The following is a 57,671-nucleotide window of genomic DNA, read 5'->3' as shown; positions in this document are numbered from 1 at the left end:
GTGATCTTTGCCGATGGGGCCGGTGTGATCGTGCTCAAGCGGCTGCGCCAGGCACAGCGGGACGGCGACCGGGTACTGGCCGTCATCAAGGCGTTCGGCTCGTCTTCGGACGGTAAGGGCAAGGCGATCTACGCCCCCAACTCGGACGGCCAGGACCTCGCCGTGCAGCGAGCCCTGGACGCTGGTGTCTCGGGTCGTGACGTGGACTGGATCATCGCGCATGCCACTGGTACCCCCGCCGGCGATCTCGCGGAATTCACCACCCTGCGCAAGCACTTCGGCACCCAGCGGACCAGCTATGTGACGTCCAACAAATCCCTGATCGGCCACACTGGATGGGCGGCCGGCGTCGTCTCGGTCATCGAGGCGATCCTGGGCATGGAGCATGAGACGATTCCCCACCAGTACCGGTTCAACGCTCCGAACCCCGACTTCCAGCTGGAGAAGTCGGAATTGGAGATTCCGAAGAAGGCGGTTCCCTGGCCGGCTGAACCGGGACGGATACGCAGTGCGGCCGTATCCGGATTCGGCTTCGGCGGTACCAACGCACATCTGATTGTGCAGGAGTATCAGAAGGCCACGGAGCAGGATTCCGACCGGGAGCCGGTGCAGCTCGTCGCGCCCTCTGCAGCAGAACGGGTGGCCATCGTGGCCTGGTCCGCCCATGTCCCCGGAGTGGATTCGCGCGAAGAGGTGCGCAGCTGGCTCTCCCGTGGTGGGGCGCGACCGCAGAGCAGCTTCGGTGAATTCTATCCCGCGCCGTCGTTCAAAAAGGTCCGGCTCCCTCCCAAGACGGTGCGCGCCATCGACCGCTGCCAGCTGATGATCCTGGAGTGCGCTCACGACCTGCGCGATCAGTTCACCGAGTTCTGGGAGGAACACAGCCGTACGACGGGCGTCTTCGTCGGGAACATGGGGCCGACCCGAGCCGCCATGCTGTACGCCAATCGCTGCTACCTCGACGACATCGCCGAGGCACTGCGGCAGAAGACGAAGGGCGTCGCGCCGGGCTTGCTGGACGACGTGATCAGCCGACTCCGGGAGCAGGTACGCGACCAGATACCGCCCTCCAATGAGGACTCGTTCCCGGGCATGATGCCGAATGTCATCTCGGCCCGAGTGGCCAACTATTTCGACCTCCGGGGCCCCAACATCACACTGGACTCGGGCTTTTCCTCCGCGCTCACCGCGGTGGAGACAGCCTGCCGGTATCTGCAGAGCGGCGAACTGGACTTCGCGCTCGCGGGTGGCATCAACGGCAACAGCCTGCCGGAGTACCGCACCGTGCTGTCCGACCTGTTCGGCCCGTCCTTCGAGGACACCAGGGAACTCGCGGAGGGCGCCTTCCTGTTCGGCCTTGCGACCGAGACGACCGCACGCAAGGCCGGGCTGCCGATCCTCGGCTTCGTGGACGGCCTGACCGCGGACGGCGCAGTGGCCTCTGGTACCAGCGTCATCGAATGCGGCGCGGGCACCTACGAACGTGCCCGTTACCTGGGCGCTGCGGGCGGGCTCGCCCTGCTCGACGCGCTGCATCGGCCCGCCGGCCAGGTGACCGTCATCAGCGACGGCGGCCACGGCACCACCACCACGGAGTTGCACCTCACGGTGACGGGTGCGTACGCGGCCGAGCCGCCTTCCAGGGAAGCAGAGACGGAGACCACGCACCGGCCCGGCGCCCCCGAAGGGTCCTTGGTCCCAGAGAAATTCGCCGACAACGAGGAATTCGCTCCCGGCCGGCCTCTCCAGGTACGCCGCCGGGTACCGGTCCTCGACGAACTTCCGTCGATCGAGACGCGCGACCGCGTCGCGTTCCTGCCGCCGGGCGTGGTCGTCCTCACCGACCTGCCGGATCTCGGAGCCAGCCTGCGGCATCTGCCCGATGACGCCCTGGTGCTCTCCACCGCCAAGGTGGACGTGACCCGACCCGGTTGGCTGCATCTCCCCGAGGTGTCACCGGAAACGGTGCGTGCGGCTCTGGACACTCACGGCCACCCCGTACGGCACGTCCGTGTCGTCACGGACCTGACCCGCTCCGCTCCACTGCCGCGGTCCCTCGCCACCGGCAGCGACACCCTGACGGCTCTGCACGACGCGACGTTCCTGACCCTCCAGGCATGCTTCGACGATCTCGACACCGAGGACTCGTCGTTCATCGCCCTGATGCTGGGTGCCTTGCAGGGCGACGTGCCGCATGCCTTCACCGGCATGTTCTCCGGTCTGGTGAAGTGCGCTTTCCTGGAACTGCCGAAATGCCTGACCTTTGGGCTGTTCACCTCGGCGCAAAGGGCGCGTAAGGGGGCGCTGCTCGCCGAGCAGGAAAGCAGAATGGCCCGTACGTTCCCGATCGTGTTCGAGGACGAGGGCACCAGGAAGGGCTACCGCCTGGTTGACGAGGCAGTCGACCTCTCAGGAGACCACGCAGCACAGCTGAACCGCGATTCCGTGGTGCTGGCCTTCGGCGGAGCCCGCGGTATCACCGCCGAAGTGGTCAAGAGCGTGGCGGAGTGCTTTGCACCGCGGATCTATCTGGTGGGGAGCAACCCGCTGGACAGCTATCCAGCCGAGGTGTTCTCCGGCGACGACGACACCTTCGCGGCCACGCGGCCGACCCATATCCGCAGGAGTGTTGCGGCTGGCCGGACCGTGGCCCAGGCCAACCGCGAGTTCGACCGCATGGTGGACGCGCGCGCGGCGCGCCGCAACATCGCGGAGATGGAAGCACAGTGCGGCGCCGGCAGGGTCACCTACTTCGCCTGCGACGTGCAAGATCAGGCAGCGGTCAAGGATGTCGTGACCAAGGTCCTTGCCCAGGAGAAGAGCGTGGACCTACTCATCAACGCGGCAGGGCGCAACCGGTCCGCGTCGATCAGGGACAAGGACTTCGCCGAGTTCACCGCGATCCGGGACCTCAAGCTGCGCAGCTACCACAACCTGAAGCGGGCGTTCGGCGGGACCAGGCCCCGCATCTGGTGCAACTTCGGGTCTCTGCTGGGATATTTCGGTCAGGTGGGGGAGCCCGATTACGCCACGGGCAACGACTTCCTCGCCTCCGCGGCCACCTTCTGCGCAAAGGCGGCGCAGGAGGCGGAGTTCACCATCGGATGGACCCTGTGGGACGGCACCGGAATGGGCGCCAACGAGCTGACCAAGGCGTATTTCCAGCGCGCCGGTTCCTACAGCCACATGGCCGTGGCCGAGGGCACGCACCACTTCATACGGGAACTGCACGCGCCGAACCGGCAACCCTCCGTGGTGCACATCGGATCGGCCGAGGAAGCCACCGTCGAACGCTTCTACCCCGGGTACGGAACCGGTGGCGACGCCTCGGTGGCCGGCAGCGGCACGCACCGACCCCAGGGCTTCTACCTACGGCGCATGATCTCCCACGACGATGACGAAGCCACGTTCGAGTGCACCTTCGACCTGGAGACCGACGCGTACCTGCACCACCATCTGGTCCGGGACGCGCCCACGTTGCCGGGCACCTTCGTCACCGAGATCGCGGGCGAGGCAGCGCGGTTCCTGGAGCCGGACAAGCAGGTGGTCGCATACGAGGACCTGGAGTTCCAGCACTTTCTGCGCGCCCACGGCGCAGGCAGGAACACACCGAAGCGGATCACTGCGCGCGTGCTCGACCGTAGGCAGGACTTGACCACGGTCGAGGTGCGGATCACCACCGACGTCGTATCACCCAGCGGGGTGCTGCTGGTCAAGGACAGGACGCATTTCGTCGCCAAGGTGCTGCTGCGCGAGGACTTCCCGGCCCCACCGCGGTGGGAGCACTGGGACGACTCGGACGCGCAGCCGGTCCCTGACCCGTACCACGCCGAGGCATCCCCGGTGCGGCTGACCGGACCGTTCGTATCCACCACGGACACTCGTCTCACCGCCCAGGGCAAACGAGCCACCTACCGATTGGATCTCCCCGCCGACGATCCGGTGTGGTCCCGGTTCATCACACCTTCGATCCTTCTCGACGGGCTCGCCAGGACGGGTGTGCTGAACCTCGTCGACGGACACTTGGTACCGATCGCCGCGCCGCTGTCCATTCGCCGGATCGATCTCTACGAGCGAGGCAATGACAAGGAGCTCGTGGAGCGGTATGGCTCGTTGGAGCTGTTCTGCACGCCGGTGGAGTTCAACATGCCGGGAGACACCCCGGACAACCGCTTCGTGGCAGCCACTTCCGACGGACGTGTCATTGCGCAGATGAAGGACCTACGAGGGACGGTCATCGGCTACGTCGACCACCGGACCGGCCGTTTCTCCTTACCGAACGAAGAACGCCTCGACGATGATGCCGGCGGTTCCCCGACCTCTCGACCGAACGCGGCCGAGCTTGTGACGGCGGTGCGCTGATGGCAGCCAAGGAGAATTCCGTGCCCGAAGCCGGCCCGACCCGCAGCGCACCGGGACCCGATGGGGGAGTGCTGTTCGGCGCCCTGAGCAGTTTCAAGAAGGACACCCTGAAGCTGCTGATGGAGATGCAGAACCGGTACGGCGGGATCGTCCGGATGAAGATGGGGCCCTACCTCGTCCACCAGATCACGCGCCCTGAACACGTCAAGCACGTCCTGCAGGACAACTCGGCGAACTATGAGCGCGGAAAGTTCTACAGAGGGTTCAACCTGTTCTTCGGCCGCGGCATGCTCACCACCGACGGTGCGGAGTGGAAGACGCGCAGAGCGGTGAGCCAGCCGTTCTTCCATCGGGCCAAGTTGCGCGCCAACTCTCCGGTGATCACCACCACCGTCGACGAGTTGCTGGACAAGTGGGAGGACGTCGCCAAGTCGGGCAGGGAAACCGACGTCACGGACGACATGATGTGGCTGGCGATGGGGGTACTCGGCCGCCTGCTCTACGGCGTCGATCTCCGCGACTACGCAGAGCGCCTGATGCCCGCGGTCCGTTTCTCGCTCAAGGCGATGATCCTGACCGGCGAAGTCAAACAGATGATGCCGAAGTGGGTACCCACCAAGTATCAGCGTGACCTCAAGCGTCACCAGGGCGTGCTGAACGACGTCATGGACGAGATCATCGATCTGCACCGCCAGGGGCGGGGTAGCGCGGACAGCGTCGTCACGGCCCTGCTCAACGCCACGCATCAGGTCACGGGCAAGCCCTTCACCCAGCGGCAGATCAGGGCCGAGCTGAAAACCCTGTTCCTGGCCGGGCACGAGACGACGGGGTGCGCGCTGACCTGGACGCTCTACGCGATCGCCAAGTACCCGGACGTGCGCCGCAAGCTGGCAGCCGAACTGGAGTCGGTGCTCGGCGGCCGTGTGCCCAGCGCCGAGGACCTGCCCCAGCTGCCCTATCTGCGTCAGGTCGTGGACGAGTCGCTGCGGATGTACCCGCCGATCTGGGTCTTCCCCAGGGACGCGATCGCCGAGGACAACATCAACGGGTACCACATCCCGGCAGGCAGCACGATTCTGGTGCCCACGTACGCGGCCCACCACAACAAGGACAGCTGGGAGGACCCGGAGGCCTTCGACCCGGAGCGGTTCTGCCCGGTGAGTGGCAAGAGCGGCCGGGACCGGTACGACTACTTCCCCTTCGGTGGCGGGGCGCGCAAGTGCATCGGCATGGACCTGGCACTCCTGGAGATCCAGCTCGCGGTAGCGATGATCACCCAGCGCTTCCGCCTCAGCCTGGTTGCCGGCCACCCGGTGACGCCCGGGGCGCTGGTCTCGCTGCGCCCGCTCCCGCGCGTCCTGATGACGGTCAAGCCCAACGACCAGCAGGTGACCTCGGTATGACGGCCATGGCCGTGCCCCTGGCGCCGGCACTGCGGGAGACCGCGACGGCGGCGGGGAGTTCCCCGCCGCCCGTGGCCCCGGTGCGTCGGATGGTCTGGCAGCTCGTGCCCCAGCCCGGCCTGCCCGTAATGCCGTCCCCGCGGCTGCGCGGCGCCCGGATCGTGGTCCTGGGGGGCAGGCCGGTGCTTGCGGCGCGGGTCGCCGCCGAGCTGCGTTCCGCCGGGGCGCTCGTCGTTGTGGCCTCGGGTACTTCGGGACCGTGGACGGTCCAGGGCCAGGTACCTGACGGACTGGTGGATCTGACCCTGGGCGAGCCCTTCGTTCCCACGGAGCACCATGGCTACCGCGACCGCCTGCTGAGCTCGGTCGCCGCGATACGGGCCTGCTACCGCCAGTGGGCCGAGCAGGAAGCGACCGACCGGATCTTTTACGTCGCGGTGACCTACCTCAACGGCCGCATGGGATACGGCGACGAACCGTCGTCCCAGCCGCTCGGCGGCATCTGGGCCGGGCTGGCCAAGACCCTCCACAGGGAGATCCCCAACTGCAACACCCGGGTCCTGGATGTGGCCCCTGACGACGTCGACGAACTCCCGTCGGTGATCACCCGTGAGCTGTACCGGTGGGGCCTGTTCGAGATCGGCTATCGGGCGGGCCGGCGGTACAGCCTGCGGGCCCGGAGTGAGGCGCCGGCCCCCGCGGCCGTTCGTCTCGGAGCGGACGACGTGGTGCTCGTCTCGGGCGGCGGACGCGGCATCGGTTTCAGGCTCGCCACGTCCCTCGCCGAGGAGTTCGGGTGCCGCGTGGTGGTGACGGGCCGGCAGCGCCTGCCGAGCGGCACGGAGCCGTGGATGGGGCTGTCCGATACGGAATTCAAGGCGTACGAGCGCGACATGTGGGTCCGGCGTCCGGGTGGTGCCGGTCTGGCCGACGTGCGGACCGAACTCCACCGAATCCGGCAGCTCCGGGATCTCGCACGCAACATGGAGGAGGCGCGGGCCGCCGGTCTCCAGCTGTCCTACGAACGCTGTGACTTCACCGACGCGGAGCAGGTCGAAGACCTGGTAGCCCGGCTCGGCCGGCCGCTCAGCGGGGTGATCCACAACGCGGGCGTCGACAAGCCGGTCCGGCTTCCGAAGAAGACCGACGAGGACTTCCTCCATACCGTCGCGACCAAGGTCGACTCCTTTGTGACCTTGTTCGAGCAGGTGCGCCACCTGTCACTGAAGTTCTTCTGCAATGTCGGCTCGCTCACCGGCCGTCTGGGGGGCATGACAGGACAGCTGGACTACAGCGCCGCGAACGAGGGACTGGCTCGGCTCGGACTGTGGGCCGACCGCCAGGTCCCTTTCCCGGTGATGACGTTGTGCTGGCCGACCTGGAACCAGCTCGGCATGATCGCCAACTTCGAGGCGACCCTGCGGTACATGGCGGCACTCGACATCGACGAAGGACTGCGGTTGTGGAAGACCGAACTGACCAGCGGCACGTCGGGGGAGACCACCTTCGTCGGCCCGCTCGGCCGCGCCCTGGGCCCCATCCAGGCACGCGGCTATCCCCCCACACCCGACCTCCCCGGCTTCGCTGACCTCCTGCCCCGCCTCTTTCACCTGGGGGAGCCCCGCACTCATCGGCCCTCGCGGTCCCAGACAGCCGTCGTCACCTTCGACCGCACCGCCGCTCCGGTGCTCGGTGATTTCCTCGTCGAGAACTCCGAAGCCGTGCCCGTGGCCCTCCTTCTGGAGAACGCCGTACAAGCAGCCGGCTGGCTGGAGCCGGACAGCCCGGCCGCGACACACCTGACGGGTATCGAAGACCTGGCCGTACGCATGAGGGACCTCCGAGCGGCGGGGCTCGGCTACACCGTCCGGCGCGACATGACGGGACGTTACGAAGACAGCCGCTGGGTCGTCGATGTGCGCTACCACCGCGACCAGGACGCGGAAACCGTGGCCCGGCTCCGACTGGTGTACGAGCCGGAGGGGAAGACGGTCACCCATCCCGCTCCCGCCCTCCGCCCGATCACGGGCGGTCGCGGCCGGCATCTGTCCGAGACCGCCGGACTACTGCGCTGGCGGGGCCTGCTGCTGCCACTGGCGCATTGGCGGACCGATCAGAACGGCGGCCATTTCGCCGAAATCCGGGAGAGCGCGGCCAGCGACCTGTGGACCGTGGCCCACCCCCCTGCTGCCGGACTCCCGCTGGCTGCGCTGGAGAACATCTGGTGGCACACCGCGCACCGCGCCGTGGCCCCGGAGCTGCTGACCGTCAGACGTATCACGTTCCTCCCGACGGGGAGGCCGAGGCCCGTCCGGGTGGGGCTGCACGGCAGTCCCACGGGCCAGGACTGGACAGTGATCGATGCCCGGACCCACGGGGCCGTACTCGAAGTCGCCGGACTGGCTTGGTCCGCGGACTCCATCATCCCGCCGTCACGGATCGAATGAAGCCCTTGCCAAGGCCGCGCCCGACCACGCATGGAGACAGGAGCCATATGAGCACCGACACCGGATCGGATCTGCCGGTCCTCCCGCAGAAGATGACGATTCCGGCCGGCCCCTCGCCGCTGCCGAAGGAGTTTCCCGGTTATCAGAGCCTGGATCAAGAGGTCAGCATCGACCGCCTTCCCATCACCGGACGTATACCGGACTGGCTGACCGGAACCTTGATTCGTAACGGCCCGGCCAAGTTCGACCTCGGGGACCGTCGCCTGACGCACTGGTTCAATGGGCTGGGCATGCTCCACTCCTACTCGTTCAGCAATGGCCAGGTCTCCTACGTCAACAGGTTCCTGCGCACCACGGCATACGACCTCTGGGAGAACAAGCAGCAGTTCTACGGCAAGCAATATGGGCTCGACATCGATCCCTGTGAGAAGCTCTTCGGCCGTCACTTCGCCGCCTACTCGCCCAACATCAGCGATAACCCCAGCGTCAATATCACCAAGATCGCCGAAAAGTTCTTCGCCTTCAACGAGCAGCCGATGTGGATGGAGTTCGACCCACTGAAACTGGAGGCACACGGCGAGTTCACCTTCGAGAACCAACTGCTCGGCGAGACCTCCACGCCGCACCCGCACTTCGACTTCCATCAGCGGGTACTGATCAACTACACCACGAAGATGAAGGATGGTAACGCCTACCAGGTGTTCTACATCCCGGAGAAGGAAGCGGTGCAAAAGCCGCTGGCCATCGTCGACGTCGACGAGCCGTGCTACATGCACAGCTTCGCCGTGACTGAGAACTACGTGGTACTCGTGGAGTTCCCCGTGGTGATCGACACGGAGAAGTTCAAGCAGCCCGGCTACCCGTTCGTGGCCTGCTTCAGCTGGCAGCCCGAGCGCCCGGCCCGATTCCTGGTGGTCGACAAGCGAGCCGGCAAGGTCACCCGGACCTTCGAGAGCGAAGCGTTCTTCGCCTTCCACCATGTCAACGCCGTCGAGGTCGGCAATGACATCCTCGTGGACATCGCCGCCACCCACACCCCGTACGAGTCCGTGCTCGGGTTGCCGCCCACCCAGGGGCAGTTCGACCTCGATGCGTACGGTTACGCGCTGCGCCGCTATACCCTGCCGATGGCCGACTCCCGCAGCACGATCGGATGGGAACAGCTCGCCGACCGGGGCATTGAGATGCCGACCATCAACTACCGTGGCCACAACGGACGGCGTTACCGCTACGCCTACGGGATCAGCTCCTCGCCGCGTAGCCTCATGGCGATGAACCGGCTCTCCAAGCTGGACATCGTCGAAGGCACGAGCAAGACGTGGTACGAGAAGGGCTGTTTCCCCAGCGAAGGAGTCTTCGTCCAGCGTCCCGGAGCCACCGGGGAGGACGACGGCGTCCTGCTGTCGGGCGTGCTCGACGCCAAGGTCGGCCGGTCCTTCATGCTCGTCCTTGACGCGCGGTCGTTCGAGGAGCTGGGGCGAGCCCATGTGCCGCACCACATTCCCAACGACTTTCACGGTCAGTTCCACACCGGGCTGGTGCGCTGACCGGGACCGAGCCCACGCCCGCCGCCGGGATCGACCCACGGCGTGGCTGCCGCCCCTCGGGGCGGCAGCCGGCTACCGCGCTCACGGCCCGGCGCCGGGACCGGTCACCTGGCCCATGCCTGGCGCAGGAACTTCATCGTTCCCAGGCCGATCCCGCCATCGGCATAGAGGACCTGGCCGGTGATGTAGCGCGCCTCGTCCGAAGCGAGAAACGCGATCACACCGGCTATGTCCTCGGGCTCGCCGACCCTGCCGAGCGGGAGGAAACTCCCTCGCCTGGCGCGCTCCTCCGGCGTCGTGCCGTACATGGTTCCCGCACCCTCGGTCTGGATCATTCCCGGGCCGACCGCATTCACGCGTATGCCTGCCTCCGCGTATTCGGCGGCGGCCTGCCGGGTGAGTGCATTGATGGCCGCTTTGGCAGCCGGATAGATTCCGGATTCCGCCCGGGTGGTCTCGGCGAGAAACGAGGTGACATTGATGATCGAGCCACCACCGCTGCGTGCCATGACCGGTGCCAGGGCCTGCGTGCACAGTAAGTTCCCCAGCACATTGACGTCCATGACGTGCCTATAACGATCGATGGTCGTCTCGGCGAGCGGGATGAATTCCCAGACCCCGGCATTGTTGACCAGCACGTCGAGCCGGTCGAGGCCATGGGCGAGCTGCTGTACCGCCTGGGGGTCGGTGACGTCACACCGTACGGAACGTCCTCCCGCGAGTTCGGCGACCTCGTCCACGGCTTCATCCCGGTCCGCGGCCACCACGAAATAGCCTGCCCTGGCCAAGTGCAGAGCGGTTTGCCGGCCGATACCGTGGGCCGCGCCGGTGACCACGGAAATTGGTTTCACTGACACTGGGGGTCCTTTTCGGATTCGAGGAAGCGGCTAAGTGCCGCATCGCGAACAACATATCGGAGATAATTCCCGTTGAGAAGTCCAGGTCCTGAACGGCAGTCTGGACGGCAGAATTCAAATCGCCTGAGCAGGCCGCAACGGCAGCATAATGAGAGGCAGGTCAGAATGACGAACGACCAGAAGTCGCGCAAGATGCTCATCGGTGGTCAGTGGGTCGAGGCGCTCGACGGCGCCACCTTCGATACGGCCGACCCGGCCACCGAGGAGGTGCTGGCCACGGTCCCTGCGGCGGGCAGCAAGGATGTGGACCGCGCGGTGAACGCGGCCCGGGAAGCCTTTGAGCCGGGTTCGGCGTGGCGGGGGCTGCCGCCTGCGGCGCGAGGTCGGATCATCCACCGGATCGGCGATCTGATCCTTGAGCACGCCGAGGAACTGGCGCTGCTGGAGTCGCGGGACAACGGCAAACCCGTGTTCATCGCCAGCCTCGCTGACATCCCCATGGCGGCGGACACCTTCCACTACATGTCCGGCTGGGCGACGAAGATCGAAGGCAACACCATCCCCATGTCGTCTGCGGCGCCGGGCCGCTTCCTGTCCTTCACCCAGCGTGAGCCCGTCGGCGTGGTGGGCCAGATCGTGCCCTGGAACTACCCACTGCTGATGGCGGCTTGGAAGCTGGCTCCCGCCCTGGCGGCGGGATGCACCATCGTCCTCAAGCCCGCCGAGCAGACGCCCCTGACAGCGCTGCGGCTGGGCGAACTCATTCAGGAGGCCGGGGTCCCTGACGGAGTGGTCAACATCATCACCGGCGACGGTGCGACAGGCGCGGCACTGGTGGCGCACCCGGGTGTCGACAAGATCGCGTTCACGGGGTCGACCGAGGTCGGCAAGGAGATCATCCGGGCTTCGGCGGACAACGTGAAGAAGGTGACGCTGGAGCTGGGCGGCAAGTCTCCGAACGTCATCTACGCCGACGCCGATCTGGAACGGGCGATCGCCAAGTCCGCCGAGGCGATCTTCTTCAACCAGGGCGAGACCTGCTTCGCGGGATCCCGGCTGTACGTGGAGCGTCCGGTGCACGACGAGGTGGTTGCGGGCCTCAAGGCCGCAGCGGAGCAGCTCACGGTGGGCAAGGGCACCGAGCCGACCACCATGATGGGCCCGCTGGTCTCCGCGGAGCAGCTCGACCGCGTCATGGGCTACGTCACGTCGGGTGTGGCGGAAGGGGCGACCCTGGTGACTGGCGGTGAACGCCTCGGCGACGAAGGCCACTTCATGGCCCCCACCATCTTCACCGATACCAAGCCGAGCATGAGGATCGTCGCCGAGGAGATTTTCGGTCCGGTCCTCGTGGTTCTGCCCTTCGACACGCTGGACGAGATCGTGGCGATCGAGAAGGACAACCCGTACGGGCTGGCGGCCGGCGTGTTCACCCGGGACATCGACAAGGCGTTCCGCACCGCCTCGGCGATCCGAGCGGGCACGGTGTTCGTCAACACATGGAACGCGGTCGACTCGGCGCTGCCGTTCGGCGGATACAAGCAGTCCGGATGGGGACGCGAGCTGGGGCACGCCGTACTGGACAACTACCTGGAGACCAAGAGCATCATCACCGAGTTCTCCTGAACCGGTCCGAACGTGCGGAGTGGCCATGTCCTGCACCCAGGACATGGCCACTCCGCATTCCCTCAGCGACAAGCCCGTCAGCTCGTCAACTCGGCCATCGTGCGCAGGACGTGAGGGTCTTCGTCCCGAATGAGCATGGTGGTGGCCAGGCTCTCGTCCCAGGCGGCTAGATCGTCCCGGATCTTTGCCTTGCTGCCGACGAGGGCCAGGTCCTGGATCAGGGCGGCGGGCACGGCAGCGATCGCTTCCCGTTTGTGCCCGGACAGATAAAGCTCCTGGATCTTGGCCACATCACCCTCGTATCCCATGCGGGCCACCACGTCCGCATGGAAGTTGGCGTTCTTCGCCCCCATTCCTCCGACGTACAGCGCGATCAGGGGGCGGACCTTGTCCATGGCCCGTTCGAGATCGTCGTCGATCGCTATGGGCGCACTGACAATGACTTCGAATGCCTCCTTCGGGGAGCGTGCATCGAGGCGCCGGGCGAAGCCCTCCTCCAGCCGCTCCTTGTAGTACGCGTTGCTGCGCGGGGAGAACAGGAAGGGCAGCCAGCCGTCCGCGATCTCGGCGGCCAGCGCCACATTCTTGGGCCCTTCCGCGGCGAGGTGAATCGGGATCTCCCGGCGCAGCGGGTGAAGAGTGGACTTGAGCGGCTTTCCGAGGCCCGTACCGCCGGGGTAGGGCAACTGGTAGTGCTTGCCGTCGTACCGTACCGGCTGCTCGCGGGCGATGACCGCGCGCACCACGTCGATGTATTCACGCATCCGGGCCAGCGGCTTGGGGTATGGCAGGCCGTACCAGCCTTCCACAACTTGGGGCCCAGAAGCCCCCAGTCCCAGAACGAACCGGCCGCCCGTCAAATGGTCGAGGGTGAGCGCCGTCATGGCCGTCGCGGTGGGCGTGCGCGCGGACGTTTGCATAATGCCCGTGCCGAGCCTGAGGGCCGTCGTCTTCGCGCCCCACCAGGCGAGGGGGGCCACGGCGTCCGACCCGTACGCCTCGGCGGTCCACAGGGAATCGAATCCGAGCCGTTCGGCCTCCGCGACGAGGCCCTCCACCCCCACCGGAGGTTTCGCGGACCAGTAACCGGCGTGGTACCCAAACTTCATGCTGTCTCCTGATGTTCCGTCGACCCGAGCCGGGCAAGGACTCGGTGGGAGTGCGGGCAGGACCGTCTGGGCCCTGGGGCAGGGGACCAGCGGTGCCATGAGGGCGGGGCCGTGATCGCCGCGCGCTCGCGGCGTCCGCGGCCGGCGCGGCGGTCGGTCACGCTGGGGTGACCGCCGTCTGCACCGGATGAGGCAGGGCGGCCCCCGCTTGGACAACCTCCGGCCCGGTGACGGGCATCTGGGATGTCCCGCACCTCTTGCTGCTCATGCGTACGTCCTCACTCCGCCTTCGATGAACGTCGGGGGTGCGAAGGGAGAATCTCCGAAGGAGCAAGGTACCCGGGTGTGCCATCGACCATGGAAGCGTAGGATCCGGCCACCGCGCCATGTATCAAAAGTCCAATTTACGGGTGAATGCGCACAACGGTACGGTGCTAATTGCCCGGGCCTGCGTTGCGCGTGCTCGGAAAGCGTACATGGAAATGCTTGCCTAGTTTTCTGAGTAAGGGAGAGCTTTTCGTGGTCGACGATCCAGTGGATCTGGAGGAAATTGGTGCATGCTTTACCGAGAATCCTCACGCGGTCTACCGGGAACTGCGTCGGAGAGGCCCTGTCCACCGGGTGAGGCTGCCGGGCGGGCTCACGGCGTGGCTGATCGTCCGCTACGAGGAGGCGCGCGTCGCACTGAGCGACCCCCGGTTCCGGAAGGACTGGTCATTCGCCGCCCCCGAGCTGCGCAAGTTGCGCACCGGCGATGAGCGGAACACCACTCAGCTGTTCGGCCGGAGCATGCTCAGCGCGGACCCCCCGGACCACAGCCGGCTACGGAAGCTGGTGTCGAAGGCATTCACACCGCGCCGGATCGAGGCGCTGCGGCCGCGCATCGAGGAGATGACAGACGGGCTGATCGGTGCCATGGCGGGAGGGGAACGGTGTGACCTCATGGAGGCGTTGGCCTATCCGCTGCCCATCTCGGTGATCTGCGAGATCCTCGGTGTGCCGTCCCTCGACCGGAACCGTTTCCAGGACGCGTCCAACAAGCTCATCTCTTCCGATGCTCCCACGTCCGACTACTTCGACAGCGCGAAGCGGCTCAACGATTACCTGGACGAGTTGGTAGCGGAGAAGCGACGTGCTCCAGGAGATGACGTCCTCAGCACGCTCACCCAAGTCACTGATGAGGACGGCAGTCGGCTCAGTGACGAGGAGCTGCGGGGTACCGCATTCGTTTTGCTCTTCGCCGGCCATGAGACCACGGTCAATCTGATAGGTAATGCGACGCTCGCCCTGCTTACCCACCCGGATCAGTTGGCCGCGGTGCGCGACGACTGGTCGCTACTTGACGCGGCTATTGAGGAGACGTTGCGGTGGGACGGGCCTGTGGAGGCGACAACATGGAGGTTTGCTGCCGAGGACGTAACAGTGGGCGACACTCTGATTCCGGGTGATGGCAGTCTCGTCCTGGTATCGCTTGTCTCAGCCAACCGGGACCATGGGCACTGCAGCGACCCCGACAGCTTCGACATCAGTCGAAGCGCCAGTGGCCACCTGGCCTTCGGGCATGGAATTCACTTCTGCCTCGGAGCGGCGCTGGCCCGGATGGAGAGCCGCATCGCGCTCCGTTCACTCTTCGAGACCTTCCCTGGCCTCGCGCTCGACACGCCCGCCGATCAGTTGCAGTGGCGCCCCGGGCTGCCGATGCGCGGGCTGATCAAGCTACCGGTAGTCCTCGGTCGGCATCCCGAGCCCGCGACGCACCTGGGTGGAGAGCTCTCGTCGGAGGCAGGCCTCGGCTGAACCGCCTGGCCTGCGGCAAGGGGGATTCCCGCACGACGTGCGGGAATCCCCCTTGCCGCGTCGGCGCCCGCGAATGAGGGGGCGTCATCCTGTCTGCAGTGCCGCGTCCGGTGTCGTGGCCGCGTCCTTGCTTCGCTTGATGAGCCTGGTCGCGATGCCGGAGGAGATCAGGCCGAGCACGATGAAAATGAGTCCGAAGAGGCTGAGGTTGTGTACTCCGACCAAGCTGATGCCCGCGGCGCCCGTAAGGCCGGAAGCCGACACTGCCAGGTACGTCGCCGCCGCGTTCAGACCGATGGTCAGGGTCGCGTGCGTCGGGTTGATCGTGATGAGCCGGTGTTGAAGGGGGACCAGTGACGCCCAACCGCACACGCCCCAGACGAAGATGGCGACGACGGCGGTCCCAAGGTGCTGATTCGTCAGCGGCATGAGCGCGAAGTCGATGCCGGCCACGATCACCGCGACGCTGATGATCCACCGGGTCGGAACCTTGTCAGTGAGGCGGCCCGCGCCGAGATTGCCGACCGTCGCTCCGAGGCCCCATATGAAGAGCAGCGCGGCCAGGGTGGTTCCGTTGCCGTCCGTTGCGCGGTCATAGGACTCCGCTACAAAGCTGTAGTTGGTGTAGAGGCCGGTGAAGACGAGCACGGTGGTGAGCAGAGTGAAGCCGATACGCGCGTCTTTGAGCGGCTCCATGCGCTTGCGCAGGCTGACCGCGGGCGCAGAGGGCACGGCGGGCAGGAGGATGCCGATACCGATGGCCCCGAGGACCGCCAGGACGGCGACGAACCACAAGGTGGCTTGCCAGTTGACCTCGCTGCCGATGACCGTACCGATCGGGGCGCCCAGCGCGGTGGCGCCACTGAGCCCGGCCATCACGATCGCGAGGGCTCGTCCGCGTCGCTCGGGCGGTACCAGGGACGCCGCAGTCGTGCTCGCGGTCGGGGTGAACATGGCCGCACCCAGACCGGCGATCGCACGGCTGGCCAGTATCAGGCCGTAAGTGGGTAGTACGGCGGTGAGGATGTTTCCGACAGCAAGGACGATGAGACCACCCAGCAGAAGCCGCTTACGCGGCCAATGGGCTGTGGTCGCGGCGACGATGGGTGACAGGATCGCATAGGAAAAGGCGAAGACGGTGATGAGCATACCGGTCGCGGAAATGCTCACGCCGAGTGAATCCGAGATTTCGGGGAGGATCCCTGCGATAACGAAGCTGTCCGTACCGACAGAGAATGTCCCTAACGTAAGGATGAGCAGGCGACTGTACATGTCCCCTCATTCGCTATTCACTGTTTGATGAGTGTCATACTAAGGGGGTGGGTGTCGCGCCGTCAAGGAACTGTTTGATCTGCATGCAACGGTTAGGATCCGGGTAGTCAAGAGGGGGAGGAGGTCCCGTGGCTCGCTACCTCGCGGAACCGGACGGGAGCGACATCGCGTTCACAGACGTCCTGCGGGCGCTTGCGGACCCGGTGCGGTTGCGCATGCTCACCGTGCTGGCCGACGGTGAGTACCACCCCTGCTGGCCGGAGGAGTTCCTCGTAGGCGTGCACAAGTCCACGCTGTCGCACCACTTCCGGGTGCTCCGTGAGGCGGGGATCACCAGGACTCGCCTGGAAGGGCGGAACTACTTCGTCCAGTTGCGCAGGGAAGACCTGAACTCTCGCTTCCCCGGGCTCCTGGATGCAGTGCTCAACGGTGCTCATGAGTCGGACCTGGCCGAGCAGGTTCCTGGCGAGACTGTGCGGGAGGCTTGAGCCTTGGCCGTCCCGCCCGTGCCGCGACCGCGGCTCACGTGGGGCGATGCCTGTGTCATCTCACTCCCTGCCGCCGCCGGCGCGATCTCCGGACTCCAGGGCTCCACGCAGGTTGCAACCTCGAGACCCGTCAGGTGCCTCCCCGGTCGCCGGCAACAACACCGAGAGGGGTGCCTCGTACCGCCGCGGCCGGCCAGGGCGGGGCTGCTTCGAACGCGGATGGCGCCACGGCGGCGCAGTTCGTGATCATTGACGTTTTCGCGTGGATACCGGCCGCTTCTCCGCCACCGAAGTCGCCGCCCGCGCACCTCGCCGCACCTGTGTGACGCGTGTCACCGTGCCCTCATGATTACGGCCCCACGCAACTGCAAATAGGGAAGAGTGTATTTTCCTTGCCGCCTTGATCGCCGAGCGGCTACGGGGAGGGGCTATACCGAGTGTTACCTGATGCCTGGTCAAGGATTCCCTGTGTAAATGTACAGAGTGTCCGCGTCTGCCCTCGACCCTCCGCGATGCTCCCGAGCGATGACGTTTCACATCATTACTCCTGAGAGAGGTCGCCAGATGTCCAAATCGGCTCAAACTACACCAACCAGAAGTGCGTCCAGCAGGGGCAGAGGTGAGGCTGTCGCACGCTCTGGAGGGACGAGTCACGCGGAACGCGTTTTCCGTGTCCAGAAGGCATTCACGCAGCTCGGAGGTGAATCACAGGGGCTGGCCGATCTGGCCCGAGCATCGGGGCTGGACGATTCGGCAGTCCATCGAATACTTCGATCCGGCGTCGTCCACGGGACGTTCTTGCAAGTGGGGCGCGGCCGCTACCGATTAGGCCCCCCAGCAGCTCAGATCGGCGTCCAGGCGCTTGCGCACGTCACGGACAGCAACTCACTTATCGGCTGCCTGGACCGGTTGCGCAGGGCTACCGACAGCGGACTCACCTTCCTGTACGGGGTGAGCTACTTGGGGCATATCCAGCGTCACTGCGTCGAGATGGCGGTGGGGGATTCCGACCTGTCCGAGCTGGGCCTTACGCACCGCGAGATGGTGACAATCACCCGTTCCCTGCGCGTCGGGGCGTCGGGCCGGTCGATCCTTGCCCACCTGCCCGAGCCCCTGCGGCGGCAGGTACTGTCCGAACCACTCCCCAAGGGCGTCGGCCCGGGAGCTTACCGCGACCGCGATAAGCTACTCGCCTCGCTTGCGGATATCCAGAAAAAAGGATACGCCATCGGCTATCAGGAATTTGCGCGGGGCTGGGACTCCTACGCCGCGCCAGTAATCTGGGGTGACGCCATCCTCGGCTCCGTGCTGCTCCTGAAGCCCTCGTCCACGACGCCCGCTCCGCGCGACCGGTATGTCATGGCCGTCAAGGTGGCGGCCGCCGAAGTCTGTCAGGTGTTTGGGAACGCTGGGTCAGAGGGGGACGCAACGGCAGAGAGCACATAGAGCGAGAACGAACTGCTCGCACCGTGCGTGGCTGACGAGCCGACATCGTGGCCGACCTCCGCCGGTGCAGGCGGCTTGACGGACGACCACGTCGCTGATCCGGCGAACATGCAGATCAGAAGGGGCCGGGCTCTCACGAGCCCGGCCCCTTCGTCGTTCCCGTGCCGGATCTGTGCCGGATCACATCCTGGACGACGCCGCGCGGAGCCCCGCGTGCGGCAGGGGTGAGATTCAGCCGCTGTACCGGCCCTGTGCGGCCCGCCCGTCACGGGTCCCACGAGGACATCGTGGACGCATGCCGGGTTTTCCAAGATTTGCTAATGGCCGGAAACCGCCTTCTTTTCGCATTGCGCCGATAGAGATCATGGCAACGAATGGCATCAGATGCTTTCAATGCCCACCTTGCATTTTCCTGTTTCCGGCGGCGCGAGGGATCATCGTGATGAATGACGGCGCTGAACCCGCCGGGAAAAATCCAGCGGCAGACAGCTTCGAACGGCATTCCATGGCCACGCCGGAGCGGAGTGCGATTCTGTATCAGGGGGCCGTGACCGGCTACGGGGAGCTGAATCGGCGGGCCGGGGAGATCGCCGCGCGTCTGGCGGCCGCGGGCGCCGGGCCCTCGACACTGGTGGCGGTGGTCCTGCCGCGCGATCCCGACCTCGTCGCCACCTTGTGCGCGCTGCTCAAACTGGGTGCCGCCTGTCTGCCCATCGACCCTGGAGCCCCGGCCGGACGGCTGCGCGAGATCCTCGCCGATGCGGCCCCCGATGTCCTTGTCACCACCCGTGCCGCCGCTCCGGAATTCAACGGCGATTGTCCTGTCTGTTTCCTGGACGGCGTGTCGACGACATCTTCTCTCGTCTCGCCGGAGCGCGGCGTGCGGAGGGTGCCCGGAATCGCCTACCTGCTTTATGTGGAATCCTCGGACGGCAGGCTGGAGAATTCGGTTGTCTCCTACGCCGATTTGGCGCGCCATATCGACGATCCAGGCGTCGGGATTCCCGAGGGGGCGGGGGTTCTCCGCCTGATCGCGCCGCTCCTGTCGGGCAATCGTCTGGTGCTCGACGCCGATGAGGTCCCCCATCGGTCGGCCACCCGCGTGGCGCCACGTGATGTGGTGGAGGAGGCCGTGGCGCAGGTCTGGTGCGCCGTGCTCGGCGTCGACCGGGTCGGCGTGCGGGACCGCTTCTTCGACCTGGGCGGCAAGTCGCTGCTGGCACTCCAGGTGGTGGCGCGCCTGCGGAAGCTGCTCGGTGTCGAACTGCCACTGCGGGCCCTGTTCGACGCGCCGACGGTCGAGGAGCTGGCCACCTGGGTGCGGGCCGAACGCGCCGGCGGCCAGGGCGGCCGTGAGGAGGCGGCGCTCCGGCCGGTGGAGCGCGGCGGGCCGCTGCCGCTGTCGTTCGCACAGCAACGCCTGTGGTTCCTGGACCAGCTGGTGCCTGACAGCGCGTTCTACACGATGTGTGACGCCTTCCGCGTACGGGGCCGCCTCGACGTGGACGCGCTGCGGCGGGCGCTGCGGATGCTGGTCGCCCGGCATGAGACGCTGCGGACGGCGTTCGTCGAGCGGGACGGTGTGCCGTACCAGGTCATTGATGCCGCTGACGGTCCGGGCGCACGGCGTGCGGCCGCCCTCACCCGGGTCGACCTGACACCACTGGAGCCCGCCGAGCGGGAGGAGTCGGCGCGCAGGCTGGTGGCGGCGGAGGCGCAGACCCCCTTCCGGCTGGCGGACGGCGCGCTGATGCGTGTGGTGGCGGCCCGGCTGGCCGACGACGAGCATGTGCTGGTGGTGACCACGCACCACATCGTCTCCGACGCCTGGTCCGTGGGTGTGCTGGTGGACGAACTGGGCCGGCTGTACCGGGAGTGCGTCACCGGCGACGCGGCCGGACTGTCCCCGCTGGACGTGCAGTACGCCGACTTCGCCGTCCGGCAGCGGGACTGGATGACCGGCCCGGTGCAGGAGCGGCAACTCGCCTACTGGAAACGGGCCTTGGACGGGGCGCCCTCGGTGCTGCGGCTGCCCACCGACCATCCGCGACCCGCCGTCCAGTCCGAGCGGGGCGAGACGGTCGAGTTCACCCTGCCCGATGCGGTGGTCACCGCTCTGGAGGAGCTGGGCCGGGAGCAGAGCGTCACCCTGTTCATGACACTGCTCGGCGCCTTCCAGGTACTGCTCGCGCGTCATGCCGGGCACGAGGACATCGTGGTCGGCGTGCCGACGGCCGGGCGGACCCGCACCGAGACGGAACCCCTGGTCGGCTTCTTCGTCAACACGCTTCCCCTGCGCGTGACCTGCGCCCCCGACCTGTCCTTCCGGGACCTCCTGGAGCGGGTGCGTGAGGCCGCACTCGGCGCCTTCGCCCATCAGGACCTGCCCTTCGAGGCCCTGGTCGAGGCACTCGCACCGGAGCGCGACCTCGGCCACAACCCCCTCGTCCAGATCACCTTCCAGCTCCTGAGCACGCCGGCGGCGCGGCCGGTCCTGCCCGGGGCGGAGGTGGAGCGGTACCCCGTCGGGGAGGCCGTCTCGCAGTTCGACCTGTCCTTGGACATCAAGCGGGCCGACGACGGGTCGTACCGGGGGATCCTGAACTACTGCCCCGATCTGTTCGACCGGCCCCGCATGGACGTGCTGGCCGCCCAGTATCTGACGCTGCTCGACGCCGCTGCCGCGGACCCGGGTCGCCGGATCGGCGATCTGCCGCTGTCCGACGAGGCCGAACGGCGTCTGATCCTTGACGCGTTCGGGCAACGGGGCGCGGAGCCGACCGGGCCGGGCGGCGGCGTCCCGGAGCGGTCTGCGGAGGTGGTGCGCGGACCGGGCGGCGTCCCGCAGCGGTTCGCGGAGGTGGTGCGGGCGGCGCCGGACGCGCGGGCGGTGACGTGCGGCGGGGAGACGCTCACGTTCGCCGAGCTGGATGCTCGAGTGGCTGCGCTGACACAGGCGTTGCTCGGGTCCGGGATCACCCCCGAGACGCCGGTCGCGGTGTGCCTGCCGCGCTCCACCGACAGCGTCGTCGCCCTGCTGGCCGTGATGCGGGCGGGCGGCGTCTACGTCCCCCTGGACCCGGAGTGGCCCGCCGACCGCACGGCCTACGTCCTGGACGACACCGCGGCCCCCGTCGTCATTACCCGCGACCTGCCCGCGGGCCCCGGCCGCGTCCACCTCGACCCGCGGCAGCGCCCGGCCGACGGTTCGGTGACCGCGCCGCACATCCGCCCCGACCAGGCCGCCTACGTCATCTACACGTCCGGTTCGACGGGCGCGCCGAAGGGCGTCGCCGTCCAGCACCGTTCCCTGAACCACCTCACCAGCAGCCTGCAGGCGACCTTCCTCGGCCACGACCCCCACCTCGCCGGGGACGAGAGCGTGCCGCCCGGGGACAGGAAGCTGCGCGTGACGCTCACCGCGCCCTTCACGTTCGACGCGTCCATGGAGCAGCTGAGCTGGATGCTGGCCGGTCACGAGCTGTTCATCGTGCCGGAGGACGTGCGCCGCGACCCCTCGGCCCTGGTCCGGTTCGTCGAGGAGCACCGGATCGACGTCATCGACACGACGTCGTCGCAGCTCGAACTCCTCACGGACGCCGGGCTGCTGGAGGGAGCGTGGGCGCCGTCCATGGTCATGGTGGGCGGTGAGGCGGTCTCGCCGTCGCTGTGGCAGGCACTGCGCGGCCAGCGGCGTACGCGCTGTTTCAACCTGTACGGGCCTACGGAAGCGACCGTCGACGCGACCTGCCACGATCTGTCCGGCCCTGTCGACATTCCCGTGATCGGCGTGCCGCTGCCGGGAGTCCGCGTCCGTCTCCTCGACGAGCGGCTGCGGCCGGTGCCCGTCGGTGTTGCCGGCGAGATCTACCTCGGCGGTCCCGGGCTGGCCCGGGGCTACGTCAACCGCCCTGCTCTCACCGCGCAGCGCTTCGTCGCCGACCCGTACGGTGACATCCCCGGCAGCCGCCTGTACCGCACCGGCGACCGTGCCCGCTGGCGGCCCGACGGCACCCTGGAATACCTCGGACGCACCGACCACCAGATCAAACTGCGCGGCTTCCGCATCGAACCGGGCGAGATCGAAGCCGTCCTCACCCACCACCCGGCCGTCAAGGAAGCCGCCGTCGTCGACGACGAGCACGCGCGGCTGATCGCGTACGTCACACCCGCGGGTGCCGACGAGGCCGGCCCCGTCGACATCCGCCGGTTCGCGCGGGGCCGGCTGCCCGCGTACATGGTGCCGTCGGCGGTGGTGGTCCTGGACGCGCTGCCACTGACGTCGAACGGGAAGCTGGACCGCGGGCGCCTGCCGGTGCCCGAGTCGGGCAGGCCGGAGCTGGACGTGCGCTTCGTGGCGCCGCGTGACGCGGTGGAGGAGGCCGTGGCGCAGGTCTGGTGCGCCGTGCTCGGCGTCGACCGGGTCGGTGTGCACGACGACTTCTTCGAGTTGGGCGGGCACTCGCTGCTGGTGATCCAGGTGATGGCCCGGATCCGCAAGCTGCTCGGCGTCGAGGTGCCGCTGCGGGTGCTGTTCGACGCCGCGACGGTCGAGGAACTGGCTGCCCGCGTCCGTGCCGAACAGGGCAAGGGCCTCGGCCAGGGGGCTCCGGCCCTCGAGCCGGTGGACCGGAGCGGGCCGCTGCCGCTGTCGTTCGCGCAGCAACGCCTCTGGTACCTCGACCAGTTGACGCCCGGCAGCGACTTCTACACCATGTGCGACGCCTACCGGGTCCGCGGCCCCCTCGACCTGGACGCGCTGCAGCGGGCCCTGCGGAAGCTGGTCGAGCGACACGAGACGCTGCGGACGGCGTTCGTCGAACGGGACGGCGTGCCCTACCAGGTCGTCTCGCCCCCTGACGCGCCGGTCGCGCGGCGCGCGGCGCAGGTCGTGCGGATCGAGCCGGCCGAGCGGACCGAGGAGGGCGTGCGGGATCTGGTGGCGGCTCAGGCGCGCATCCCGTTCCGGCTGGCGGACGGCGCGTTGATGCGTGTGGCCGTGGCCGGGCCGGCGGACGACGAGCACGTGCTGGTCGTGACCATGCACCACATCGTCTCCGACGGCTGGTCGGTCGAGGTCCTGGTGGACGAACTCGGCCGCCTGTACCGGGAATGCGTCACCGGCACGCCCGCCGCGCTCCCTCGACTGGACATCCAGTACGCCGACTTCGCCGTCTGGCAGCGAGCCTGGATGACCGGCCCGGTGCAGCAGGAGCAACTCGCCTACTGGAAGCGGGCCCTGGACGGCGCGCCCTCGGTGCTGCGGCTGCCTGCGGACCATCCACGCCCCACCGTCCAGTCCCACCGGGGCGAAACCGTCGAGTTTTCGCTGCCCGCACCGCTGGTCACGCGGCTGGAAGCACTCGGCCGGGAGCAGGGTGTCACCCTGTTCATGACGCTGTTCGGCGCCTTCCAGGTACTCCTCGCGCGTTACAGCGGCCAGGACGACGTGGTCGTGGGTGTGCCGGCGGCGAACCGCACCCGCGCCGAGACCGAACCCCTGGTCGGCTTCTTCGTCAACACCCTTCCCGTGCGGGTCCGCTGTCCGTCGGAGCTGTCGTTCCGCGAGCTGCTCGACCGGGTCCGCGAGGCCGCGCTGGGCGCCTTCGCCCATCAGGACCTGCCCTTCGAGACGCTGGTCGAGACGCTCGCGCCCGAGCGCGACCTCGGCCACAACCCACTCGTGCAGGTCACCTTCCAGCTCCTCGACGCTCCCGACGAGAAGCTGGTCCTGCACGGCACGGACTGCGTCTCGCTCGGCTTCGGCGGCGTGACCAGCCGATTCGACCTGTCCCTCGACGTCATTTCGGGCCGGGACGGGAAGCGGTGCGTGCTGACGTACTGTCCCGACCTGTTCGACCGGCCCCGCATGAACGTGCTGGTCCGCCATTACCTGACCCTGCTCGGCGCGGCGGCGGACGACCCCGGCCTGCGGGTGGGCGACCTGCCGCTGAGCGACCATGCCGAACGTCTGCGCCTGCTGGCCGGGTCCGGGCCGCAGCACACGTCCGAAACCGATCCTGGAACGCATACGGAGACTGGGCCGGATACCGATACCGATACGGAGCCGGATACGGAGACGGTTCCGGACGCCTTCGCCGCCCAGGTGCGGGCGACACCGGACGCGCCGGCGCTGGCAGACGGGGACACGACGCTCACGTTCGCCGAGCTCGACAGCCACGTCTCCGCCCTGGCCGGTCAGTTGCTGCGCTGCGGTGTGGTCGCCGAGACGCCGGTCGCGGTGTGCCTGCCGCGCTCCGCCGACAGCGTCGTGGCCCTCCTGGCCGTGCTGCGGTCAGGCGGCGTCTACGTGCCACTGGACCCGGAGTGGCCCGCCGGCCGCATCGCGCATGTCCTCGACGAGGTCGCGGCCCCCGTCGTCATCACCCGCGACCTGCCCGCCGACCCCGGCCGCGTCCATCTCGACCCGCGACAGGCCCCGGCCGGCGGCCCGGCGCCCACGCCCCGCCTCCACCCCGACCAGGCCGCGTACATCATCTACACCTCAGGGTCCACCGGCGCCCCCAAGGGCGTCACCGTCCAGCATCGCTCCCTGCACCACCTTCTGAGCCATGTGCGGCACATGGCACAGGGCGGGCCCCGGCGGAACGTCGCGCACACCACCGCGATGACCTTCGACCCGTCACTGGAACAGTTCCTGTGGCTGGTCGCCGGACACACCCTGCACATCGCGCCCGACGACGTGCGCCGCGATCCGGAGGCGCTGGTGGGTCTGGTGCGGCGGGCCGCGATCGACGTCCTCAACGTCACCCCGTCCCATCTGGCCATGCTGATCGAGGCCGGGCTGCTGGAGGGCGACCGGGTGCCGGGAACGCTCCTGGTGGGCGGCGAGGCGGTGTCCGCGACGCTGTGGCGGACACTGCGCGAACAGGGCGCCGCCACCCGCGCCTTCAACCTCTACGGCCCCACGGAAGCGACCGTCGACGCGACCTGCCACGATCTGTCCGGCCCCGTCGACATTCCCGTGATCGGCGTGCCGCTGCCGGGCGTCCGCGTCCGCCTGCTCGACGAGCGGCTGCGGCCGGTGCCCATCGGTGTCGCCGGCGAGATCTACCTCGGCGGTCCCGGGCTGGCCCGGGGCTACGTCAACCGCCCTGCCCTCACCGCGCAGCGCTTCGTCGCCGACCCCTACGGCGACATCCCCGGCAGCCGCCTGTACCGCACCGGCGACCGTGCCCGCTGGCGGCCCGACGGCACCCTGGAATACCTCGGACGCACCGACCACCAGATCAAACTGCGCGGCTTCCGCATCGAACCGGGCGAGATCGAAGCCGTCCTCACCCACCACCCGGCCGTCAAGGAAGCCGCCGTCACCGTGGCCGACGACGACGGCACCGCCCGGCTGATCGCCCTCGTCGCCCTCGACTCCCTTGCGCAGCACGGCGGTTCGGCCGACGGTGACCAGGGCGCCCAGGTCGAGGACTGGAACGCCGTCTTCGAGACCACCCACGTCGACGCCGCCGACGGCGAACTCACCTTCAACATCAAGGGCTGGAACGACAGCCTCACCGGTGCGCCGATCCCCGCCGAGCACATGCGGGAGTGGGTCGACACCACCGTCGTCCGGCTCCTGGACGGGCCGGCCAAGCGCGTCCTGGAGATCGGCTGCGGCACCGGGCTGCTCATGTGGCGGCTGCTGCCGCACGTCGCCGAGTACACCGGCACCGACTTCTCGCGGCCCGCCGTGGAATGGCTCCGGGAAGGACTGCGCCGGCGCCCCGCGCGCCATGCCCGGCTGCACCACCGTGAGGCGACCGACTTCACCGGCGTCGACGCCGCGTCCACCGACCTCGTCGTCATCAACTCGGTCGTCCAGTACTTCCCCGACCGTGACTACCTCGACGCCGTCCTGGACCGCGCCCTCGACGCCACGGCCGACCAGGGGCGCGTCTTCGTAGGAGACGTCCGCAACCTCGCCCTCGCCCCGCAGTTCTACGCCCGCCAGGCCCTCGCGCACGCCGATCCCGGCGCATCGGCGCAGGACGTGGCCCGCGCCGCCGGGGAACTCGCCGCGCTGGACAGCGAGTTGCTGATCTCCCCCGAGTACTTCACCGCGCTCGCCGCCCGCTCGCCCCGCGTCACCGGAGTCGAGATCCTGCCCCGCCGGGGACGGCACCGCAACGAGATGAGCCTGTACCGCTACGACGTGGTGCTGCACGTGGGTGACCGCCCGGCCGCTCCCGAGCCGGAGGCGGTCACCTGGGGCGAACACGTCCACGACCTGGCGTCGCTGTCCGCCCTCCTCGACCACAGGGGCCCGGACGCCCTGCTCGTGCGCGGCGTCGCCAACGACCGCCTGACCCGCGACAACGAGCTGCTCGACGTGCCCGTACCTACGACGGCCGTCGACCCCGAGGACCTGTGGACGTTGGAGAACTCCACCCCCTACCGGGTGAGCGTCAGCTGGGCCGCCGCGGATCCGCACGGCGCGATGGACGTCCTGCTGGTCCGGCAGGGCCTCCACGACGACCGCCCGCTGCTCGTCCCCCACCCCGCGCCCGAACCGTCGGCCCGGCTGACGAACGCGCCGACCCGGCATCGGCGTACGACCGAAGAGAGCCCGGCCGCCGACGGGCTGCGTGCCTGGCTCGCCGAACGACTGCCCGCCCAACTGCTGCCCGCGCGGATCGTCGAGGTGGACGCGCTGCCCCGCACCGGCACCGGCAAGCTCGACCGGGGAGCACTCGGCGGGCTCGTCACCGCAGGCCGCACCGCCCGGCAGAGCGACAGCGCCGCCACCGCGCCCCGTACCGGCCTCGAACGGACCCTGGCCGACGCGTGGGCGCAGGTGCTCGGCCTGGCCGAGGTCGGCGTGCACGACAACTTCTTCGCCCTGGGCGGGGACTCCCTCCTCGCCATCCGGGCCGTCGCCCGGTGCCGTCGGGCCGGAGTCCGGCTGACCGTCCGGCAGTTGCTGAGCGAGCAGACCGTCACCGCGCTGGCGGCAGCCCTCGATGAGGAGAACCATGACTGACCTTCAGCTGCGCACCCTCGCGCTCACCGACGAGGAGAACACCGAGGTCGACGCCCTGTTGCACACCCTGCCCGACGTACCTGTCGACTCCACCGTGGCGCTGCTGCACCGCACCCGGCTCGCCGCACAGGAACTGCCGCTGCGCATCCGCACCGAACTGACCGGGATGCGGCTCTACGACAGCCCGCGCGCCCTCGTCGTCACGGGCTTCCGCATCGACGACGACCGGATCGGACCGACTCCCGTGACCCGCCCCACCCCGGCTCCCGAGCGGACCCGCAACCAGGAACTGCTGCTCCTGCTGCACGCGGCCCTGCTCGGCGAGGCCTTCGGCTGGGCCACCCAGCAGAACGGCCGGCTCGTCCACGACGTGCTGCCCATCCCCGGCGAGGAGACCGAGCAGATGGGCTCCAGCAGCAAGGCCGAACTGCTGTGGCACACCGAGGACGCGTTCCACCCGCTCCGCTGCGACTACGTGGGCCTGCTGTGCCTGCGCAACCACCAGCGCGCCGTCACCACCCTGGGCTGGCCCGACCTGTCCCGGCTCGCCCCCGAGGACCGGGCCACGCTCCTCGAACCGCGCTACCTGATCCGCCCCGATACATCGCACACGCCCGAGCAGAACGCGGCGGGCGCGCAGTCCCCCGAACGGTTCTCGGCGATCGCCGAGATGGACGACGCCCCGGAGCGCGTCGCCGTCCTGTTCGGCGACCCCGACGACCCGTACCTGCGGATCGACCCGGCCTACATGAGCCCGGCCCCCGGGGACGCGGCCGCCCGGCGGGCGTACGACGCCATCGCCGCGCTCATCGAGGACGCGCTGCAGCACGTCGCCCTGGAGGCGGGCTCGATGCTGTTCGTCGACAACTACCAGGCCGTACACGGCCGCAAGCCCTTCGCCGCCGCCTACGACGGCCGCGACCGCTGGCTCAAGCGGGTCAACATCACCCGCGATCTGCGCCGCTCCCGGTCCGCCCGGCAGTCGGCCACCTCGCTGCTGGTGTGAGGGACGACCGCCATGGACTTCCCGCTCATCCGCCTCAACCCCTGGTACAGCGGCGGCTGCGACGGCCCACCCCGGGTACGGCTCTGCGCGCTGCCGTACGCGGGCGGCACCGCGGCCGTCTTCAAGGACTGGCCCGCCGCGCTGCCCTCCGGAGTGGAGCTGCTCACCGCGCATCTGCCGGGCCGCGGCGACCGGTTCGCCGAACCGCCCCTGGCCACCCTGGAGGAGACCGCCGAGCAGCTGTGCGCGGCCCTTCCGCCCAGCGACCTGCCCACGGTCGTCCTCGGGCACAGCATGGGCGCCCTGCTGGGGTACGAACTGGCGGCGCGGCTCGCGGCGCGGGACCGCGCCCCGAGCCTGCTCATCGCCGCGGCCTGCCGTCCCCCGCACGTCCCACCGGACGGCTCGGGTCCCGCGACCGAACAGGAGCTGGCCGCCACCCTCCGGGACGAACGGCCCTGGGACGACGCCCTGCTGGACGAGGAACTCATGGAAGCGGTGCTGCCCGCCCTGGTCGCCGACATCGCCGCCGGTGACCGCTACCACCGCCCCCGGCCCCGCGCGCTCGACCTGCCGCTGAAGGTCTACATCGGCGCCGGCGACGACGGGACCGACTGGCGGACCACCCTGGACTGGCGCGCGTGCACCGCGCGGGACTGCGAGGTCGTCGTCCTGCCCGGCGGGCACTACTTCGTGGAGACCGACCGCACGGCCCTCCTCGCGCGCGTCGCCGCGGACCTCGCCGAGGTGGTGGCATGACCACGCACGTCGACGCCAGACCCGCCTACCTCGCGGTACTGGCCGTGCGCGAGGCCCGCTCGCCGTTCCTCGGCAGCTGCCTGGCACGCATGTCCTTCGCCGTGCTGCCGCTGTCGCTGCTGCTGTCGGTCCGCGACGCGACAGGGTCCTTCGCCGTCGCCGGACTGACCTCCGGCGCGCTGTCGGCCACCCTCACCCTGTTCGCGCCCGCCCGCGCCCGGCTGATCGACCGCAAGGGCTCACGGACCGGACTGATCTGGCTGACCGTCCCCTACCTGCTGGGGCTCGCCGCGCTGATCACCCTGGCCGAAGCGGGGGCGCCCACGGCGGCGCTGCTCGTCGCCGCCGCGGTCGCGGGCGTGTTCGCGCCGCCGCTCGGGCCGACCATGCGCGTCCTGTGGGCGAAGATCCTGCACGCCCGCCAGCCCCTGCTGCACACCGCCTACGCCCTCGACTCGGTCACCGAGGAAGTGGTGTTCACCGTGGGCCCGTTGCTGGCGGGCGGTCTGATCGCGGTCGCCGCGCCGCTCGCGTCGATGATCACGGTCATGGTGCTCATCGCGGCCGGCACCGTGTGCTTCGTGCTGTCCGCCGCGACCGCCGCTGCCCCCGCCTCGGACGAACCCGACGCGGACCGGCCACGCGGCCGGCCGATGGCCCTGCCCGGCATGCGCACGATCGTGCTGTCCTTCGGCGGGGTCGGCCTGGTCGTCGGGGTGCTGCAGGTCGTGCTGCCCTTCATCGCCGACGAAGCGGGCTCAGCCGGCGCGGGCGGCGTCCTGCTGGCCCTGCTGTCGGCGGGCAGCGCGGTGGGCGGACTCACCTACGGGCGGATCGGCTGGCGCTCCACACCGGTGCGGCGGTTCGCGGTGCTCGTCACCGGGTTCACCCTGACGGTGCTGCCGCTGTGCCTGACCGAGAGCCCCGTACCGGCCGGGGCGTTCGCCTTCCTCGTCGGACTGTGTCTCGCCCCGCTGTTCACCACGGCCTACCTGCTGGTCAACGAACTGGTGACGGCGTCGCGGACCGCCCCGACCGAGGCCAACACCTGGGTGTCCACGGCCAACAACGGCGGGTTCGCCGCGGGCAGCGCCGCAGCCGGTGTGCTGCTCGACTCCCAGGGCCCCGCCCGGACCGTCGCCCTCGCGTTCGCCGTGGCCGCCGCGACCGCCGTCATGACCGTCCTGCGCCGGCGGACCCTGGCACTCGACGCCCCGAACAGCGAGCCGGCCGCCGCCGCGCCCGTCGACCGCACCGCACCCGTCGAAGCCGAACCCGAGGAGTGAACCGATCGTGCCCGAGAACGCGGCGAACTGGTCGCGCATCCGCGCAGGGAACACACCCGGCGTCGTACTCGCCGTCGACTTCTACGGAACGGGCCGCCAGGAGGCCACCTTCCGCCACTTGTGCGAGCTGCTCCCCGACCCGGTCGAGGTCTGGCACGCGGTCCCGCCCACCCCGGACGGCGACTGGTCCGCCGCGACCGGCGCCGGCCATCTGCGCCGGTGGACCGAGGGACTCGGCACCGACCTCACGGGACGGCCGGTGCGTGCCCTCGTCGGCTACTGCGCGGGCAGCGTCTTCGCCTCGGCCCTCGCCGACACACTCGGCGAACGGGAGGGCCACCGGCCGCAGGTCGTGCTGTTCAACCCGGGCGTACCCGACGTCGCCACGCTCACCCGCGACTTCCGCGGCCTCATCGACGGCATGGACGTCCTCACGGACGAGGAGCGCGCCGGTCTGCTGGCCGAGATGACCGCGATCCAGCAGGCACACTCTCCCGACGCGCTGGTCCCGGTCGCCGAGCAGTACGCCGCCCTGTACCGCAAAGGCTGCGACCTGCTGTGCGAACGGCTCGGCGTGGACGCCTCGCTCGGCGCCGAGCTGGTCACCGTACTCCACTCCTACCTGGCCTACCTGACGGCGGCGCGCGACGTGCCGCCCGCCCCGCACTGGCGCACCGCCGCCTCGCTCACCTCCCGGGAGCACCGGGGCGCCGACTTCACCGACACCGAGCACGGCTTCGACGTCGCCCGGGCCGATCTGCTGAAATCCCCGCAGGTCGCCGCCGCGCTGGCCGCCCTCCTCCGCGAACAGGAGGCGAGCCGATGATGCCCCTCGCCCTGCGGGACGCCTTCCTCGACCAGGCCGGGCGGCGGCCCGACGCCGCCGCCGTCGTGCACGGCGACCGCGTCTGGACGTACCGCGAACTGGAGCTGCGCGCCGGGCGTATCGCACGGACGCTGGCCGCGCGCGGCGCGGGCCCGGGAACGCTGGTGGCCGTACGACTGGCGCGCGGCCCCGAACTGATCGCCGCACTCCTCGCGGTGGTGCTGACGGGGGCGGGCTACGTACCGCTCGCCGACGACGACCCGCCGGAGCGGAACCGGCACATCCTCGATGACTGCGGCGCGGCGCTGCTGCTGGCCGAGCATCCCTCGGACGACGGGCGCACCCTCACCCCGGACGACGCGCCGGCGCCCGCCCGTCCGTTCGACCCGGCCCCGGTGCGGGCCGGTGATCCGGCCTACGTCATCTACACCTCCGGCTCCAGCGGCAGGCCCAAGGGCGTGCTCGTCGAGCAGGGCGCGCTCGGCGCCTACCTGGCGGAGGCCCGCGCCCGCTACGACGGGCTGGCCGGGCGGACGGTGCTGCACTCCTCGGTGTCGTTCGACATGGCCGTGACCAGCCTGTGGGGCCCGCTCGTGAGCGGCGGCGCGATCCACGTCCTCGACCTGAAGGCGATCGCCGCCGGCGAACAGCCGCCGCCCCCCGCCACGGCACGCCCCACCTTCCTCAAGGTCACCCCGTCGCATCTGCCCCTGCTGGGCCTGCTCCCGGACTCCTGCCTGCCCACCGGGCAGCTCGTGATCGGCGGTGAGGCGCTCACCGGCTCCGCGCTCGGGCACTGGCGCACCGCGCACCCCGACGTCACGGTCGTCAACGAGTACGGGCCCACCGAGGCGACCGTCGGCTGCTGCGCGTACGTCGTCCACCCCGGCGACGCCGTGGACCCGGGGCCCGTCCCCATCGGGCGGGCGTTCGCCGGCACGCGCCTGTACGTGCTCGACGCGGAGGGCAAACCGGTCGCCGCGGGCGCCGTGGGCGAACTCCACATCGCGGGACGGCAGGTGGCGCGCGGCTACCTCGGGCGCGCGGAGCTGACCGGCGAACGCTTCGTTCCGGACTCGTTCGCCGCCGACGGCTCCCGGATGTACCGCACGGGCGACCTGGTACGCGAACGCCAGGACGGCGACCTCGAGTACGTCGGGCGCGCGGACGGGCAGCTGAAGGTCTCCGGGTACCGGATCGAGCCGGGTGAGATCGAGGCCGTGCTCCGCGGCCACGCGGGCGTGCGGGACTGCGCGGTCGTCGCCGTCGGCGCGACGGATGCCCGTCGGCTCGTCGCCTACGTGACCCCGGGCCCCGGCTCCGCGCCCGACGCCGCCGCCCTGGCGCGACACGCGGCCGGGGCACTGCCGCCGTACATGGTGCCGGTGGCGTTCGTCACCCTGCCCGAACTGCCGCTCACCCCCAATGGAAAGCTCGACCGGGCCGCGCTGCCCGAACCCCCCGCCGAGGGCGACGAGCCGGGCGACCGCAGCCGGGCCGAGACGCTGCTGTGCGCGCTGCTGGCGCAGGCCCTGGGGGTCCCCGAGATCGGTGCCGACGCCGACTTCCTGGCGTCCGGCGGCAGCAGCATCACCGCGCTGAAGCTGGTCGCCGGTGCCCGCAGGGCCGGGATCCGCCTCGAACTCACCACCGTCCTGCGCGAACGCACGGTGCGCCGCATCCTCGCGGCTCAGCCGGACGCCGCCCCGCCCATCGCCGAAGGAGCACCGAAGTGACCGGGTCCGTAACGCTCACCCCCCTCGGCGGGATCACCCCCAGGCCCCGCGGCGAAGGGCTCACCTCCGGCGCCGAGTACGACCTGGAATCACTCGGCGACGCGGGCCCCGACTGGGTGCGGTCCCACGGCCCGCACCTGCGCGCGCGCCTCGCCACCGACGGGCTGATTCTGCTGCACGGCCTGTCCACCGACGGCGACGGCGTCGCCGGCTTCCACGACGTCGTCCGGTCCGTCGGCGGCGACCTGCTGCGCTACACCGAGCGGTCCACCCCGCGCAGCGTGGTCACCGGGAACATCTACACCTCGACCGAGTATCCCGCCGACCAGCCCATCCCGATGCACAACGAGAGCTCGTACGCGGTCAGCTGGCCGTCCGCGGTGCACTTCTTCTGCCACACCGCGCCCGGCAGCGGCGGGGCCACGCCGATCGCCGACAGCCGCGCCGTCCTCGACCTGATCCCGGCCGAGGTCAGGGAGCGGTTCGCCAAGGGGGTCGTCTACACCCGCACGTTCCGCGCCGACATGGGGCTGAGCTGGCAAGAGGCGTTCCAGACCGAGGACCGCGCCGACGTCGAGCGCCACTGCCGCACGCACGGCCAGGAGTTCTCCTGGGACGGCGACGTCCTGCACACCCGCCACCACCGCCCGGCCACCGCCGTCGACCCCGGCACGGGGGCCGAGGTGTGGTTCAACCAGGCGCACCTGTTCCACCTCTCCAGCCTGGAGCCGGACCTGCGCGAAGTGCTCCTGGAGACGTACGGCGAGGAGGGCCTGCCGCGCAACGCCCTGCTGGGCGACGGCAGTCCCATCCCCGACGCCGACCTGGCAGCGATCCGCGCCGCCTACGACCGTGCCTCACTCGCACTGCCCTGGAGGCAGGGCGACATCATGCTCGTCGGCAACATGCGGATGGCACACGGCCGCGAGCCCTTCACCGGCGAGCGCCGCGTCCTCGTCGCGATGACCTGACCCGACCATCCCTGGAGGACCCATGGGCAACCCCTTCGACGACGAGGACGGCACCTTCCTCGTGCTGCGCAACGACGAGGGCCAGTACTCGCTGTGGCCGGAGGGCTTCGCTCTGCCCGCCGGGTGGAGCATCGTGCACGGTCCGGCCGGTCGCGCCTCCTGCCTGGACCACATCGAGCGGACCTGGACGGACATGCGCCCCCGGAGCCTGGCCGCGGCCCACCCGTGACGACAGCCCCGTCCGAGAGGCGCTCGAGAAGCGATCGAGGGCCCGTGGCCGGTGTCCGGAACTCGTTGCGGTGGGCGGGTTTGTCGCGCATGCTCTAAGCGCGTCCGTCAGTGCCGCCGGAAGCTGTTCCTCCGCCAACTCCTCCTGGGATCAAGCCCGTTGGGGAGATCAGAGGCGATACTCAAATTTAAGTGCCCGGTGGTACGGTGTGGCTTCCGACGGACGGAGTGAGTGCATGGACGAACAGGACGAGGTGCTCGACAGCCCGACCGGCTGGGTGGCTACGCATGTGCGTCGGTACGTGGCCAGCGAGGGCGCCAGCGGGCACATCTGGTACGGCAAGCCGACGCTGCTGCTGACCACGCGGGGGCGCAAGTCCGGGGCGCTGCGGCGAACCGGGCTGATCTACGGGGAGGACGGGGGGAACTACGTCATCGTCGGGTCCAACGGCGGATCCGACCACCATCCCCACTGGTACCTGAACCTGCTGGCGGAGCCGCGGGTGCGGGTGCAGGTGGCCGCGGAGACGTTCGAGGCGGTCGCCAGGGAGGCGGAAGAGGGGGAACGGGCGCGCCTGTGGGAGGCGATGACCGTGATTTTTCCGCAGTACAAGAGCTACCAGAAGAAGACCGACCGGAAGATCCCCGTCGTCGTGCTGGAGCCTCAGGGGCCCGCACAGGAGTGACGGGTGTCCCACGCCTCCGGTGAGGGGGCGGCGACGGCGATGCTCGGGGGAGTGCGCGTCGGTCGGGGGCCCGGTTCCGCCGGGCCCCGCGCGCGGACGGCAGGGGGCCGTGCCGTGAGGGGGGACGCGTCACAGCGCCGTTCCACCCATTCGTTTCTCATCGAAGGGTTGGGGATGTGTCATGGGCGGATTCAGTCGTCGCGGATTTCTGAGAACGACGGGGGCCGGTGCCGCCGCGGTCGCCACGGCGGGGGCCGCGGCGGCACCGGCCGAGGCCGCCAAGGCCAAGGCCGCCGTGTGCGTGCCGGAGTCGCCCGCCACCACGGTCGGCGCCGCCGATCCCCGGTACGCGGAACTGGTCAGCAGGGGATTCAACAGCCGCTTCGTCGGCAAGCCGGACCTCGTGCACGTGGTGCACACGCCCCGGCAGATCGAGCAGGCCGTCACGGACGCCGTGGCGGCCGGCAAGCAGATCGCGGTCCGCAGCGGCGGGCACTGCTTCGAGAACTTCGCCGATCACCGCGACGTCCGCGTGCTGATCGACACCTCGCCCATGCGCGCGGTCTACTTCGACAAGGAGCACCGGGCGTTCGCGGTGCAGCCCGCCGCCACGCTGGGCGAGGTCTACCGCACGCTGTTCTACGACTGGGGTGTGACGCTGCCCGCCGGAGTCTGCCCCCAGGTCGGTGCGGGCGGGCATGTCGCCGGCGGCGGCTACGGGCCGCTGACGCGGCGTGACGGCACCGTCGTCGACCACCTCCACGGCGTCGAGGTCGTGGTCGTGGACGCAGCGGGCAAGGCCCGTACCGTCACCGCGACCCGGGAGCCGGACGACCCCAACCACGACCTGTGGTGGGCGCACACCGGGGGCGGCGGCGGCAACTTCGGCATCGTCACGCGCTATCTGTTCCGTACGCCCGGGGCCCCGGGCGCCAACCCCTCGGCCCTGCTGCCCAAGCCGCCCACCCGGCTCCGCTCCACCTTCGTGACCTGGTCCTGGGCCGACCTCGACCTGGCCCGGTTCACCCGGCTCGTCACCAACTTCAGCCGGTGGTACGAGGCCCACCACGCCGATCCCCGGTACGGCAGCCTCTACAGCACCCTGCACCTCAACACCCATGCGGTCGGCTCCGTGTCACTGGAGGCCCGCTTCGACGGCGGCCGCGCCGACGCCGCCGAACTGATCGAGCGCTACGTCGCCGCCGTCAACGCGGGGACCGGCCTCGAACCGGCCATCGAGCACCAGGACGACCTCTGGCTCCAGGCCACCCTCGGCGCGCGCTTCGACACGGGCGGGTACGACCGGCACAAGTCCAAGAGCGCCTACCTCAGGCGAAGCTGGACGCCCGAGCGCATCGCGACCGTCCACAAGCACCTGACCGACCCCGCGTTCGACGGCTGGGGCGCCGTCGACCTCTACTCCTACGGGGGGAAGGTCAACACCGTGGCGCCCGATGCCACCGCCGTGCCCCAGCGGGACTCGATCCTCAAGGCCTGGTTCTCGGCCACGTGGATGGATCCGGCCCTCGACGACCAGCACCTGACCTGGATCCGCGAACTGTACCGGGACGTCTTCCGCGACACCGGCGGCGTCCCCGTGCCCAACGACGAGCACGACGGCTGCTACATCAACTATCCCGACACCGATCTGGCCGACGCGCGCTGGAACACCTCCGGTGTGCCCTGGCACACCCTCTACTACAAGGACGGATACCGCCGCCTCCAGCAGGTCAAGGCGAAGTGGGACCCGCGCGGCGTCTTCCGCCACCCGCTCTCCGTCCGGCTCCCCTGATCCCCGGCTGAAAGGAAACCGTCACCGTGCGACCCGGCCGAGCCGTCGGTACACACATCACCCTGGGAGGCGACCTCACCGTGGGCCGGCTCGGCTTCGGTGCGCTCCGGCTCACCGGGCCCCACCACTGGGGCCCACCGACCCGGCCGGACAAGGCCGCCGAGGTGGCGCGGTGCGCGGTCGAACTCGGCGTGACGTTCATCGACACCGCCGACGTCTACGGACTCGGGGCCAACGAGGAACTGCTCGCCACGGCCCTCCACCCCTATCCGCCGGGCCTGGTCGTCTCCACCAAGGCGGGCGAGGTCCGGCCGAGCCCGCACCAGTGGCGGGTGCTCGGCCGGCCCGACTACCTGCGGCAGCAGGCCGAACTCAGCCTGCGCCGGCTGCGGCTGGAGCGGATCGAACTCTTCCAGCTGCACCGGGTCGACCCCCAGGTGCCGCTGGAGGACCAGGTCGGAGCGCTCAAACAGCTCCAGGACGAGGGCAAGATCCGCCACATCGGCCTCTCCGAGGTGACGGTGGAGCAGATCGAGCAGGCCCGCGGTGTGGCCCGCATCGCGAGCGTGCAGAACAAGTACAACCTCTACGACCGGCGCTACGAGAAGGAGTTGGCGCACTGCGAGCGGGAAGGCATCGCCTTCATCGCCTGGAAGCCGCTCGCCGGCACCGCCCGGCCGGCCCCGGACAGCGCCCTCGCCCGGGTCGCCGCGCAGGCCGGGGCGACGACGACGCAGGTGGCGCTCGCCTGGCTGCTGCACCGCTCGCCGGTCGTGATGCCGATCCCGGGCACCGCCTCTCTGTCCCACCTGCGGGCGAACATGGCGGCGGCGGACATCGCCCTCGACGACGAGCAGCTGACCCTGCTCGACCAGGGGTGAGCGACCCGAGGACGGCCGGGCCGGAGGCGACCGCCCCCGGCCCGGCCGAACGCGCGCCGGGTCAGGCGCTCATCTCGTTCGCCACGGCCATGACGTACTCGCCGTACCCCGAGCGTGAGAGTTTCGCCCCGAGCCGGTGGCAGGCGTCGGCGTCGATGAAGCCCATGCGCAGCGCGACCTCCTCCAGGCAGGCGATCCGTACGCCCTGCCGGTCCTCCAGGGTCTGCACGTACTGGCCGGCCTGGAGCAGCGACTGCGGGGTGCCGGCGTCGAGCCAGGCGAATCCGCGGCCGAACGTGACGAGTTTGGCCCGATCCTGTTCCAGGTAGATCCGGTTGACGTCGGTGATTTCCAGTTCGCCGCGGGCGGACGGGCGTATTCGGCGCGCGATCTCCACGACGTCGTTGTCATAGAGGTAAAGCCCGGTGATGGCGAGGTTCGACCTGGGTTTCTCCGGCTTCTCCTCCAGGGAGAGGAGCCGGCCTGATTCGTCCACCTCGCCCACACCGTAGCGCTCGGGATCGGTGACCGGATATCCGAAGAGGACACACCCGTCGATGTCCCGGGAGTGTGCCGCGAGAAGATCGTAGAAACCGTTTCCGTGAAAGATGTTGTCGCCGAGGACGAGGGCGACCGAGTCGTCGCCGATGTGCTCGGCTCCGGTGAGGAAGGCCTGTGCCAGTCCGTTGGGTACGGGCTGTTCGGCGTAGGTCAGGGAGATCCCCAGGTGGCTGCCGTCCCCCAGCAGCCTGCGCAACTGGGGGATGTCGCCGGGCAGGGCGATGATGAGGATGTCCCGGACGTCGGCCAGCATCAGGGCCGAGAGGGGGTAGTAGATCAGTGGCTTGTCGTTGACGGGGAGCAACTGCTTCGAAACAGCCAGGGTGATCGGGTGTAAACGGCTTCCATAGCCGCCCGCCAGGACAATTCCTTTCACTGGCTCCTCCTTTGTCTGGGCATTCTCTGTGACAGTAGGCCGGACACCTCCCGGCGGACAACAATCGTCCTTCCGGTATTGACCGTGCTGCGAGGTGAGGGGGCTGCGATCACCTTCTGATCGAGCTCGCTCGATCGGTTCTCGAGTCTGCCCCTTCCGAATCTGCATAGGGTGCACTTCATGGCCGTTGCCGACCGAGGTGATGCGACATCAGCTCGGTAAGCGAAGCAGGCGGCCGGCACCGCAGGAACGAGAGGTAACGACCGCAAGGGGAGGAAGAACTGTCGTGGCGGCACTGACGAGCGAGAGACTTTTTGCCATCCTGCGCGAGTGTGCGGGGGAAGAGGAGTCCGTAACGGGGGCGGAAAACGCAGTTGACCTGGAATTCACAGACCTCGGGTACGACTCGCTGGCGCTCCTGGAGACCGCTGCCCGGGTCTCGCGCGAGTACGACGTGGAGATCCCGGAGGAGGACCTCTCCGAGGTGACGACCCCCGCGGGATTCCTGACCGTCGTCAATGCGCTGCTGAAAGTGGCTTGAATCGTTCGGTGGCACTCGTCCCACCCGGGCCAGTTTGTTGATTGTGCAACCTGTTAGTTGTCTCTGCAACGAACTTCGGTACCGGCAGCGCTTTCTGTATCGGGCGGAAATCGGGTTTCTCTGTGGGGAACCCGTGAAGAGCCTGAGGCGTTGATGCTCGGTAGACCAGTAGCTTTCTGCGATCTATGGGGGAACGTCGTGAAGCTGGGTGTTCTAGGCCCACTTTCCGTGCAGGTCGAAGGCGACCTGCACACTCCGAGCGCACCGAAGATGAGAAGCGTTCTGGCCACACTGCTGGTGCACGCCGACCAGGTGGTACCGGTGTCGTCACTGATACGCGAACTGTGGGACGAGGAGCCTCCGGTCAGCTGCTTGACCACGCTGCAGACCTACATCCTCAACCTGCGCAAGCTGCTGGCGTCCGCGACGGGAATGACCGCCCGTCAGGTCGCCGCAGAGATCCTCGTGACCCGGTCCGGGGGGTACCTGTTCCGGACCACCCAGGGGGACCTGGACGTCCACCGGTTCCACCAGCTCGTCGCTGACGGACGCAGGGCGCTGTCGTCGGGGGACGACCACGCCGCGCTGTCCACGCTCTCCAGCGCGTTGCAACTGTGGCGCGGACCCGCGCTCGTCGACGTCGTCGCCGGGCGGATCCTCGAAGGGCGCCGGCAGCAGTTCGAGGAGTCCCGGCTGGTCGTCCTGGAGTACCTCGTCGACACCCAGCTCCGGCTCGGCATGTACCGGGAGGTGCTCACCGAGCTCGCGGCGCTGACGGCCGACAACCCGTACCACGAGGGGCTGCACGCCCAGTACATGCGGGCGCTGTACCTCAACGGGCGGCGGGCGCAGGCCCTGGAGCTCTTCCAGCGCCTGCGGGTCAATCTGGTGAACCACCTCGGTCTCGAACCCGGACCGATCGCCCAGGAACTCCATCGCTCCATCCTCAACGCGGAGTCGATCGACGCCCAGGGCAACCTCCGCAGGCCGACCGGGGACATCGTGCGTATGTCGTCCTCCGGCGCGGTGCGGGTCTACTGACCCGGAGGAGCCCGGTCCGGCCGGCGGCGGACCGGGCTCCACGCGACCGGCTCAGTCCGCGATCGAGGCGTGGACGAACCTGACCGGGGTGGGCAGGTGCAGGGGGCCGTCGCCGCGCAGCCGGTCCAGTTCGGTGGTCAGGCGGTGGCGCAGCTGCCGGTTCTCGTACTCCGGCAGGTGCTGCCACAGCAAGCGCATGCCCTGGGTGTGGGACCAGTCGACCCAGGTCTTCCCGTCCGGCGCGCGCAGATCGATGTGCTCGTCGGCGATCTCCACGTCGTCGAATCCGGCGCGCACCATCGTCCGGGTCAGGTCGTCGGTGTCCTGCAGCCAGCTGTTGAACCGCCGCTTCAACGCGTCCGGGCGCCAGTCCGCCGGCAGGTTGCGCAGCAGCCGCTCCGGGATGAGGTCCGTGAACACGGGCGGCAGGAAGGGGAACGTGTCCTCCGTGAAGACCGGGCTGGTGAAGGCGATCCGGCCACCCGGCCGCAGCAGGGCCGCGTACCGGGGGAGCGCGGCCGGCGCGTCGGGCAGGAAGATCAGGCTGTAGCTGCCGGTCACCACGTCGAACGAGGCGGGCGGAAGGTCGGGGTGCTCGCCGTCCATCACCCGGACCTCGACGTGCCGGGCGCCGAGCGCGCCGGCCTGCCGGCGGGCCTCCTCCACCATCGCCGGGGCGATGTCGATGCCGAGCACATGGCCGGACGGGCCCACCCGCTCCGCCGCCACGAACAGGGACGCGCCCCGCCCGCACCCGACGTCGAGAACACGTTGCCCGGGCTGCGGATCGGCCCTTTCCACGAGTCGCCGGCCCATCGGTGTGAAGAACTCGACGCCCAACTGGTCGTAAGTCGCCGCGGCATTGTTGAACGCCTCGGTGACCGTCGATTTGTACATCGTCTTGTCCATGGGACCTCCAGGTGGCGAAAGCCGACCCGACCACCCTGGCCGGTCCGTCTGAAATGTGGGTCGGAATGCGCTCGGTGGCCGCTCGAAACCGGCTTGTCAACGGGTCGAGCCGGTGCCGAAACGGATTGTTGCGAAGAGCTGTGGAAGTCAGGATGAACTCATCGACGACCGACAGGGAGTGCCGACCGTGAGTGATCACATCGACATTGTTCGACGCATGGTGAACAGCTACAACACCGGAAAAACAGAGGACGTGGCCGAGTTCATTCATGAGGAGTACCTCAATCCCGGTGCCCTGGAACACATGCCGGAACTGCGCGGCCCCGAAGCGTTCGCACTCGCGGTGAAGTGGCTGAAGCTCACGTTCTCCGAGGACGCGTATCTGGAGGAGATCAGCTACGAGGAGAAAGGTAGCTGGGTGCGGGCGAAACTCGCCCTGTACGGCCGCCAGGTGGGCGAACTCGTGGGGATGCCCGCCACCGGCCGCCGCTTCTCCGGTGAGCAGATCCACCTCATCCGCATCGTCGACGGCAAGATCCGCGACCACCGCGACTGGCCGGACTACCTCGGCACCTACCGCCAGCTCGGCGAGCCCTGGCCCAAGGAGGAGGGCTGGCGGCCCTGAGCAGCGCGTCCGGCCCACCCACGCCCAAGGGAAGGAACACGGTGAGCTCTTCCTCACCCGGGGAACACCTGGAACCGACCGACCAGGACCTCGACGTACTCCTCAAGAACCTCGGCAACCTGGTGACCCCGATGGCCGTCCGGGTCGCCGCGACGCTCCGCCTGGTCGACCACCTGCTGGCCGGAGCCGGCACCGTCGCCGACCTCGCCGCCCGCACGGACACCCACCCCCAGGCGCTCGCCCGCCTGGTCCGCCACCTGACCGTGGTCGGCGTCCTGGAGGGCGGGGAACCGGACCGGCCGCTGCGCCCCACCCGGCTCGGGCTGCTCCTGGCCGACGGCCATCCGGCGCAGCAGCGGGCCTGGCTGGACCTCGACGGGGCCGTCTCCCACGCCGACCTGGCCTTCACCGGTCTGCTGGACGTGGTCCGCACCGGCCGCCCCGCCTATTCCGGGCGGTACGGGCGGCCCTTCTGGGAGGACCTCTCCGCGGACCGGGAGCTGGCCGACTCGTTCGACGCGCTCATGTCGTGCGACGAGCAGCTGGCCTACGAGGCCCCGGCCGACGCGTACGACTGGTCGGCGGTGCGGCACGTCCTCGACGTGGGCGGCGGCAACGGCGGCCTGCTCGCGGCGATCGCCCAGCGGGCACCGCACGTCCGGGGCACCCTGGTCGAGCTGGCGGGCCCGGCCGAGCGCGCCCGGCGCAGGTTCGAGGACGCCGGGATCGACGACCGGGTCACCGTGGCGGAGGGCGACTTCTTCAAACCGCTGCCCGTCACCGCCGACCTCGTCCTGCTCTCCTTCGTCCTGCTCAACTGGTCCGACGAGGACGCGCTGACGATCCTGCGCCGCTGCGTCCAGGCGCTCGAACCGGGCGGCAGGATCCTCGTCCTCGACCGCGCCGACGTCGAGGGCGACGGCGCCGACCGGTTCTTCAGCACCCTGCTCGACCTGCGGATGCTGACGTTCATGGGCGGGCGGGTGCGCACCCGGGACGAGGTCGTGGCCCTGGCCGGGGCGGCCGGACTCGCCCTGGCCTCGGAGCGCACCAGCGGCTCCGCCACCCTCCCGTTCGACTTCTCGATCCTCGAGTTCACCGCCGCCCCCGAAGGGGCCGCACCCGTCCTCCCAGCACAGGAGTAGACCCATGTCCGAACGCATCGTGCCCAGTGGGGACGTCGAGCTGTGGAGCGACGACTTCGGTGACCCGGCGGACCCGGCGCTGCTGCTCGTCATGGGCGGCAACCTCTCCGCCCTGGGCTGGCCCGACGAGTTCGCCCGGCGGCTCGCCGACGGCGGCCTCCACGTCATCCGCTACGACCACCGCGACACCGGCCGCTCCACCACCCGCGACTTCGCCGAACACCCCTACGGCTTCGGCGAACTGGCCGCCGACGCGGTCGCCGTCCTCGACGGCTGGGGCGTCGACCGCGCCCATGTCGTCGGCCTGTCGATGGGGGCGACCATCGCGCAGGTCATCGCCCTCGACCACCACGAACGGCTGAGCAGCCTGACCATGATGCTGGGCGGCGGGCTCGACATCGACTTCGACGCCAACATCGAGCGCGTGATGCGCGGCGAACCCACGGCGGACGGCCTGCCCGGGCCGCAGCAGCCGTTCCTCGACGCGCTCGCCCTGATGCAGCAGCCGGCCGAGGGGCGCGCCGCCGAAGTGGCCAAGCGGGTGAGCAAGTGGCGCATCCTCTCCGGGACGGGCGTGCCGTTCGACGACGCCGAGTACGCGCGGTGGGAGGAACGGGCGATCGACCACGCGGGCGGTGTCCTCACCGAGCCGTACGCCCACTACTCCCTGACCCTGCCGCCGCCGGAGCGGGCCGCCGAACTGCGTGACGTCACCGTGCCGGCCCTGGTCATCCAGGCCGAGCACGACCCCATCGCGCCCGCACCGCACGGCAAGCACCTGGCCGGGCTCATCCCCACCGCCCGCCTGGTGGAGATCCCCGGCATGGGGCACGCCCTGCCGTCCTCGGTCCACGGGCCCGTGGCCGAGGCCATCCTCGCCCACACCCGGGCGGCGTCATGACCGTGGCGGACGAACAGCGGGCGGGAGAGACGATGTACGGGGCGGACCTCGCCCGGGTCTACGACCTCGTGCACCGGGAGCGCGGCAAGGACTACCGCGCCGAGACCGAGGCGGTCGCCGCCGCGGCCCGGCAGCGCCGGCCCGGCGCCGGGCGGCTGCTCGACATCGCCTGCGGCACCGGCGGCCATCTGCGGCACTTCACCGAACTCTTCGCGCACGTGGAGGGGGTGGAGCTGTCCGCGCCGATGGCCGAGGCGGCGCGTGCCGCGCTGCCCGGGGTGACCGTGCACCGCGGCGACATGCGCGACTTCCGCCTGGACACCACCTTCGACGTGGTGACCTGCATGTTCGGATCCATCGGCTATATGACGTCGGTGGCCGAGCTGGGCCGGGCGCTCACCGTGTTCGCCCGGCACCTGGAGCCCGGCGGGGTGGCCGTCGTCGACCCGTGGTGGTTCTACGAGACGTTCGCCGACGGCCATGTCTCGGCCGACGTCGTGACCGTCGACGGCATCACCGTCTCCCGGGTCTCGCACTCCGCGCGCCGCGGCCGCACCTCGCACATGGACGTGCACTTCGTGGTCGCCGAACCCGGCGTCGGCGCCCGTCACTTCGTCGACACGCACATCATCTCGCTGTTCAGCCGCGCCGAGTACGAACAGGCGTTCCGGGAGGCCGGCTTCGCGGTCGAGTACCTGCCCGAGGCGCCGTCGGGCCGCGGCCTGTTCGTCGGCGTCCGGGTGTGAAGCGGCGACGGGAACCCGCAAGCAACGACGAGAGAGGAACGACATGAACGACCACGAGGTCGACGTTCTGGTGGTGGGTGCGGGCCTCGGTGGCCTGTCGACGGCGATGTTCCTCGCCCGGCAGGGGGTGCGCGTGCTCGTGGTGGAGCGCAGGTCCGGCCTCTCGCCGTATCCGCGGGCCGCGGGGCAGAACCCGCGGACCATGGAGCTGCTGCGCATCGGGGGCGTCGCCGACGAGGTGACCCGGGCCAACGACATCCGCGGCGCCCAGGGCGACTTCGTCATCCGGCTCGCCCAGAGCGTGCGGGGCGAGGTCCTGCGGACCGTCGCGGAGAGCTTCGACGACATGGTGGCCGCCACCCAGCCGTGCACACCGGCCGGCTGGGCGATGCTGTCCCAGGACAAGCTGGAGCCGATCCTGCTCGGGCAGGCGCAGCGGCACGGCGGCGCCATCCGCTTCGACACCCGGCTGGTGTCGTTCGACCAGGACGCGGACGGCGTCACGGCCCGGCTCCAGGGGCCCGGGGGCGAGTACGACCTGCGCGCCGGCTACCTCGTGGGCGCCGACGGCAACCGCAGCCTGGTGCGCGAGTCGCTGGGGATCGGGCGGTACGGGCACGGCACGCTGACCCACATGGTCGGGGTCATCTTCGACGCGGACCTCTCCGGCATCATGGAGCCGGGGACGACGGGCTGGTACTACCTGCACCACCCGCAGTTCACCGGCACGTTCGGGCCGACGGACCGGCCCGACCGGCACACCCTCTTCGTCGAGTACGACCCCGACGAGGGCGAGCGCCCCGAGGACTTCACACCGGAGCGCTGCGTCGAGCTGATCGGCCTCGCCCTGGACGCTCCCGAGGTGCGGCCCGAGCTCGTCGACATCCAGGGCTGGGAGATGGCGGCCCGTATCGCCGAACGCTGGCGCGAGGGGCGGGTGTTCCTGGTCGGGGACGCGGCGAAGGTGACGCCGCCGACCGGGGGCATGAGCGGCAACGCGGCCGTCGCCGACGGGTTCGACCTGGCGTGGAAGCTGGCGGCGGTGCTGCACGGGCAGGCCGGGCCGGGACTCCTCGGCACGTACGAGGACGAGCGCAAGGTCGCGGCGGAGCTGGTCGTGGCGGAGGCGCTGGCGATCTACGCGCAGCGGATGGCGCCGCACATGGCGGATGTGTGGGACAAGTCGGTGGGGTACGCCGAGACACTGCTGGGCTTCCGCTACCGCTCCTCGGCGGTGCTGGCCACGGACGACGATCCGGCGCGGGTGGAGAACCCGCTGAACCCGAGCGGCCGCCCCGGCTTCCGGGGGCCGCACGTCCCGGTGACCCGGCACGGGGAACGGATCTCCACGGTCGACCTGTTCGGCGACGGCTGGACCCTGCTCGCCGGTGAGCTGGGGGCGGACTGGATGGCGGCGGCGGAGACGGTCTCGGCGGAACTGGGGGTGCCCGTCAGGGCGTACCGGATCGGTGCCGGCCTCACGGATCCCGAGGCGGCGGTGGCCGACCGGTACGGCATCGGCAAGGCGGGCGCGAGCCTGGTCCGCCCCGACGGCATCGTCGCCTGGCGCACGGACGAACAGCCGTCGGACGCCGCGGAGGCCCTGGGCGGAGCCCTGCGCAAGCTCCTCTCCCGCTGACCCCGCCCGCGGGGGCAGCACGCCGCCCCGCACCCCCCTGGTCAGACCGGCGGGGTGCGGGGCGGTCCCGGGCGGGGCGCGGGGTGGATGCCGGGCGGCGGGCGCGCGGCGGCGGCGCCTCCGACCGGCGGCGCGGGTGCTCGCGCGCGGTGCCGCGCCGCGGACCAACGGCCGGGGGCACCACGCGGGGCGGGCACGGCGACGGACCAGACCGCACCACGCGCGCCGCGTGCGGGCCCGATCCCTGCCGCACCACGCGCGCCGCGCGCAGGGCGCGGCGGGGCCGGCGCGGGGCCGGGCTCATGTCGTACGCCGGGTCAGGCCAAGTCGGCTGCCAAGGCGTCGCCCGGGCGGGTCTTCGGGTCGCCGACCAGGGTTGCCGCGCGGCGGACGCGGTCGACCAGGAGGGCCTGGCGGTGGATCACGGACGTGTCGGTGAGGGGGCCCGCGCCCGTCAGGGCCGCGCGGACGAAGGCGTCCATCGCGTTGAAGACCTGGTTGTCCTCGGGCAGCGACCGCTCCGTCACCACGTCCTGCTGCTCGATCCGGACCACCGGCTTCAGTTGCTCCGGCGGCGTGAAGGCCCGCCGGACGCTCACCCGGCCCCGGTTGCCCCACAGCGCGTAGGTCGACCGGTAGGAGTGCTCGAAGCCGAAGTCCAGCTGGGCCGTCACCCCCCGGTCGTCGCTCAGCAGCACGCTGCCCGCCACGTCCACCCCGGTCGCCTCGTCCACCCGCAGACAGGCCCCGAGCACCTCCAGCTCCCCGGCCAGGTACAGCTGGGCCGCGCGCAGCGGATACACCCCGACGTCGAGCAGCGCGCCCCCGCCCAGCGCCGGCTGGTACCGGAACGACTCCGGGGCCAGCGGCGGCACCGCGAACGACCCCGAGAACAGCCGCAGTTCCCCCACGGCCTCGTCGAGCATCGCGCGTACCGCGGCGTGCTGGGAATGGTGCAGGAACATGAAGTTCTCGGCCAGCACGAGCCCGAGTTCCGACGCGGTCGACATCAGCTCGAGCGTCTTCTCGTACGTGTCCGACATCGGTTTCTCGACCAGCACGTGCTTTCCCGAACGCAAAGCCCGCAGTGCCCACTCGTGATGCATGGCGGGCGGCAGCGGAATATAGATGGCGTCCAGGTCGTCCCGCTCGACGAGTTCCGCGTAATCCCCCACGCCATGACAGCCGAACGCGGCTCCCACCCGTTCGGCCCTCCCTTTGTCCCGGCTGGCCACCGCGACGAGGTCCACATGGTCGTGCGCGGCGAGAACGGGCATGATCCGGCGCATCGCGATGTTCGCCGTACCGATCACGCCCATTCGGAGCGCCCGTTGCTGACGGTGCTCTGGCATAGGGATCCTCATCACCTCGCGGGAGTCCAGTGGCTTCCCCACCGTAGGACCGGGAGATCAAGCACTGCTTGAGGAACGGTGGATGCGGAAAAAGGCAGTTCGAGTGTTCTTCTAATACGGCCCCGTACCTTGCCGAGGGAATCGGATGACGGAGGTGGCGGGGTGACGGCGGCGACGCATGCCCTGGGGCGCGAACTGCAACTCGTCCACGCGGCGCAATGGCTCTACGCGATCAACGGCGAGCCGTTCGTGCCGGGGGAGGGCGACCCGTACGCGCGGCTGGTACGGGGATTCGACAGCGACGAGGACGGCACGGACGACGCGGGCGGAATCCTCGCGTCGGTCGCGGAGCGAGGGCCGGTGTGGCGCAGCCGGCTCGACACCTGGGTCGTCACCGGCCCCACGGCGCTCCGGGAACTGTCCGGCAGCCGGGAACTGGCGGTGTCCGCCGCCGTGCCGCAGGCGGAGGCGTGGCTGCCCGACCCGGCGCGCCAGCGCTCCACGGCGCTCGTCCGGGACCTGGCACGGCGGGGCGGGACGAGGGCCGTGCGCGGGCACGCCGGGACGCTGCGGGAACAGGCCACCCAGGCGGCGGCCCTGCTCGGGCCGGGCCCCGTCGACCTGATGGCCGACTTCGCCGAGCCGCTGACCGCGGCGGTGTACGCCGTACTCCTGGACGTCCCGCAGGAGCGGCACGCGGCGTTCGCCGCCGCCGTCGCCGCCACGGCACCGGCCGTGGACGCGCTGCTCTGCCCGCAGACGCTGGAGGTGACGCGGCGCCTGGCGGCCGGCGTGCGAGAACTGCGGGAGCTCTTCGCCGGCCGCGACCGGGCGGAGGCGGACCTGCTGCTCGCCGTGGCCGGGGCCCGGGCCGCGGCGGACCTGCTCGGCAACGCCCTGCACACGCTCCTCGGCCGGCCGCGGGAGTGGGCGCAGTTGCGCTCGGACCCCGGGCACGCGGCCCGGGTGGTCGAGGAGGCCCAGCGCGACCGGCCGCTGTGGCGGGCGCACCCCCTGGTGGCCCTCGCCCCGGCCGAGGCGGCCGGCACCCGCATCGAGACCGGCGACACCGTCACGGTCGTGACCACCGGGACCGGCGGCGGCCCGGCCCCGCTGCCGGTGCGCGCCTGCGCCGCCCTGCTCCCGGCCGCACGGGCGCAGGCCGAGCAGGCGCTGCCGGCGCTGGCCGCGCGGTTCCCGCTGCTGCGGCCGGACGGCGATCCGGTGCGCCTGCGCCGGGCGCCCCTGACCCGGCGCCTGGTCCGGCTGCCGGCCCGACTCGGCGAGGAGGAGACGCGATGAGGGTTCTGTTCACCTCACTGGCCCACCACACCCACTACTACCCACTCGTGCCGCTGGCGTGGGCGCTGCGCACCGCGGGCCACGAGGTGCGGATCGCCAGCCAGCCCGAGCTGACCGACGTCATCACGGGCACGGGGCTGACCGCCGTGCCCGTCGAGTGGTCGCTCGGCGCCCTGGAGGACCTCGGCCTGCTCGGCAAGCTCCACGACGAGGCCTCGGCCCACGTGCAGGGCTTCGACTACGCCGCCCGGGGCGAACACCCCTGGACGTACGAGCAGTTGCTGGCCCTGGAGAACGTCATGGTGCCGACGCTCTACGGCGCCCTCAACAACGACACCATGGTCGACGCCCTGGTGGACTTCGCCCGCTCCTGGCAGCCCGACCTCGTCGTCTGGGAGACCTTCACCCTCGCCGGGGCCATCACGGCGCGCGTGACGGGCGCGGCCCACTGCCGGCTGGTCTCCGGCCCCGACATCAGCGTGCGGGCCCGCAAGGAGTTCCTGCGGCTGGCCGCCGAGCAGGAGCCCGAGCACCGCGAGGACCCCACCGCCGAGTGGCTGGAGCGCACGCTGCGGCGGCTGGGCTGTGACGCCGGCTTCGACGAGGACATGGTCACCGGCCAGTGGACCGTCAACACCACGCCGCCCAGCACCCAGCTCACCCTGGACCTGCCGACCGTCCAGGTGCGGCACGTGCCGTACAACGGTCCCGCGGTGGTGCCGGACTGGCTGCGGACCCACCTCGGGCGCAGCCGCGTCTGCGTGACGCTCGGCTCCTCGGCCTCGGACGTCGGCGTCGACATGGCCGAACTCCTGGCGCATCTCGCGGAGCTGGACGCGGAGATCGTCGCCACCGTCGACGAGGCGACCCGCGAGGCGGCGAAGGACCTGCCGGACAACGTACGCCTGGTCGACTTCGTCCCGCTCAACGACCTGCTGCCCACCTGCGACGCGGTCGTGCACCACGGGGGCGTCGGCACCAAGGCGACGGCCGAACTGCACGCCGTGCCCCAGCTGATCCTGGCCTTCGGCTGGGACACCGAGGTCATGGGCCGCGGGCTGGAGGACATCGGCGCCGGCCTGTGCGTGCCGAGCGAGGGCCTGCTCCCGGACGTGCTGCGCAAGCAGGTCCAGCGACTGATCACCGAGCCGTCGTTCGCCCGCGGGGCCCGGCGGCTCCAGGAGGAACTGCTCGCCGTGCCCAGCCCCAACGAGGTCGTTCCGGTGCTGGAGCGGCTGGTCGCCGAACACCGCCGCGACCCGGGGGCCTCAGGGGCGGCGCACGACACGAACGGGTTAGGCCACCACCGAGGATGAGGGGTTCAGAGGTGACGGACACCAAGGCGCTGGTGCTGGAACTGGCGCGCAAGTACCACAAGGAACAGGAAACGCGCGCGTTCGAACCGGGAGTCACGCCGATCCTGTCCTCGGGCGCGGTCCTCGACGAGGAGGACCGGCACGCCTTGGTCGAGGCCGCACTGGAGATGCGGATCGCCGCCGGCGTGCGCACCCGGAAGTTCGAGAGCGAGTTCGCCCGCTACTTCCGGCTGCGCAAGGCGCACATGGTGAACTCGGGATCGTCGGCCAACCTGCTGGCGGTCAGCGCGCTCACCTCGCCGAAGCTGAAGGACCTGCGGCTGCGCCCCGGCGACGAGGCCATCACGGTGGGCGCCGGCTTCCCGACCACGATCAACCCGCTCGTCCAGAACGGACTGACACCGGTCTTCGTCGACGTCGAACTGGGCACCTACAACGCCTCGCTGGCCCAGATCGAGGCGGCGATCTCCCCGCGCACCCGGCTCATCATGATCGCGCACGCCCTCGGCAACCCGTTCCCCGTCGCCGAGGTCGCCGAACTCGCCTCCCGGCACGACCTGTTCCTCATCGAGGACAACTGCGACGCCGTCGGCTCCACCTACGGGGGCAAACTCACCGGCACCTTCGGCGACCTGTCGACGGTCAGCTTCTACCCGGCCCACCACATCACCGCGGGCGAGGGCGGCTGCGTCCTCACGGCGAGCCTGGAACTGGCCCGGATCGTGGAGTCGATGCGCGACTGGGGCCGCGACTGCTGGTGCGAACCGGGCACCGACAACACCTGCCTGAAGCGGTTCGACTACCAGCTCGGCACCCTCCCGGCCGGCTACGACCACAAGTACATCTTCTCCCACGTCGGCTACAACCTGAAGGCCACCGACCTCCAAGGGGCCCTCGCGCTCAGCCAGTTGCAGAAGGTCGACGACTTCGTCGCGGCCCGCCGGCGCAACTGGCAGCGGCTGCACGACGGGCTGGCCGGAGTGCCCGGACTGCTGCTGCCCCGGGCCACTCCGAACAGCGAACCCAGCTGGTTCGGCTTCGCCCTGACCGTGCTGCCCGACGCGGGCTTCACCCGCAGGGACCTCGTCGACTTCCTGGAGGGCCGGAAGATCGGCACCCGCCGGCTGTTCGGCGGCAACATCACCCGCCACCCCGCCTACCAGGACGTGCGCTACCGGATCGTGGACGAGCTGACGAACTGCGACACCGTCACCGAGGACACCTTCTGGATCGGCGTCTACCCGGGGCTCACCGGCGAAATGCTCGACTACGTCATCGAGACCATTACCGAGTTCTGCACGCGAAAGGGCTGATCAGACCATGTCCGCAGAACCCAGCCGGGTCGCCGTCGTCACCGGCGCCACCAGTGGGATCGGCCTCTCGGTCGCCCGGTCGCTGGCCGCCGCCGGCCACCGTGTGTACCTGTGCGCCCGGGACGCCGACCGGGTCGCGCTCACCGTCAAGGAACTGCGCGCGGAGGGCCACGAGGTGGACGGCGCCGCCTGCGACGTGCGCGAGGTCGCGCAGATCGAGGCCCTGATGTCCGCAGCCGTGGAGCGCTACGGGCCCGTCGAGGTGCTCGTCAACAACGCCGGCCGCAGCGGCGGCGGGCCGACCCACACGATCACCGACGAGCTGTGGGACGACGTGATGGCCACCAACCTCGACAGCGTCTTCCGCGTCACCCGGGCCGCCCTGACCACCGGCCGCATGCGCGAGGGCGGCTGGGGCCGGATCGTGAACATCGCCTCCACCGGCGGCAAGCAGGGCGTGGTGCTCGGCGCCCCCTACTCGGCCTCCAAGCACGGCGTCGTCGGCTTCACCAAGGCCCTGGGCCTGGAACTGGCCAAGACCGGCATCACGGTCAACGCGGTGTGCCCCGGCTATGTGGAGACGCCCATGGCGGAGCGGGTCCGGCAGGGCTACGCCGCCGCCTGGGACACCACGGAGGAGGAGGTCCTCGACCGGTTCCAGGCCAAGATCCCGCTCGGCCGCTACACCACGCCCGACGAGGTGGCGGGCATGGTCGGCTACCTGCTGACCGACGCGGCCGCATCCGTCACCGCGCAGGCGATCAACGTCTGCGGCGGGCTGGGCAACTACTGAGGAGAGCCATGCCGGACGAGACCGCGCACCACACCGTCCACGAGATCGACGTGCGAGCGCCCGCCGAGGCGGTGTTCGACCTCATCGCCGAGGCTTCCCGCTGGCCGGCGCACTTCCCGCCGAGCGTCCACGTCGAGCGACTGGAGGGCGACGACCGCCAGGAGCGGCTGCGGATCTGGGCCACGGCCAACGGCGAGGTCAAGAGCTGGACCTCGCGGCGTGAACTGGACCGGGCCGGACTGCGCGTGGCGTTCCGCCAGGAGGAGTCCCGGGCGCCCGTGCGGAGCATGAGCGGGGAGTGGCGGCTTCAGCCGCTCGGCCCGGAGCGGACCCGGGTGCGCTTCACCCACACGTTCACCGCCGTCGACGACGCCCCGGAACACATCGAGTGGATCAACCGGGCCATCGACACCAACACCGCCTCGGAGCTGGAGGCGCTGCGCCGGGGCGCGGAGGAGGCGGACGCCGGCCTCACCTTCACCTTCGACGACAGTGTCCGCGTCGACGGCTCGGCGAAGGACGCCTACGAGTTCATCCGCGCCGCGGACCGCTGGACGGAGCGGCTGCCGCACGTCGCCCGGGTCGTCCTCACCGAGGACACCCCGAACGAGCAGATCCTGGAGATGGACACCCTCACCGCCGACGGCGAGACCCACACCACCCGTTCGGTGCGGGTCTGCTTCCCCGCCGAGCGGATCGTCTACAAGCAGATCCGGACCCCGGCGCTGATGGCCGCGCACACCGGGGAGTGGATCTTCGAGGAGGACGAGGAGGGCTGCACGGTCACCTCCCGGCACACCGTGCGGATCGAACCGGACGCCGTGACCACCGTCCTCGGCCCGCAGGCCGACGTGGCCGCCGCCCGCACCATGATCCGGGAGGCCCTCGGCCGCAACAGCCTGGCCACGCTGCGGCACGCGGCGGAGCACGCCAAGCGGCTGAGCGGCACCGAGCAGGTCTCCGCGCAGACGTACGTCGCCGTGCAGCAGTTCTACGCCCGGCAGATGCGGCTGCTGGACGAGCGGCGGGCCGAGGAGTGGGCGCGGACCTTCACCGAGGACGGCGTCTTCGCGCAGAACACCGCCCCCGAGCCCCTCCGCGGCCGGGCGGCCGTCGCCGCCGCCGTACGCCGGAACCTGGCGCGGACGGCGGACACCCCGGAGCAGCGGCGCCATGTGTTCTCCATGCTCACCGTGGTGCCCGGACCCGGCGGCTCCCTGCACACCCGCTGCTACGCGCAGGTCCTGGCGACCCCGGCCGGGGGGCAGAGCAGGCTGCACCTGAGCGCCGTGTGCGAGGACGAACTGGTGCCGGACGGCGACGGCTGGCTGGTCCGCCACCGCAGGGTCGAGCACGACGGCGTCTGAGCAGCGACCTCGGCGGGCCCGCACGTCGGCGGGCCCGCACGTCGGCGGGCCCACACGCCGGCGGGCCGCACCGGTGGACGGTGCGGCCCGCAGGCGTGCGCGGCCGGGGCCGCCGGTGCGCTCAGGTGAGGGAGAGACCGCCGTCCACCGGGACGACCGCGCCCGTCATGTAGCGGCCCCCCGGATCGGCCAGAGTCGTGACCCACCAGGCCACGTCCTCGGGCGTGGCGACCCGCCCGAGCGGGATGCGCTCGGAGATCTGCCCGAGGAACCCCTGGTACTCCTCGGCGGACATGCCGACGCGCTCGCCGATGCCGGTGTCCGTCACGCCCGGGGCCACCGACACCACGCGGATGCCGCGCGGCGCGAGCTCCACGGCCCAGGTGCGGGTGAAGTGGTTCAGCGCCGCCTTCGTGGCCCAGTACACCGAGTTGTCGGGGAACCCCTGGATGCCCAGCGAGCCGGCGGAGCTGACGTTGACGATGGTGCCGCCGGTCGCCTCCAGGGCGTCCAGGGCGGCCTGCGCCACGAAGGCCGGCGCCATCAGGTTGACCGCGAGCTGGTGCTCGGTGGCGGCCCGGTCGAGTTTGGCGAGCGGCGCGAACGTGCCGGTCCCGGCGTTGTTGACCAGCACGTCGACGCGCCCGAAGGCCCGCAGCGCGGCCTCCACCACCGTCTCGCCGGCCCCCGGCTCGGTGACGTCGGCCACCAGGGTGCGGATGCCGTCGTGGCCCTCGGCCGTCTCGTCGAGGGCGGCCGCGGTGCGGCCGACGACGAGCACACGGTCCCCCTGCCCGGCGAAGCGGCGGGCCGTCGCACGGCCGATTCCGGTGCCGCCACCGGTGATGATCACAGTCCTAGGAGTCATGCCGGGACGCTACTGACGACCGCTCGAAGCGCGGTCGACCCATCCGCCCGGCCGGTCGTCCCGGGTGATGCGCCGCTCCGCCACCAGCAGTTCGCCGTCCTGCCGGACCAGCCGGTCGCGCATCACGCACGACAGGTGCACCCGTGGCGCGCCGCCCCGCGGGGTCGCCAGGATCTGCACGTACGAGACGGTCTCGATCCCGTCGCCGGTGCTCCGGGCGGTCGTCATGGTGACCCAGTGGCGGTGCACCTCCCCGGCGGCCGCGCGCCCCTCGGCCGCCGCCCGCGCACCGGCGGCGATGCCGTCCCGGCCCCGGACGGGCTCCGTCATCGACGGGGACGCGAACGTGGCGTCGGGCGTGAACGTGGCGGCCCACGCCCCGGCCTCACCGCCGTCGAGCAGTTGCATGTGGCGGGCGTAGAACTGCTGGATGTCGGTGCTGTCCGTGCTGTCCATGAACGGCCTCCCCTACGACGGTCTGCACGCCCGACCCTGACGCACCCGTGTCGAATCCCGCTCGAGACGGCGGCGCGGTCGTCGAGCGGGATTCCAATGCCTTCCGAGCGGCTGCGGCCAGGCTGGCGTGGTCGTCCAGGAGGTGGCCGTGCGCATCATTGACCTGTCCTCGCCGGTGGACTCCGGCTCGTTCGAACCGGACCCGGTGGTCCACGAGGTGATGTCCCCGCGTGAGGGCGCGCTGCACATGCGCGACGAGATGCGGAAGCACTTCGGCATCGAGTTCGACCCCGACGACCTGCCCGACGGCGAGTTCCTCTCGTTGGACCGGCTGAGTCTGACCACGCACACCGGTACGCACGTCGACGCGCCCTCGCACTACGGCTCGAAGACGACGTACGGCACCGGCGTGCCCCGGCACATCGACGCGATGCCGCTGGAGTGGTTCCTCGCCCCCGGCGTGGTCCTGGACGTCCGGGGCCGCGAGGCGGGCACGGTCGACGCGGCCGACCTGCGCAAGGAACTCGACCGGATCGGGTACGCGCTCGCCCCGTCCGACATCGTGATCCTGCACACCGGCGCCGCCGCGTGGTCGGGCACCAGCCGGTACTTCACCGACTTCGTCGGTCTCGACGCGAGCGCCATCGCCTTCCTGCTCGACGCGGGCATCCGGGTGGTCGGCACCGACGCGTTCAGCCTGGACGCGCCGTTCGGCACGATCATCGCCGAGTACCGGCGGACCGGGGACCCCGCCGTGCTCTGGCCGGCCCACGTCGCCGGACGCCACCGGGAGTACTGCCAGATCGAGCGGCTCTCGGGACTGGAGAACCTGCCCGCGCCGTACGGCTTCCAGGTGTCGTGCTTCCCGGTGAAGATCGCCGGCGCCGGGGCCGGCTGGGCGCGGGCGGTCGCCCTCGTCGACGACTAGGAGGGCCTCCCGGAGGAGGGCCCCGACCCACCGCCCACTGCCGCACAGGACAGCAGCCGACCCGAGGAGAAACCATGTACAGCACGGACCTCGCCGAGGTCTACGAGACGGTGTACCGCAGCCGGGGCAAGGACTGGGCGGCGGAGGCCGAGGACATCGCGGCCCTGGCCCGCCGGCACACCCCGGGCGCCGACACGCTGCTCGACGTGGCGTGCGGCACCGCCGCCCATCTCGGCCCCTTCAGCAAGCTCTTCGCCACGGCGGAGGGCCTGGAGATCGCGGCGCCGATGCGCGACCTGGCGCTGGAGCGGTGGCCCGGCCTGACCATCCACGAGGGCGACATGCGCGACTTCGACCTCGGCCGCCGGTACTCCGTCGTCACCTGCATGTTCTGCGCCATCGGCTATCTGGGCAGCGTCGAGGAGATGCGCTCCGCCGTGGCCTCGATGGCCCGCCACCTCGACCCGGGGGGCGCGCTGATCATCGAACCCTGGTGGTTCCCCGAGCAGTTCAAGGAGGGGTTCGTGGCCGGGGACCTGGCCCGCGAGGGCGACCGGACCGTGGCCCGGATCTCCCACTCCACCCTCCAGGGGCGCGCCACCCGGATGGAGGTCCGCTTCCTCGTCGGGGAGCCGTCGGGCATCCGGACCTTCACCGAGATCGACGTACTGACCCTCTTCACGCGTGACGAGTACGAGCAGGCGTTCCGGGACGCCGGATGCTCCGTCACGTACCGGCCGGGCCCGCCGACGGGCCGCGGTCTCTTCGTCGGAGTCAAGGAGCGGGAGGTGTCCGGGCGATGACCACCTACGTCTGGGACTATCTGCGGGAGTACGCCGAGGAGCGCGAGGAACTCCTCGACGCCGTCGACACGGTGTTCCAGTCCGGTCAGCTCGTCCTCGGCGAGAGCGTCTCCCGCTTCGAGCAGGAGTTCGCCGCCTACCACGGGCAGCCGCACTGCGTGGGCGTGGACAACGGCACCAACGCGCTCGTCCTCGGCCTGCAGGCGCTCGGGGTGAAACCCGGCGACGAGGTGATCACGGTGTCCAACACGGCCGCCCCCACCGTGCTGGCCATCGACGCCGTCGGAGCCCGGCCGGTCTTCGTCGACGTGCGCGAGGAGGACTACCTCATGCGCACCGACCAGCTCGCCGACGCGCTCACCGAGCGCACCGCGGCCATCGTGCCGGTGCACCTGTACGGGCAGTGCGTCGACATGGCCGCCGTGACCGCCTTCGCCGAGCGCCACGGACTGAAGGTCCTGGAGGACTGCGCCCAGGCCCACGGCGCCCGGCATTACGGCCGGCTGGCCGGGACCATGGGCGACGCGGCGGCCTTCTCCTTCTACCCGACGAAGGTGCTCGGCGCGTACGGCGACGGCGGCGCCGTGGTCACCCGCGACGACGCCACGGACGCCGGCCTGCGCCGGCTGCGCTACTACGGCATGGAGGACAGGTACTACGTTGTCCAGACGCCCGGGCACAACAGCCGCCTCGACGAGGTCCAGGCCGAGATCCTCCGCCGCAAGCTACGGCGCCTCGACGCCTACATCGAGGGCCGGCGGCGCGTGGCGCGACGCTATGCGGAGGGGCTGGGGGACACCGGCCTCGTCCTTCCCTCGAACGCGGTGGGCAATGATCACGTCCACTACGTCCACGTGGTCCGCCACCCCGAGCGGGACCGCATCATCGAGCGGCTCAGGGCGTACGACATCGAGCTGAACATCAGCTATCCCTGGCCGGTGCACACGATGAGCGGCTTCGCCCACCTCGGCTACCGCGAGGGCGACCTGCCGGTGACCGAGCGGCTGGCGAAGGAGATCTTCTCCCTGCCGATGTACCCCTCGCTGCCGCAGCACGTCCAGGAGAAGGTGATCGAGGCGCTCCGCGAGGTGATCGCCGGGCTCTGACGCCCGCGCGGGTGCGCGAAACGCCGTGTCCCGGTGAGGCCGACCGCCTCACCGGGACACGGC

The 57,671-nt window shown here is 70.2% G+C and carries 42 protein-coding genes and 1 pseudogene (1 of these 43 running past the window's edge); 35 read left to right on the top strand and 8 right to left on the bottom strand.

What is annotated here, in order from left to right; genetic code table 11:
* The 4 genes in view from ABZ386_RS35580 to ABZ386_RS35565 are tightly spaced (at most 47 nt apart) and all read left to right on the top strand, a layout consistent with a single transcriptional unit that may run on beyond the window.
* Positions 1-4,362 carry the 3' portion of an SDR family oxidoreductase gene (locus tag ABZ386_RS35580; protein ID WP_358967722.1) on the top strand. 1,695 nt of this gene lie to the left of the window's left edge, so 4,362 of the gene's 6,057 nt are visible here — the last part of the coding sequence; the start codon falls outside the window, past its left edge; it ends in the stop codon at positions 4,360-4,362.
* A gap of 20 nt (positions 4,363-4,382) precedes the next feature.
* Complete coding sequence (locus tag ABZ386_RS35575; RefSeq protein WP_351345303.1) at positions 4,383-5,765, top strand: cytochrome P450; 1,383 nt, start codon at positions 4,383-4,385, stop codon at positions 5,763-5,765.
* A complete protein-coding gene (locus ABZ386_RS35570; protein ID WP_358967719.1) occupies positions 5,762-8,212 on the top strand; it encodes a KR domain-containing protein in 2,451 nt (816 codons plus the stop codon). Before ABZ386_RS35575 ends, ABZ386_RS35570 begins: the two co-directional genes overlap by 4 nt.
* 47 nt (positions 8,213-8,259) lie before the next feature.
* Positions 8,260-9,759, top strand: a complete 1,500-nt coding sequence (locus ABZ386_RS35565) for a carotenoid oxygenase family protein (RefSeq protein ID WP_351345297.1) — start codon at positions 8,260-8,262, stop codon at positions 9,757-9,759.
* A 104-nt stretch (positions 9,760-9,863) separates the two neighbouring features.
* On the opposite strand, the gene ABZ386_RS35560 is transcribed toward ABZ386_RS35565, so the two are convergent.
* Complete coding sequence (locus ABZ386_RS35560) at positions 9,864-10,610, bottom strand: SDR family oxidoreductase (RefSeq protein WP_351345294.1); 747 nt, start codon at positions 10,608-10,610, stop codon at positions 9,864-9,866.
* Between the two features lie 171 nt (positions 10,611-10,781).
* Here ABZ386_RS35560 and ABZ386_RS35555 point away from each other — a divergent pair, with 171 nt between their 5' ends.
* Positions 10,782-12,242: an aldehyde dehydrogenase family protein gene (locus tag ABZ386_RS35555; protein WP_358967716.1), complete on the top strand. Its 1,461-nt coding sequence runs from the start codon at positions 10,782-10,784 to the stop codon at positions 12,240-12,242.
* 77 nt (positions 12,243-12,319) lie between these two features.
* Here the strand turns inward: ABZ386_RS35555 and ABZ386_RS35550 are convergent, their stop codons facing one another.
* Positions 12,320-13,351, bottom strand: coding sequence for an LLM class F420-dependent oxidoreductase (locus ABZ386_RS35550; protein ID WP_351345288.1), 1,032 nt, complete (start codon positions 13,349-13,351; stop codon positions 12,320-12,322).
* A gap of 519 nt (positions 13,352-13,870) precedes the next feature.
* Here ABZ386_RS35550 and ABZ386_RS35545 point away from each other — a divergent pair.
* The gene (locus ABZ386_RS35545) at positions 13,871-15,148 is read left to right on the top strand and encodes a cytochrome P450 (RefSeq protein WP_351345285.1); all 1,278 of its coding nucleotides are present in this window, start codon (positions 13,871-13,873) and stop codon (positions 15,146-15,148) included.
* 84 nt (positions 15,149-15,232) lie between these two features.
* On the opposite strand, the gene ABZ386_RS35540 is transcribed toward ABZ386_RS35545, so the two are convergent.
* On the bottom strand, positions 15,233-16,420 hold the full coding sequence (locus tag ABZ386_RS35540) for an MFS transporter (protein WP_351345282.1): 1,188 nt from the start codon (positions 16,418-16,420) through the stop codon (positions 15,233-15,235).
* A gap of 128 nt (positions 16,421-16,548) precedes the next feature.
* Here ABZ386_RS35540 and ABZ386_RS35535 point away from each other — a divergent pair, with 128 nt between their 5' ends.
* The 14 genes and pseudogenes from ABZ386_RS35535 (at position 16,549) to ABZ386_RS35470 (ending at position 37,520) form a co-directional block, all read left to right on the top strand.
* Positions 16,549-16,908 carry a metalloregulator ArsR/SmtB family transcription factor gene (locus tag ABZ386_RS35535; RefSeq protein ID WP_351345279.1) on the top strand — a complete coding sequence of 120 codons (360 nt, stop codon included), beginning with the start codon at positions 16,549-16,551 and terminating at the stop codon, positions 16,906-16,908.
* A 474-nt stretch (positions 16,909-17,382) separates the two neighbouring features.
* Positions 17,383-17,673: pseudogene (locus ABZ386_RS35530) on the top strand (hypothetical protein); the annotation flags it as partial.
* Between the two features lie 186 nt (positions 17,674-17,859).
* Positions 17,860-18,354 carry an IclR family transcriptional regulator C-terminal domain-containing protein gene (locus ABZ386_RS35525; protein ID WP_358967809.1) on the top strand — a complete coding sequence of 165 codons (495 nt, stop codon included), beginning with the start codon at positions 17,860-17,862 and terminating at the stop codon, positions 18,352-18,354.
* 295 nt (positions 18,355-18,649) lie between these two features.
* Positions 18,650-27,349: an amino acid adenylation domain-containing protein gene (locus ABZ386_RS35520; RefSeq protein ID WP_358967713.1), complete on the top strand. Its 8,700-nt coding sequence runs from the start codon at positions 18,650-18,652 to the stop codon at positions 27,347-27,349.
* Positions 27,342-28,355, top strand: coding sequence for a guanitoxin biosynthesis L-enduracididine beta-hydroxylase GntD (gntD, locus tag ABZ386_RS35515; RefSeq protein ID WP_356506374.1), 1,014 nt, complete (start codon positions 27,342-27,344; stop codon positions 28,353-28,355). Before ABZ386_RS35520 ends, gntD begins: the two co-directional genes overlap by 8 nt.
* 12 nt (positions 28,356-28,367) lie before the next feature.
* Positions 28,368-29,114: an alpha/beta fold hydrolase gene (locus ABZ386_RS35510; protein WP_358967710.1), complete on the top strand. Its 747-nt coding sequence runs from the start codon at positions 28,368-28,370 to the stop codon at positions 29,112-29,114.
* The gene (locus tag ABZ386_RS35505) at positions 29,111-30,400 is read left to right on the top strand and encodes an MFS transporter (protein WP_351345267.1); all 1,290 of its coding nucleotides are present in this window, start codon (positions 29,111-29,113) and stop codon (positions 30,398-30,400) included. Before ABZ386_RS35510 ends, ABZ386_RS35505 begins: the two co-directional genes overlap by 4 nt.
* Positions 30,401-30,407: 7 nt before the next feature.
* Positions 30,408-31,226, top strand: a complete 819-nt coding sequence (locus ABZ386_RS35500) for a hypothetical protein (RefSeq protein WP_351345264.1) — start codon at positions 30,408-30,410, stop codon at positions 31,224-31,226.
* Positions 31,223-32,962 carry a non-ribosomal peptide synthetase gene (locus ABZ386_RS35495; RefSeq protein WP_358967707.1) on the top strand — a complete coding sequence of 580 codons (1,740 nt, stop codon included), beginning with the start codon at positions 31,223-31,225 and terminating at the stop codon, positions 32,960-32,962. The genes ABZ386_RS35500 and ABZ386_RS35495 overlap by 4 nt, the downstream gene beginning before the upstream one ends.
* Positions 32,959-33,933 (top strand): TauD/TfdA family dioxygenase, encoded by a 975-nt coding sequence (locus ABZ386_RS35490; RefSeq protein ID WP_351345258.1) that lies wholly within the window; start codon positions 32,959-32,961, stop codon positions 33,931-33,933. The genes ABZ386_RS35495 and ABZ386_RS35490 overlap by 4 nt, the downstream gene beginning before the upstream one ends.
* A 22-nt stretch (positions 33,934-33,955) precedes the next feature.
* Positions 33,956-34,162, top strand: a complete 207-nt coding sequence (locus tag ABZ386_RS35485) for an MbtH family protein (RefSeq protein WP_358967704.1) — start codon at positions 33,956-33,958, stop codon at positions 34,160-34,162.
* 235 nt (positions 34,163-34,397) lie between these two features.
* Positions 34,398-34,847, top strand: coding sequence for a nitroreductase family deazaflavin-dependent oxidoreductase (locus ABZ386_RS35480; protein WP_351345252.1), 450 nt, complete (start codon positions 34,398-34,400; stop codon positions 34,845-34,847).
* A gap of 181 nt (positions 34,848-35,028) precedes the next feature.
* Positions 35,029-36,639 (top strand): FAD-binding protein, encoded by a 1,611-nt coding sequence (locus tag ABZ386_RS35475; RefSeq protein WP_356506370.1) that lies wholly within the window; start codon positions 35,029-35,031, stop codon positions 36,637-36,639.
* Between the two features lie 26 nt (positions 36,640-36,665).
* A complete protein-coding gene (locus ABZ386_RS35470) occupies positions 36,666-37,520 on the top strand; it encodes an aldo/keto reductase (RefSeq protein ID WP_351345246.1) in 855 nt (284 codons plus the stop codon).
* A gap of 61 nt (positions 37,521-37,581) precedes the next feature.
* Here the strand turns inward: ABZ386_RS35470 and rfbA are convergent, their stop codons facing one another.
* Complete coding sequence (gene rfbA / locus ABZ386_RS35465) at positions 37,582-38,457, bottom strand: glucose-1-phosphate thymidylyltransferase RfbA (RefSeq protein WP_114255072.1); 876 nt, start codon at positions 38,455-38,457, stop codon at positions 37,582-37,584.
* A gap of 286 nt (positions 38,458-38,743) precedes the next feature.
* Here rfbA and ABZ386_RS35460 point away from each other — a divergent pair, with 286 nt between their 5' ends.
* Positions 38,744-38,998, top strand: coding sequence for an acyl carrier protein (locus ABZ386_RS35460; RefSeq protein WP_351345243.1), 255 nt, complete (start codon positions 38,744-38,746; stop codon positions 38,996-38,998).
* Positions 38,999-39,268: 270 nt separating this feature from the next.
* Positions 39,269-40,039: an AfsR/SARP family transcriptional regulator gene (locus tag ABZ386_RS35455; RefSeq protein WP_351345241.1), complete on the top strand. Its 771-nt coding sequence runs from the start codon at positions 39,269-39,271 to the stop codon at positions 40,037-40,039.
* Between the two features lie 51 nt (positions 40,040-40,090).
* On the opposite strand, the gene ABZ386_RS35450 is transcribed toward ABZ386_RS35455, so the two are convergent.
* Positions 40,091-40,948, bottom strand: a complete 858-nt coding sequence (locus ABZ386_RS35450; RefSeq protein WP_114255074.1) for a class I SAM-dependent methyltransferase — start codon at positions 40,946-40,948, stop codon at positions 40,091-40,093.
* 187 nt (positions 40,949-41,135) lie between these two features.
* Between ABZ386_RS35450 and ABZ386_RS35445 the strand changes: the two genes are divergently transcribed.
* From ABZ386_RS35445 to rdmE, 5 genes are read left to right on the top strand one after another with little or no spacing between them, the layout of a single operon-like run.
* Positions 41,136-41,573, top strand: a complete 438-nt coding sequence (locus ABZ386_RS35445) for an ester cyclase (protein WP_351345237.1) — start codon at positions 41,136-41,138, stop codon at positions 41,571-41,573.
* A gap of 41 nt (positions 41,574-41,614) precedes the next feature.
* The gene (locus ABZ386_RS35440; protein WP_351345234.1) at positions 41,615-42,718 is read left to right on the top strand and encodes a methyltransferase; all 1,104 of its coding nucleotides are present in this window, start codon (positions 41,615-41,617) and stop codon (positions 42,716-42,718) included.
* Positions 42,719-42,722: 4 nt separating this feature from the next.
* Positions 42,723-43,619, top strand: coding sequence for an alpha/beta fold hydrolase (locus ABZ386_RS35435; protein WP_351345231.1), 897 nt, complete (start codon positions 42,723-42,725; stop codon positions 43,617-43,619).
* Complete coding sequence (locus ABZ386_RS35430; protein WP_355722838.1) at positions 43,616-44,365, top strand: class I SAM-dependent methyltransferase; 750 nt, start codon at positions 43,616-43,618, stop codon at positions 44,363-44,365. Before ABZ386_RS35435 ends, ABZ386_RS35430 begins: the two co-directional genes overlap by 4 nt.
* Before the next feature lie 43 nt (positions 44,366-44,408).
* Complete coding sequence (gene rdmE / locus ABZ386_RS35425) at positions 44,409-46,004, top strand: aklavinone 12-hydroxylase RdmE (RefSeq protein ID WP_351345225.1); 1,596 nt, start codon at positions 44,409-44,411, stop codon at positions 46,002-46,004.
* 317 nt (positions 46,005-46,321) lie between these two features.
* On the opposite strand, the gene ABZ386_RS35420 is transcribed toward rdmE, so the two are convergent.
* On the bottom strand, positions 46,322-47,356 hold the full coding sequence (locus ABZ386_RS35420; protein WP_351345222.1) for a Gfo/Idh/MocA family oxidoreductase: 1,035 nt from the start codon (positions 47,354-47,356) through the stop codon (positions 46,322-46,324).
* A gap of 162 nt (positions 47,357-47,518) precedes the next feature.
* On the opposite strand from ABZ386_RS35420, the gene ABZ386_RS35415 reads away from it, so the two are divergent.
* From ABZ386_RS35415 to ABZ386_RS35395, 5 genes are read left to right on the top strand one after another with little or no spacing between them, the layout of a single operon-like run.
* The gene (locus ABZ386_RS35415) at positions 47,519-48,658 is read left to right on the top strand and encodes a hypothetical protein (protein WP_358967700.1); all 1,140 of its coding nucleotides are present in this window, start codon (positions 47,519-47,521) and stop codon (positions 48,656-48,658) included.
* A complete protein-coding gene (locus ABZ386_RS35410; RefSeq protein ID WP_358967697.1) occupies positions 48,655-49,974 on the top strand; it encodes an activator-dependent family glycosyltransferase in 1,320 nt (439 codons plus the stop codon). Before ABZ386_RS35415 ends, ABZ386_RS35410 begins: the two co-directional genes overlap by 4 nt.
* A gap of 11 nt (positions 49,975-49,985) precedes the next feature.
* Positions 49,986-51,287 carry a lipopolysaccharide biosynthesis protein RfbH gene (gene rfbH / locus ABZ386_RS35405; RefSeq protein WP_351345213.1) on the top strand — a complete coding sequence of 434 codons (1,302 nt, stop codon included), beginning with the start codon at positions 49,986-49,988 and terminating at the stop codon, positions 51,285-51,287.
* 7 nt (positions 51,288-51,294) lie between these two features.
* Positions 51,295-52,080 carry a 3-oxoacyl-ACP reductase FabG gene (gene fabG, locus ABZ386_RS35400; protein ID WP_351345210.1) on the top strand — a complete coding sequence of 262 codons (786 nt, stop codon included), beginning with the start codon at positions 51,295-51,297 and terminating at the stop codon, positions 52,078-52,080.
* An 8-nt stretch (positions 52,081-52,088) separates the two neighbouring features.
* Complete coding sequence (locus tag ABZ386_RS35395) at positions 52,089-53,447, top strand: nuclear transport factor 2 family protein (protein WP_358967694.1); 1,359 nt, start codon at positions 52,089-52,091, stop codon at positions 53,445-53,447.
* Between the two features lie 121 nt (positions 53,448-53,568).
* Here the strand turns inward: ABZ386_RS35395 and ABZ386_RS35390 are convergent, their stop codons facing one another.
* Together ABZ386_RS35390 and ABZ386_RS35385 are read right to left on the bottom strand one after the other, a co-directional pair.
* Positions 53,569-54,300 (bottom strand): SDR family oxidoreductase, encoded by a 732-nt coding sequence (locus ABZ386_RS35390; protein WP_114255085.1) that lies wholly within the window; start codon positions 54,298-54,300, stop codon positions 53,569-53,571.
* Between the two features lie 24 nt (positions 54,301-54,324).
* On the bottom strand, positions 54,325-54,771 hold the full coding sequence (locus ABZ386_RS35385; RefSeq protein WP_356670547.1) for a nuclear transport factor 2 family protein: 447 nt from the start codon (positions 54,769-54,771) through the stop codon (positions 54,325-54,327).
* 148 nt (positions 54,772-54,919) lie between these two features.
* On the opposite strand from ABZ386_RS35385, the gene ABZ386_RS35380 reads away from it, so the two are divergent.
* The 3 genes from ABZ386_RS35380 to ABZ386_RS35370 all read left to right on the top strand — a co-directional run bounded on the left by ABZ386_RS35380 (position 54,920) and on the right by ABZ386_RS35370 (position 57,608).
* Positions 54,920-55,699, top strand: a complete 780-nt coding sequence (locus ABZ386_RS35380) for a cyclase family protein (protein WP_114255087.1) — start codon at positions 54,920-54,922, stop codon at positions 55,697-55,699.
* Positions 55,700-55,773: 74 nt separating this feature from the next.
* Entirely contained in the window at positions 55,774-56,502 is a 729-nt protein-coding gene (locus ABZ386_RS35375; protein ID WP_355723865.1) for a class I SAM-dependent methyltransferase, read from the top strand.
* Positions 56,499-57,608 (top strand): DegT/DnrJ/EryC1/StrS family aminotransferase, encoded by a 1,110-nt coding sequence (locus tag ABZ386_RS35370; protein WP_358967689.1) that lies wholly within the window; start codon positions 56,499-56,501, stop codon positions 57,606-57,608. Before ABZ386_RS35375 ends, ABZ386_RS35370 begins: the two co-directional genes overlap by 4 nt.
* Positions 57,609-57,671 lie beyond the last annotated feature (63 nt).

Origin of the sequence: Streptomyces sp. NPDC006140 (assembly GCF_040628815.1) — a bacterium.
Taxonomy (GTDB): domain Bacteria; phylum Actinomycetota; class Actinomycetes; order Streptomycetales; family Streptomycetaceae; genus Streptomyces.
Note: the sequence above shows the minus strand (reverse complement) of the source record. Positions and strands in the feature narration are given on the sequence as shown.

What these genes read in the sequence shown, in the direction of transcription:
- ABZ386_RS35495 (WP_358967707.1), top strand. Translation starts at nt 31,223, where the DNA reads ATGATGCCCCTCGCCCTGCGGGACGCCTTCCTCGACCAGGCCGGGCGG.
- ABZ386_RS35375 (WP_355723865.1), top strand. Translation starts at nt 55,774, where the DNA reads ATGTACAGCACGGACCTCGCCGAGGTCTACGAGACGGTGTACCGCAGC.
- ABZ386_RS35550 (WP_351345288.1), bottom strand. Translation starts at nt 13,351, where the DNA reads ATGAAGTTTGGGTACCACGCCGGTTACTGGTCCGCGAAACCTCCGGTG.
- ABZ386_RS35485 (WP_358967704.1), top strand. Translation starts at nt 33,956, where the DNA reads ATGGGCAACCCCTTCGACGACGAGGACGGCACCTTCCTCGTGCTGCGC.
- ABZ386_RS35520 (WP_358967713.1), top strand. Translation starts at nt 18,650, where the DNA reads ATGCCGGGTTTTCCAAGATTTGCTAATGGCCGGAAACCGCCTTCTTTT.
- ABZ386_RS35420 (WP_351345222.1), bottom strand. Translation starts at nt 47,356, where the DNA reads ATGCCAGAGCACCGTCAGCAACGGGCGCTCCGAATGGGCGTGATCGGT.
- ABZ386_RS35540 (WP_351345282.1), bottom strand. Translation starts at nt 16,420, where the DNA reads ATGTACAGTCGCCTGCTCATCCTTACGTTAGGGACATTCTCTGTCGGT.
- ABZ386_RS35370 (WP_358967689.1), top strand. Translation starts at nt 56,499, where the DNA reads ATGACCACCTACGTCTGGGACTATCTGCGGGAGTACGCCGAGGAGCGC.
- ABZ386_RS35435 (WP_351345231.1), top strand. Translation starts at nt 42,723, where the DNA reads ATGTCCGAACGCATCGTGCCCAGTGGGGACGTCGAGCTGTGGAGCGAC.
- ABZ386_RS35565 (WP_351345297.1), top strand. Translation starts at nt 8,260, where the DNA reads ATGAGCACCGACACCGGATCGGATCTGCCGGTCCTCCCGCAGAAGATG.
- ABZ386_RS35480 (WP_351345252.1), top strand. Translation starts at nt 34,398, where the DNA reads ATGGACGAACAGGACGAGGTGCTCGACAGCCCGACCGGCTGGGTGGCT.
- ABZ386_RS35450 (WP_114255074.1), bottom strand. Translation starts at nt 40,948, where the DNA reads ATGGACAAGACGATGTACAAATCGACGGTCACCGAGGCGTTCAACAAT.
- ABZ386_RS35430 (WP_355722838.1), top strand. Translation starts at nt 43,616, where the DNA reads ATGACCGTGGCGGACGAACAGCGGGCGGGAGAGACGATGTACGGGGCG.
- ABZ386_RS35555 (WP_358967716.1), top strand. Translation starts at nt 10,782, where the DNA reads ATGACGAACGACCAGAAGTCGCGCAAGATGCTCATCGGTGGTCAGTGG.
- ABZ386_RS35475 (WP_356506370.1), top strand. Translation starts at nt 35,029, where the DNA reads ATGGGCGGATTCAGTCGTCGCGGATTTCTGAGAACGACGGGGGCCGGT.
- ABZ386_RS35410 (WP_358967697.1), top strand. Translation starts at nt 48,655, where the DNA reads ATGAGGGTTCTGTTCACCTCACTGGCCCACCACACCCACTACTACCCA.
- ABZ386_RS35385 (WP_356670547.1), bottom strand. Translation starts at nt 54,771, where the DNA reads ATGGACAGCACGGACAGCACCGACATCCAGCAGTTCTACGCCCGCCAC.
- fabG (WP_351345210.1), top strand. Translation starts at nt 51,295, where the DNA reads ATGTCCGCAGAACCCAGCCGGGTCGCCGTCGTCACCGGCGCCACCAGT.
- ABZ386_RS35395 (WP_358967694.1), top strand. Translation starts at nt 52,089, where the DNA reads ATGCCGGACGAGACCGCGCACCACACCGTCCACGAGATCGACGTGCGA.
- ABZ386_RS35505 (WP_351345267.1), top strand. Translation starts at nt 29,111, where the DNA reads ATGACCACGCACGTCGACGCCAGACCCGCCTACCTCGCGGTACTGGCC.
- ABZ386_RS35455 (WP_351345241.1), top strand. Translation starts at nt 39,269, where the DNA reads ATGAGAAGCGTTCTGGCCACACTGCTGGTGCACGCCGACCAGGTGGTA.
- rdmE (WP_351345225.1), top strand. Translation starts at nt 44,409, where the DNA reads ATGAACGACCACGAGGTCGACGTTCTGGTGGTGGGTGCGGGCCTCGGT.
- gntD (WP_356506374.1), top strand. Translation starts at nt 27,342, where the DNA reads ATGACTGACCTTCAGCTGCGCACCCTCGCGCTCACCGACGAGGAGAAC.
- ABZ386_RS35570 (WP_358967719.1), top strand. Translation starts at nt 5,762, where the DNA reads ATGACGGCCATGGCCGTGCCCCTGGCGCCGGCACTGCGGGAGACCGCG.
- ABZ386_RS35510 (WP_358967710.1), top strand. Translation starts at nt 28,368, where the DNA reads ATGGACTTCCCGCTCATCCGCCTCAACCCCTGGTACAGCGGCGGCTGC.